This is a genomic window from Mucilaginibacter sp. OK283 (genome assembly GCF_900110415.1).
Classification (GTDB): Bacteria; Bacteroidota; Bacteroidia; order Sphingobacteriales; family Sphingobacteriaceae; genus Mucilaginibacter.
In genome coordinates this window covers 115,344-173,014 of record NZ_FODR01000010.1, presented here as the reverse complement: position 1 = coordinate 173,014, position 57,671 = coordinate 115,344, and the positions used below count along the sequence as shown (strand labels likewise).

Sequence of the window (57,671 nt, the reverse complement as noted above, 5' to 3'; positions counted from 1 at the left end):
TTTAATGTTTTAGGGAAATCAACTAAAAACTTACGCAGTTTGGCGAAAGCGATAGAATTGAAATTACGTTCAAAACCACCAATACGACCGATGTTTGTAGTTAGGCGGCTGCCGCAAACCTCTTCATAAATTTCATAGATAGCCTCGCGGAATTCCATCATATACAGGAACCCGGTAAAAGCGCCGGTATCTACACCCAATACGCCGTTACAAACAATGTGGTCGGCAATACGGGCCAGTTCCATCACAATTACACGCAGATAGTCAACACGCTTTGGTGTGGTGATGCCTAACAGTTTCTCTACCGTCATGTGCCAGCCCATGTTATTGATGGGTGATGAACAGTAGTTAAGCCTGTCGGTTAACGGGGTTATCTGGTAAAAAGGGCGGTGTTCGGCAATTTTCTCAAACGCCCGGTGAATATAGCCTATGGTTGATACGCCGCTCACAATTCTTTCTCCATCCAACTGCAGCACATTTTGAAACACACCGTGGGTAGCAGGGTGGGTTGGGCCGAGGTTTAAGGTTGAAAGCTCGCTTTGCGGATCGTTATCTGTATATACAGGATGGTTTTGCATCAGTATAATTTATATTTCTTTTATATAGTGATGCCGCGTAAGGTTACCCTGTGCGGCATGTATTTATCTTCCAAAAAAGTAATCCTTCTTATCCACACGGTTAGGATCTTCCAGCGGGAATTCTTTCCGCATCGGGAAAGCGGTCATATCGTCAACATTTAAAATACGACGCAAGTCGGGATGACCTTCGAAGATCACTCCAAAAAAGTCGTAAGTTTCACGCTCCATCCAGTTAGCGCCTTCCCATAGTACGGTGGCAGTCGGGATATGGACATCGCCATCAGCCAAAAATACCTTTATCCTGATACGGGTGTTGGTAGTAAGGCTGTGCAAATGGTAAATAATGCCAATTTGCTTTTCCTGCTCTGGGTAGTGAATGCCGGTAATATCTGTTAAAAATATAAACTTAAGGGCCGGGTCTGTTTTCAGGAAAGTTAACAGGTCAATGATCTGCTCGCGGCTTGTTTCTACAGTCAGCAAACCATAAGGCTCACCCACTAAGGTAACCTGCTCGCCAAATTTCTCGCCGATTCTCTTTAAAAGCTCTTCGTTGGGTATCTGGGCCATTACTATTGAATTCCGTATTTAGCTAATAATTCCTGGTATTTAGGCTCATTTCTTCTGCGCACAGTTTCAGTTTTTACCAGTTCCTGTATGTTCATAAAACCATCAATGATAGCTTCGGGGCGTGGCGGGCAGCCGGGTACGTAAACATCTACAGGGATAACTTCGTCGATACCCTGTAATACAGAGTAAGTATCAAAAATACCGCCGCTTGATGCGCAGGCGCCGACAGCCATAACCCAACGGGGCTCGGCCATTTGCAGGTAAACCTGGCGCAGTACCGGGGCCATTTTTTTGGCTATAGTACCCATAACCATCAGCAAATCTGCCTGTCGTGGCGAAAAACTTAAACGCTCGGCACCAAAACGCGAAAGATCGTAGTGAGAAGCCATTGTAGCCATAAATTCAATACCGCAGCATGATGTGGCAAAAGGCAATGGCCATAGTGAGTTAGCGCGGGCCAAGCCAACCGCCTTATCAAGCGACGTGGCAAAAAAACCGGAACCTTCAACCCCCATAGGGGCATTAACTATTTGAATATCACTCATTGAATAATGTTAATAGAAAACATTACCTGCCTTAACAGGTAATGAGCGCAAAATTACATAAATAACGATGTAAAAGGTACACTATGCGTAGCCGATGGCTATATTTAGAATTGTTCTAAACTAATCCCAGTCTAAAGCGCCCTTTTTAATAACGTAGATAAAACCTAATAAAAGGGTAGCCATGAAGATGAACATCTCAATCATTCCCTGTTCGCCCATAGCTTTAAAATTAACCGCCCATGGGTACATAAAAATAACTTCCACATCAAACAATACAAACAGGATGGCTACCAGGAAATACTTGATAGAAATAGGCGTACGGGCATTACCTACAACCTCAATACCCGATTCAAAAGGTGTAAGCTTATCTTTTGTTTTACGTTTAGGACCAATTTTATGTGTTACAAACATGGTAGTAACAACAAACCCTAACGCCACCAGCATTTGAAATATAATGGGCAGATAGCTACCCGGTAAACTGTGTGCTTCCATGGTGCAAATATACTAATGGATTGATAATAAAAAAGCCTTATTAGATTCAAGATTCAAGAATCAAGAGTTAAGGCAAAAAAATATCTTCATATAGTCTGTACACCAGTGAAAATATGAGGCGACGATCAGATAATAACCGCGTCGCCTTTTGATATTAACTCTTACCCCCTCTTGCAACCCGGCGCAAAAAAAGAGTCAAGATAAGGAAAGCATTGCTTTTCCTCGTCTTGACTCTTGATTCTTAACTCTCGGTTCTAAAAACTATTTGCTTTTACCCGCTCCGCCTGCTTTGCGGGCAAAGAAAGCCACCACCTGCTTATTATTGGGGTCGTTGTCCCTTGCTTTGGTGTAGTTATCGGTAGCCTTGGCCAAATCTTTTTCCTTAAATTCGGCGTAAGTACCTAAATAAACATACGCTTCTGCAAGGTTCTTTTTAGTTTTATCATCTGGTGCCCCTTTAGCAGTTGCAACTTCAATGTATTTCTCGTAAAACGGCTTGGCATAACCTACAATGTTGTTACGGTCTTTATCTTTCAACTCGTTAACACGTGCACGGTAAATGTATGCATCTGAAGTTGTAGGCGCTTTTTGAGTAACATAGCTAAAAGCCGAATCAGCTTTAGCAATTACCGAGTCAGCACCTGGCTTCTTTTCGTCGTAACCGTAGTAATAGCTAATACCTTCGTAAAAATAGTCGGTAAGTTTCACAGCACGGCCACCTTTTACGGTAACTAACTTATAAGCATCACCAGCTTGAAGGTATTTTTTCTGTTGGAACAATGACTTCGCAATTTCTCCATACACATCTGTTTGTGTTGAATCCATTGTTAACGCTTTTTTCAAAGTATTGATACCTACCGAATCTGTACCTGTTTTCATCTGTAAGCGACCCAGGTATAAATAATCGCGGGGTACAATCCTTTTAGGATCTGCTTTTGTCATCCAGGTATTCATGGCTGTTAAACCGGCGGGATAATCCTTATTTTCATAAGCGGCATAAGCCTGATAGCGATAAGCCCTTAAGTTTGACTTAGCTGACTTAACCAAATCGGCCGCAACTGGCTGTAATTCGGCGTATTGGCCTGCACTTATCAGGAAGTCGGCATAACGCATTTGCGATTCTGGCGACTGATCTGTCAGGCTTATATATTTTTTATATTCCTCAACTGCTTGTTTAATTTTTACTGACGCCATTTTAGGGTCAGTTGTTGCCCAACGGTTATCTGTTTCGGCCCACTCGCGGTAAGCCGGACCATAGTTAGGGTCGATGGCTAAAGCATCCTGGAATTGCTTTTCAGAATCCTCAAAGTTATTAGCATACCTCCATAAAACGCCGGTTGCAACTTTAGCAGCAGGGTTTTTAGGGTCGATGGTTGATGCATCAGAATAAGCCTGGTAAGCTTCATTACTTTTTATTTGCGAAGCATAAGCATCACCTAACGTAATCAATAGTTCTACATCCTTAGGGGCAACAGCCTTACCTTTTTGCAACACCGCGATTGCAGCGCTTGCATCGTCAACAGATACTTTACCATCTGTAGTTACCGGCAGCAAATAAGCTTTACCCACAAATACATAAGGCTTCGCATTTTTACCTGCAAGGGCTACGGCCTGGTTAAAGTTTGTTGTAGCACCTGCTTTGTCTTTATCCAAACGGGCAACAGCACCTAAACCGGCATAGTTTAAACCCGATTTTGGGTTTACGGCAATACCTTTGTTAAAGGCCGCCTTAGCCGAGTCGGAGTAATCCTGTTTGATGTACACCCAACCCAGGTAAAAGAAATTCTCGTCCTTGTCGGCCTGCGTGGCCGTAAGGTTTTTAAGCATCGATTTGGCTTTCTGATATTGTTCGGCGTCAATAGCTTTTTTGGCGTCGGCTAGACTTTGCGCAAAAACTGATGATGAACCTATTAATACCAGTCCTAATGTTGCCTTAGCTATTTTACTGATCATTTTCATCTTATTTTAATTATTTACTTTTTAAAATTATCTCCCGTGGCGGTATTGAATCGGGGAGCAAACCAGATCTCAATATGATCCGTTGCCCTACATCGCTACCTAAAAAGGTTGCAAAACCAATTGCTAAACCAATCTTACTCGAACTATTAACCAGGTACAATCCCCGGCTTAAAGGATACTGTTTTAAGACAAGCGATTCCTGTGAAGGTTTAAAGTATTGGCCGGAATACTCCTTACTGGCCTCATCCTTAACACTAACTATTTTAACATTGTCCACATAAGCGGCAATATCCTTTCCCGGATCGTTCAGCCAGCTAAAACCTGTAATGCCAAGGGCGTCCGGGTGTTCGCTAACGTACTTTATAACTTCTTTATTTGATTTAAGCGCGTAAATGTTTTTCTGCTTAAATTCCTTGTTGCCCGAAAACTCCTTCAAATACCTTACCAAACTTGAGTTAGGGTTATCAAAAACAATTGTTTTATTCGGATCACCTTGTCCGTTGAGCATTTTTTTCAAGATGCTTACTGTAATAGTAGTATCATTAGAAGCATGGTTTACAATTAACGCCACGGCGTCAATTGCAAATCGTTGTACCTCAACACTCAAACCACGCTTTATCAGCACATTGCGTTCAACGGTATCCAAATTACGGGCCAATACAGCCATCCGCACGCTATCATTAAGCAACATATTAATGGCCTGGTTTTCTGATCTATACAAAAAAGTTGGGTTAGCATCAGCGTGCCTACTTTTAAATACATATTCTTCCTGCTCAATAATTGGGGCAAATGATTCGTCCGCGGCAAACTGGGCTTTTCCCGAATCAAAAGTATCGCTTCCTGAGTGAGTAGTACGATTAGGCTCACACGCCTGCAGCAACGCTGCTGCAAGAAACATAAAAAAAGCGCATTTTTTAGTGTACTTATTCATCATACTTATCTTTTTTGAATACCCTTGAGAAACGCAAAATAGCGTAGCCTATTATAAAGGCTCCAAAAAGTTTTCGCTGATATGGCTGTAATTGTAGTGGGAGTGCATCCCAAAACATAATCATCAAGCCTAAAACTATAAAACAAATAAATGCGGCTGTTCCTAAAATAAGCAAAAACCGCCTTTTGGGCGATTTTTGCTCTTTATTGAAATTAATTGACATTATCCTAATTATCGGCAGCTAATGCAAAGCTTACCGGTACGCTATATTGTACACGCACTGGCCTGCCATTCTGAATACCCGGCTTCCATTTCGGCGATGATTTCAACGCGCGAACAGCTTCCGCATCGGTACCAGGACTAAGGCTTCTTGAAACTTTGATATCAGTTAACGAGCCGTCACGTTCCACAACGAAGGTAAGAATTACACGTCCTTGTGTACCGTTTTCACGATCGACAGCAGGATAACGTATAGTTTTACTCAAGTAAGCAATAAATTTATCCTGGCCACCTGGAAACTCCGGTAAATTTTCAACAGATGCGAAGATCTTATTAGGGTCTTCCTCAACAACCTGTTTAATATCTGAGTTACCTACAGGCTCATCAATCCTGATCTCCTGGTTAGGATCGCCTTTCTGATCTTTCTGACCAGGGTCAGCTACCTGAAGTTCCTTCACAGTTGGCGGATCCTTTTCCTTAACCTCATTATCCGGTTTTACAATCGGAGGAGGGAAACGCACCTGGTCAACTTTTGGTTTCGGTGGTTCTGGCGGCGGCGGAGGTGGTTTTTTGGTTTGATCCACCGGTGGTGGCGGTAACAGCACTACGTCTGTTATCTTCACTTTGTCATCAGCTTTCGGGATAAGTCCCCTGATCTTCGCTATAATAGTAGGTGCAGAAACAACAAGCACGAAAAACACAATGGCGTAAATAAGCGCCCTTGATGTATTTTTTGAGTTATCCTTTCTAAGTTCATAAGCCCCGTAAGACTTATTCCTAAGATTAAAAACAACGTCGATCCATTTCTGATCTAATATGTCTAATTTTGATCCAAACATTTTTTGTCAGGCTTTAATAGTAATTAACGTTATTTATTATTATTTGTTATCGTTGTAAATGTTCTCTCTTTTCAGCAACTCTACTTCGGGTGCTGTGATATCAACAATACCATACATTGTTATGTTAGTGATAGCCATCTCATCCAAAACACTTACCATGTTTTTGTATTTTGATTTATCACTTGGTTTTATTACAACAAACATAACCTTACCCGTTTTTGCCTGTACATCTTTGCCTTTTTCAATTAACAACTTACGCAAGCCATCGGGCCGGTAATTGGTAACTTCAGGAGCCGATTTACCAGGTTCGCCCAGGTACCACTCCAGTTTGTCATCGCTACCTAATAAAAGGGTCAATGAACGTGAAGCGGCAATTGGCAACTGATCTTTGGTCTTTTCATCTTTATCAGGCATTGCAAGGTCCATCGCTTTTGATTTGGCCAATGTAGTAGTCATGATAAAGAAGGTGATCAGCAAGAATGCAAGGTCAACCATCGCGGTTAAATCTACACGGGTTGATTGCTTTTTACTTCTAACCTTCCCGCCTTTATGTTTCCCTCCCCCGGAGGTGTCTAATTCTGCCATGATTCTTTATTTTTTAGGGGCAGTACCACCGCCACCAAGATCTGTTATTAAACTAAACTTGTTAACTTTTTGCTTTTGCAAAATACCTACAACATCCTTAATAACCGGGTATTCTTCTTTGCTATCACCTTTAATTGCGATACGCATTTGCGTATTATGCAATGCAACAGTTGCTTTACGGGCTTCACGAATCCAGTTAAATAATTCGTTACTCACAGAATCTCTTGGGATACCTGGTGCAACAAACTTCTTTTGCTGATCTGCAGATAAAGCAATAAACTGCTTTAACTGGCTCATAGGCACGCCTACAGAGGTGATTGTAGAAAACCTGTTTTGCTCCTCAGGGGTGAAAGTAATGTGATAAATATCACCCATTTGAGTTAAAAGCGCCTTGCGAATGTCAGTCCCTTCAACGCCGAAGAATGCTTTCTGAGACCCTACAGATACTGTCCCAAAATCCGACTCAGGCACAGGCTGCTGGATGGAAGATTTCGGAATATCGATTGGAACCGGGTCTTCCGTTTTTGGTTTTGCAGTTAATATAAAGAAAGTTAGCAACAGGAACGCCACGTCGCACATGGCGGTCATGTCGATTGCTGTACTCTTTCTTGGAACTTTTATCCTTGCCATATTAAAATTTTTTAAAAATATATAGTGTATAATGTGTTTAAACGCTGCCGGCGTTAATTACGCAGCAGATGCACTACTATATTTTTATTTGTTTTTATGTGACGAAGCAAATGTTTGCACGATGCTGAAACCAGTTTCGTCGATAGCGTAAGTCAGTTTATCAATTTTTGACGTAAATACGTTGTACATGATAATTGAGATAGCTGAAGTACTGATACCAAATGCAGTGTTGATCAAAGCTTCAGAGATGTGGGCAGATAGTTCAACCTGGTTAGGCACACCTGAAGTTGCTAACGCCGAGAACGCACCAATCATACCCACAACCGTACCTAACAAACCTGTTAATGTACCGATAGATACTAATGTTGCGATGATAGTTAAGTTTTGCTCCAACATAGGCATTTCTAAAGCTGTTGCTTCTTCGATGTCTTTTTGGATGGCTAAAGTTTTTTGGTCAACATCAAGGTTTGGTTCTGCTTCCATTTCGCCATATTTTTTCAATGCCGATTTGATAACGTTTGCTACTGAACCTTTTTGTTTATCGCACTCAGCTGATGCTGCTGCAATGTTACCAGCGTTAAGGGCAGCCTGGATCTTTCTAACAAAAGAATCTACACTACCAGTACCTGATGCTTTACCAATTACCACAAAGCGCTCGATAGAGAAAACAATAACCATTAATAAGAACGACATGATCAAAGGTACGATAACACCGCCTTTGTGAACTGTTCCATAAATGTTTGCAGGGTAACCATTAGCTACATCACCACCTTTAAAGTTGCTTGGATCACCAAGTATAAATACGAAAATACAAATTGCTACTACCAGGCAAATTGGAATAGTTAAAGAAGCAAATATGCTTGATGCACTTGAGCTTTCTTTTTTAACAGGAGTAGTTGGTTTTGTTGGTGCGTTTGCCATTACTTTTAAATTTTTAGTTTTAGTTTTTGTTTATGTTATAAGTTAGTTAAATGTGCTACTTAAATGCGAATAACAAAAATAGAATTTTATTGAAATAAAAAAACCATTTATATTATTCTTTACAATTTTTTAATACCAAATTACATTTTGTGTGCAATTGGATATAAATAACGTAATACCGATAAATTATTGTGTGTTGCCACTACAATTATTTGCAATGAAAACCATTTTTTTTAATATTATCAAGCAATAGTGATAAAATTTATGCTACTATTTCGTTACACACATGTTATGTGCTTTATTTGTTATGGTGCAATCACCGGTTTATAATGATGTTTTAGTGTATAAAATACGCTATGATACTGCTTAATGCATAGGCTATGAAGCACTTATAAACTATCCGCCTGCTTTTTTTACTTTGTATCCGTCGGTTTGTAAGAGTATCAGTATTTTATCCCTGAAATCGCCTTGTATCAGTACTTCGCCATCTTTTACCGAACCGCCTACCCCGCATTTTGTTTTTAATTTTTTGCCAATGGCCTCCAAATCGGCATCTGTACCAATAAAGCCGCTTACCCTGGATACCAGTTTGCTGCCGCCTTTACGGTCGAGATATATTTTGAGGTTTTGTTGTTGCGGAGGCAGCGTTTGTGCGTTGGGCCCGCCATTCTCCTGGTATTCAAAATCGGGATCAGTTGAATAAACCACCCCTGTAAAATTCTTTTTTGCCATGATTATTAATCTTTATAGCCTGCCCCTACAATAACTTTTAATGACTTTGGTTCTATATTAATATGTAAATCTGCCTGCATTACCTGTGGCTCGCCATCCAGATGTATCGCGCCCGGGCCTACTCTTTTAATATGAATGTCCCTCCCCTTTATAATCTCAATATATGTCGACGCCTCAATTGTTTTCAGCATTAATCGCGCGCCAATCTCGGGCAGGCGCCAAGCCGGAAATTTGCTGATAATGCAAACATCCAGCAAACCATCCTGTACCGACGCCCCGGGAGCGATATGCACATCATTGCCCCATTGCGATGAATTGGCTATACTTATTATAAAAGCGTCGCGTTCATGTTTTTTGCCATCAATTTCAATCCAATACTTTTCAGGCCGGTAACTCATGATCTCCTGCATGGTTGATTTGATGTAGGTTAAAAAACCCCGCTTTTTGCCATGCGAAAATACTTCGGCTATATGGGCATCAAACCCCATGCCTGCCATATTAAAAAAAGGCTGGCCGTTCATCAAACCCGAATCGATGGTTTCAACCCTATAACCACCCAACGTTTTTATAGATGCCGCGGTATCCATAGGGATGCCCAAAAAGCGCGCAAGGCCATTACCCGAACCAAATGGCACAATACCCAACGCTGTAGTGCTGCCTACTATGGCCGACGAAATTTCGTTAACGGTACCATCCCCGCCCACAGCAGCTACAATATCAACTTTACCCGCAGCTTCCGCAGCTATTTGTTGTGCATGCGAAACACCATCGGTAAATATTATATGGTAATCAAATACATTTTTGTCAAGATGTTGATCAATCAGCTCCGGCACACGATCCTTCTTTTTGCCCCCTGCTATGGGGTTTATTATAAACAACGCTTTACGTTTCAATTATCTGTATTATTTAAAGTATCAAAAGTAAATGTATTTTCGGCTTTGTAAAATTTGTTTTATTTTTGCCACCCGAAAGTGGACTGATTTAACACCCTTTATCGAAAGGAAAGGATTGCAACCACGTAAAAAAGTGCTAATACCCATGCTTCTTTTTACTACGATCCCTCATAAATCCCCCGCTCGGCTGTTTCACATTAATTGTATAAAAAGTTTATATGCCATATTTATTTACCTCTGAATCCGTATCAGAAGGACATCCGGATAAAGTTGCTGATCAGATCTCAGACGCGTTGATTGATCATTTTTTAGCATTCGACCCTAACTCAAAAGTAGCCTGCGAAACACTGGTAACTACCGGGCAGGTAATTTTAGCCGGCGAAGTTAAATCAAAAGCCTATTTAGATGTACAGAAAATAGCCCGCGAGGTAATTAATAAAATTGGTTACACCAAAGGCGAATACATGTTTGATGGCAGTTCATGCGGTGTACTATCGGCAATTCACGAGCAATCGCCGGATATTAACCAGGGTGTTGAACGCAAAGCGCCCGAAGAACAAGGCGCCGGCGACCAGGGTATGATGTTTGGCTATGCCACCAACGAAACTGAGAACTATATGCCACTGGCATTGGATATTGCCCATGCTTTATTAATAGAGCTTGCTGCCATCCGCCGGGAAAACAATGAGATCAAATACCTTCGTCCGGATGCAAAATCGCAGGTTACGCTGGAGTATAGTGATGACAACCAGCCACAGCGTATTGATGCCATTGTAATATCAACCCAACATGATGATTTTGACGAGGAGGCGGCTATGCTGGCCAAAATCAGTTTGGATATTATCAGCATCCTTATCCCTCGTGTTAAAGCAAAGTATCCAAAATACGCTCACTTTTTTAACGATCAGATTAAATACCATATTAACCCGACCGGTAAATTTGTTATAGGCGGCCCACATGGTGATACCGGCTTAACCGGCCGTAAAATTATTGTGGATACCTATGGTGGCAAAGGCGCACACGGTGGCGGGGCTTTTTCTGGCAAAGATCCATCAAAGGTCGATCGCTCTGCTGCGTATGCAACCCGCCATATAGCCAAAAACCTGGTAGCTGCCGGCGTTTGCAGCGAGGTTTTGGTACAGGTATCATACGCCATTGGCGTTGCCCAGCCAATGGGTATTTACATAAACACTTACGGCACTGCAAAAGTTGCTTTACACGATGGCGAAATTGCTAAAAAGGTAGAAGAGGTATTTAATATGACCCCATATGCCATTGAAACCCGCTTTAAACTGCGCAACCCTATTTATAGCGAAACTGCAGCTTATGGCCACTTTGGTAAACCCAACGAAACGGTAACAAAAACTTTTATTGCCCATGATGGTAGCCAGCTACTGCGCGAAGTAGAGCTTTTTACCTGGGAAAAGCTGGATTACGTTGACAAAGTGAAAGCCGCTTTTGGCCTGTAATCTTTTAAATAAAATTTAAAGTAAAAGAGCGACTGGTGTAAACAGGTCGCTCTTTTGTTTTTAAGCCCGGGGATAAGTGTAGCCAAAACCTCCGGGTACATTTTCTTTTCCGGTATCCAACATTTCTACAGAATCAATGAAGTAGATTGCATCAAATCAATTAATCATGAAAAGCGCTAAACTCATACTTGGATTGGCCTTTATGGCTATTTTTATATTAGCTAAACCAATTTATGCCCAGGCCCAGCAAAAAACAGGCTTACATATGTTAAAAAGCTTCCCGATAAAAAGCACGGGTGGTTGGGATTATATTACGGTTGACGGGGCCAATAAACTCATCTATACGTCGCACGGCAACCAGGTAAATATATTATCAACCAGCGGCGATTCTGTAAGTTATATCCCCAATACACCCGGCGTACATGGAATAGCTTTGGTACATGCTTTAAATAAAGGCTACATCAGCGCCGGCCGTGTTAATAAAGTGATTGTTTTTGATTTAACCACCTTTAAAGTTTTGGGCGAAATTGCCGTTGGCACCAATCCCGATGCTATATTTTATGAGCCTTTTGCAAAAAAGGTATATACTTTTAATGGCCGAAGTAAAGATGCCTCGGTGATTGATGTGGCTACCGATAAGGTGATTGCTACCATCCCGCTGGACGCGAAGCCAGAAACGGGCGTTTCTGACGGCAAAGGAAAAGTATTTGTAAATGCCGAAACTACTAACGAGGTGGTTGTTATTAACGCCACTACCTTAAAAGCAGAAGCCCGTTATAAAATTGAAGGCGGCGATGAACCGTCGGGTTTAGATATCGATCGTGCTACCAATCGCCTGTTTATTGGCTGCGGTGGTAACAGCACCATGGTGGTAATGGACGCCGCCAATGGTAAAAACTTAGCCAAATTCCCGATAGGCGGTTGCGACGGGCTGGTGTTTGATCCAAAACTAAAATTAGCCTATGCCTCAAACGGCGAGGGAACCATCAGCGTGGTAAAAGAGCTTAGTGCCGATAAATTTGAGTTTGTAGAAAACATCCCAACCGAACCCAGCGCCCGTACCATCGGCATCGACTTGCTTACTCATAAACTATACCTGCCCGCAGCTAAAACCGAACCTGGTGTGGTGACGGCCGAAAATCCTAAACCCCGCCCAAAACAGGTGCCTGGGTCATTTCATATTATTGAGGTTGGCAAAAATTGATTTTTAGAAACAAGGAGCAAAGAATTTTAGATAAAGGATAAGATCAAACACAGGACGGAGCACTCATTAATTATGTGCCGCATCCGGCGTTTGCGGCTTAAAGCTTGCTACTGTCTGTATTACCACCGTAGTTTGTCGCTTTTTGCCCTTTTTAATCAGCCGGGCGTTAACCATTTTTGTGTTATCAAAACATACAATAATGGAAAACATCACGTTCAATGTCGAGATCAATGCATCACCCCAAAAAGTTTGGAACGTACTTTTTACCGATGCCAATTACCCAACGTGGACCGCAGTTTTTTGCGAAGGCTCGCACGCCGTTACCGACTGGAAAGAGGGCAGCAAGGCTTTATTTTTAGACCATAAGAAATCGGGAATGATAGGAGTCATTGATAGAGCTATTACAAATGAATTTATGGCGATTAAAGGCATTGGCGAAATAATTAAGGGAATCGAGAATTACGATAGTAGTGGTGCCAAGATGTGCAGTGGCTCGTTAGAAGAATATACTCTCAAAAACACTAATGGCAAAACCTTGCTTACAGTTCAACTTAGCGGCGGCAATTTCCCCAAAGATATGACCGCTTTTTTTAAGAACGTATGGCCAAAAGCACTGGATACTGTAAAAACGATAGCTGAAGGAGAATGATATTGGCGCGGCGGGGAATAGATAAGGCGGCCTGTATTTTTTGATTCCCTGAGAAGCAATTTAAACGCTTTGAGACGTTACCGCTTTAACTGTTGCACCAAAGCCTTATAAGTATCGCCAATGGGGAGTTCTATTTTACCTATTTCCACGTCGTTAATTGATTCCGGATCGGCAGACGAGCAAAAACGAGCAGGAAGTTAAACCCTGGATCATATCTGCCTGATATAAGTAAGCTTCATGATACCTCCCTGCTGTCGCTGCGGAATTCCGAATGGAGTTTTATAGTAATTATTAACGCTGTTTATCACCAGGTAAATGAACGATAGCGGCCTGTACTCCCAGGAGAAGCGGGCATTTAACGATCCGTTACGGGCATCGGTATTGTATTGGTAGAAGGCCGAGAGCAACATTTTGGGATTTGCAGCTACCCGCAATTCGGGTGCCAGCAGGTGGGTAGTGGCTGATTCCCGGTTTATACCCACATTTTTAAAATCGTTGCGGGTATAGCTCATTACCAGCGATAGCTGGGGTACGGGAGCAGCACGTAACGATAAATAATAACTATTAAGCCTGCCATTATAGTAGCCGCCTGTACTCAGCCGGGTTTCGGCACTAAAGGGGGCTGCGGCATTGGTAATGCCATAAAACTCGTACCGGTTAAAGTGATAATTGGCCGCAGCTATGTCAACATTCCGCACCGGTTGAAAATTATCTGTCAGGTTCTCCCAGGAACTGGTGATACTAAAATCAAGGTGCGATTGATTGGTAAAAAACAATTGCAGCGGCATCACCACCACACTGGCCTCCTGGAATTTGCCGCTTGATGCCTCATGGTAAATATCGGCAGTAAACTGCGGGCTAAAAAACTGTACATTTTTGGGGAACCATTTTTTATGCATAAAAATATACAGCGTGGGTTGTGTATTGATAAAATTGTCCCTGGCGGTAAAGCCGGTTTGTGCCTGGTAGCCTTTAGATACAGCCGTTTGAAACCAATCGATAAAAAAATGAGTAGCCGAGTAGTTAAATTCGGCAAAGGCGGCCGGCCCCTTTTGCCCGCTTAGCGAGTTGCCCGAGTAAGATGCCATGCCCCTTATAAATAACGGCTGGCTTACCTGCCAAAAAGCATCCACCACCTCGACAGGGTTAACAGAAGCAGACTGATTTAGGCCGGCAAAATTTTGCCTCAATACCTCCATGGCGCCCAGTTGCAAGCGCTGGCTAACACTTCTTTTGTACCTAAAAACGCCAAACAAAGCCCCGTTTTCTGTAGTATCTCCATTTTGTTTCATGACCAGTATTCCGGCAGACTGTTTGTTATCCTGGTGGATAAACCTTAAGCCGCCATTGATGGTTAAAGGCGAGCCATTGTCGCTCAACCCTATCCTCCTGCTAAAAAACGGCTGAATAATACTGTTTTGACCTACCGAAAACAGGCTTGAATTTTCTAAAAAGAACTGCCGTTTTTCGGGAAAGAAAACGCTCGACCGACTCAGGTTAACCACCTGCTTATCCACATCGGCCTGGGCAAAATCGGTATTGATGGTACCTTCAAGCAGGGTGTTGGAGTTGATGGCATACTTAATTTCGCCGCCAACTTCGGGTTTGTAATGTGTCCCGTTATTATCAGCCCGTTTGGCATTTACCAGGGCGTAGGGCTCAACCCGTAAATTAAAACCGGCATCCGGGGGCACTATGTTAGTAAGGATGCCGCCATAAGCCAGCTGCGTTTCGCTAAATGCCTGTGGCCAGGGCGACCAGCCATTGGTTTCGCCAATAAAGCGGATGTTGCGTGCAAAATTAATGCTCCACTCCGTTGAGTTTTTTGGATACCGCAATGAGGTAAACGGAATAGCCACCTCGGTTGTCCATGAATGTTCCTGTATTTTGCTGGCGGCCTGCCATACCGCATCCCATTTATAGTCGTAACTAAAATCGGCATAGTGCATAATATCCATTTGCGTACCGTAGGGTGTTACACAAAATGTCATCACCGGCATGCGCGGATCCTTAAAAGGATCAATCAGGATCTCAAAAAGCTCGTTATTACTGTAGCTGAAATCGCGGCGCAAATCCTGTACCTGGAGGCTTTTTTTCCCCGGCGGAAAATCGCAGCGGGCACTGATGTAGATATTTTTGTCGTCATATAACAACCTTACTTCGGTATCGTAGGTAGCCTTATCTCCCTGCCGTGGGTAAGCCGTAGTAAAATGAGCGGCTGCCGGCGCGTTATTCCATGCGGCCTCATCGGGGATACCATCTATATTTATTGGCCCGGTAACACGTGTGGCCTGCAAATGCGGGCGGTTTGCTACAGGCAGCGGGGCAAACGCTTCCTGTGCGTATAACGGGTGTAACCCGGTTGTTATAAATGCCGCCAATAAACATAAACTCTTGCTAAATCTTAAAGCCGTAAAAATTTTCATACCCCAAATAAATGGAGCTAAAAGCTTCTATTTTGTACTTTTAGACATACTGCCGCTTACGAGCCGCCGATACGCCTTTGCCGGGCTTAAACCCGTTAAAGGTGGTAAACGTATAATTAACGGCTTAAAAAAGGAGATTTGTCGAAAAACCAGGCACAAATAGCTTAGAATGTTCAATTTTACAACATGCAAAAAAACAGGCAGATACCATACCAGGCTATAACGCGGCACCTGCTGTTTTGGCTGGCCTATATCCTGTACCAATGTGTAAACAACGGTTGGGAAGATAAGGATGTATTTGCTTTTAAGCTCGATCCGCAGTTGTCAACAAGCGTTCCTATATGCATGCTGGTTACTTATTTAAACCTGTATGTGTTGATGCCGTTATTTTATTATCCTCAAAAGTATACTCAATACGCCATCGGGATGGCGGCGCTAATTCTAATTGGCGGTTTGCTGCCGCGCTTTTTTGCTTATGCCATTTGGGTACCCTGGGATAAAATTCATGACCCTGCTATGTTTAAAATGGAAAAAACAGACTTCTGGATTCCTGTACGCATCTTCAAAAATGCGGCGGGCAATGCTCCTGTCCTATTTATTGCCATGCTTATTAAACTTATGCGTAATGCATATCAGCAGGAAAAAAACATGCGAGAAATGGAGAAGGAAAAATTTAATGCCGAAATGGGCTTATTAAAAGCACAAATAAACCCGCACTTTTTTTTCAATACGCTAAATACCCTTTATGCGCTCACACTAAAGGGCAGCGAACAGGCATCAAAAGTGGTACTTCGCCTGTCGGATCTGATGCATTATATGTTATATGAAGCAAGCGAAAACAAGGTATTGCTACAGGACGAGATTAAACACCTGGAAAACTATATTGGCATTGAGCAAATGCGCTTTGCCGACAGGCTTGAATTATCGTTCCAATACTCCGGCGATATTGCCGGCAAAATGATAGCTCCGCTTTTGTTATTGCCTTTTGTTGAAAATGCATTTAAACACAGCCTTGCCGAAAGCGATGGGTGGATAACCATTAACATTAAAGTTATTGGTAACAGGTTGTTTTTAAAGGTAGAAAACAGTTATCAACCATTACCCAAACCAGCTAATTATGGCCTTGGGCTTAAAAATGTTAAACGGCGGCTGGAACTAACTTACCCGGACCATTATGAACTTGTACTGAACCAAAACAATGGCATTTTTGAGGCCGACCTGAAACTTGACCTATGAAACCTATAAACTGCATCATAGCCGACGATGAGGAGCTTGCCCGCGAAATTATGCAAAACCATGTAAGCAAGCTCCAAAACTTAAACCCGGTTGCTATTTGTGCCAACGGCATGGAGGTTTACAATGCACTTAAAGCAAACAACGTCGATCTGGTGTTTTTAGATATCCAGATGCCTCAATTAACCGGAATAGAGTTATTGCGCACCCTAAAAAATCCGCCGCCGGTTATAATGACAACCGCTTACCGCGAGTTTGCGCTGGAAGGTTACGAACTTAATGTGATTGATTACCTGCTGAAACCCGTATCATTTGAGCGCTTTTTAAAAGCCGTTGATAAATTCATCAACGCTAAAGCGCCCGAAGTTATAAGCCTACCCGCACCCCTTCAGTCATCAAAGCCCGATCAGCATGCTTTTATTTATGTAAAGGCCGATAAAAAAATGGTGCGGCTGCTACTCAAAGATATACTGTACATTGAAGGCCTGAAAGATTATGTAAAAATACATACTACAGATAAACCCGTTATCACCTACCAAACCCTTGGCTACCTGGAAGAAAAACTTTCTGCCAATTATTTCATCCGCGTACATCGTTCTTACATAATTTCCATCAATCATATTAATGCCTACACCGGCAGCCATATTGAAATTGGCCGCCAAAGTATTCCAATCGGTAGTTCATATGCCAAAGAGGTGTTGGGCAAACTGGAGGGTTAAACGCCTCTCTAAATTAAAAACCGGCCAGGCAATCAACCAACGCGTCAAGTTCATCAATGGAATTATAATAATGCGGCGATACCCTGATAGCCCACTCTACCTGTTTTTGGTCAAAATCGATAACCGCAAATTCACGATAGGACGATACCACATTGATATTGTGCTGTAAAAACTGTTTCACCAGGTACTCGGCTGATGAGTTTGCAACCGTGAAGGTAACAGACGAACTCAATTCGGGCCCCTGATCCAACACCCTGACATTTGGTATTGATGCTAAACGTGTTCGCAAATAGGCAGATAGCTGTTTAACCTGCTGCCAGATTCTGTCTTCGCCGATGGCCAGGCAGTACCTGATAGCTTCGGCGCTGCCAACTACGGTAGCGTAGGCAAACTCCCAGTCTTCAAAACGTTTGGCATCGGGCTGTTGCTCATATTGGTCTTTTTCTGTCCACCGTGCGCCGCGCATATCAATAAACAAAGGCTCAAGTTTGCCCTGTAAAGCTTTATCCGAGATATACAAAAAGCCCGAACCACGCGGCCCCCTCAAAAACTTGCGGTTAGTTACCGATAAAAAATCGCATTGAAGTTGTTGTACATCCAGTTTCATTTGCCCTGCCGATTGGCAGGCATCCAAAATATACCATGTTTTGTCACCATTTTCCTGGCAATATTTAGCATAGATGGCTGCAATCTGGTTAACAGGCTGCACCAGGCCCGAATTGGTGGGGATATGGGTTATAGCCAGCAAACGGGGCTTAAGCTCATATAATTTAGCTTCCAGGTCGGCAAGGTCGACACCGCCAGCGGCAGCATTTTTTATGTGGACAATATCAACTCCAAACCGTTTTTTGAGCGATAGAAAATGGAGCTGGTTTGAGATGTAGTCGTCGCAATCGGTTAAAATAATATCCCCCGCTACAAATGGAATTGAAGATAAAGCCCTGATGTACGAGTCGGTAGCGCTTGCTGTAAAAGCGATGTTACCGGGTTTACTGTTGATAAGCCGCGCAGCCAGCCCATAAAATCCGGCAATGGCACCGGCCTTTGCTGCGGCGGCCTCATATCCGCCTATCTCTGCTTCCAGCTTAATATGGCCGGTAATGGCATCGGTGACTACATTGGGCATCAATGCGGCACCGGCGTTGTTTAAATGGTTAACATAGGTACAGCCGATAGTATCGTTTCTGAACTGCTCAATTTCGGCTTGGGTGAATATGCTGTTGGCTAATAGTTTCATAAATATTTACCTGTTTGTTTACTGTGGATGATAATTCAAAACTACCAACATGCCCCTGCATAAAAATCGCTTATTGACCTGTATTGCGCATGTTTTAATTAATTTAGCCCTTAAAACGGGTAAATTATGTACATGCTTGACGACTACGATAAAAAGTTGCTGCGTTTATTACAAAAAGACAACCGCCTTACCGCCCAGGCCCTGGCCCAAATGGTAAACCTGAGTGCATCGGCTGTACAAAGGCGACTGGCCAAACTCCGTGATGAAAAAATTATTGAGGCAGATGTAGCTATCATCTCGTCCGCGGCGGCAGGTATTGGGCTAACTTGTATAGTAGATATCTGCATGCAGGAAGATGGCTCCCGCACCATCGAAAGGTTCAGGTCCGAAATTGAAAATTGCCCCGAAGTATCCCAGTGCTACTACGTAACCGGCACCTATGACCTGGTGCTTATTGTTAACACCAGGGATATGAAACACTACGAGCAATTCAGCAAAAAATATTTTATGGATAGCCCCGATGTGCAGCGTTTTTATACCCATGTAGTAATGGATAGATTAAAAATGAGCTACGGGGTTTATATATAAGCCCCTACTGCAAGGTGATAGCTATAACGGATAAGTGAGCTATTTACCAGGCAGGCTCGCCCTTATTTTTTTTACTTCAGATGCGGTAACCAGGCTGCTGTTGTTGCCAAAATTGCTCCTGATATAGGTTAGCACACTTGCTATTTCGGCATCGCTCAAAAAATCATGCTTTGGCATTACGCTATTGTAGGGCTTGCCATTAACGGTAACCGGCCCCTCCAGGCCGTTTAATAAAACCCTTATGGCAAGTTCCTTTTCCATATATTTGCCGCCTGTTACCCACTCCGATCCGGCCAGCGGGGGGAAAAGGTTACCATCTCCCTTGCCATTTTTTTGATGACAGTTGGCACAATGCGTGGTGTAAATTTTTGCGCCGCCTTTAAGCATCCCGGTAGCAAAATTATTGCGTGCCTGATCGGGTATTTTAAAGTTGGGCAGCTTTTTACGCAGTTCCATTTTGGCCAGCATGGTGCTGATAAATTTAGTTTTATCGCCCTGATAAAAAATGCGCCACACCCTTCCTAATTCAGTATCGCTCACGTACAATGAGCCATCGGGCCCTGTGGATAAACCCATGGGGCGGCAAAGCGCCTCGCTTACGCTTACCACGGTATTACGGCCGGCAAAACCGTCGGCAAATATCTCCCACTTACCCGTCGGCATGCCATTTTTAAAGGGCACAAAAGCCACAAAAAAGCCGGCCTGCGGATACGGCGAGCGGTTGGTTGAACCATGAAAAGCCACAAAAGCGCCATTCTTATACCTGGCCGGAAACTGGTTACCGGTATAAAACAACAAATCGTTGGGTGCCCAATGCGCCTGGAAGGCAATCAATGGCTGGGCATATTTTGCGCCGTCGCCCGCCTTTATGCCATCGCCGCCATACTCGGGGTTTAACAGTTTTTTATGTTTAATGGGGTCGTAATAGTAGTAAGGCCAGCCAACGTCTGTACCTTGTTTTATTTTAAAAAATTCCTCTGCAGGCGCTACGGCGCTTTGCCAGGCGCTGAATTTTTTGGGGAACAACAACCGCAGGTCGTCGCGGCCGTGGGCTACAACATACAGGCAATTATCCGCCGTGTTCCAATCCATGGCTACCACGCTGCGTAAGCCAGTAGCATAGCGGATGCCATCTTTTTGTTGCTGGTTGGGTTTGGCTTCATCAAACTGCCATATACCGCCGTACTCCTGCAACAAGGGGCAGCCTTTTATTCCCGGCGAACCGGGAACCCGGTTTTGCTCCTGGCATGCGTTAGATGGAGCACCAAAGGCCACGTACATATGCCCGGCATCATCAAAAGCCAGGGGCTTGGCGTCATGCTCGTGCTCGCCATGAGCATCATGTAATATTAATTCCAGCGGACCATCGGGCACCAACGTATTCGGATTTAATTTGGTGCGATAAACGTTTACCTCCGAACTGAAATACAGGTAGCCCTTATGCACCCGCATACTGGTACCATAAGGCCCTTTATCATCATAGTTGCCAAATTTTTTAATCGTATCTACCTTGCCGTCATGATCGGTATCCCGTGCCGCAATGTTGCCGCCAATAGAATCGGGAAACCTGAGTTTTACATAAATATCGCCATTGGTATTTACGGCCAGGTGCCGTGCCCTGCCGGCCAGGCTATCAATGGCAATAACGGCTTTGAAATTACCGGGCAGGTATAACCCGCCATTGTTTTTATCGGCAGTCAGTGTTTTGTCAGAATGTTTGTTTAAAACAAAAGCGAGTGTTATTGCCGCAATGGCCGTGGCCAAAAGCACCGTAACCGTTTTTATCGCTCCTAAAAAAAAATTTTTCTTCATCCGGAAATTATATGCCGACTATGAATCGGCAGCAGGTATTTGCCGGTAGTAAAAGGAATTTGAACGGGAAATGTTTAAACAAAATTCAAGTTGCGTTCAAAACCAAGTTTTGGACACTTATACAAAATTACTACGGCAGTATTTAATAAAAACCCTATCTTATCATCCTCAATTTTATTTACTGCAATGCCCAACTCAGAAAAAAAATTAGGCTTATGGACAAGCACCTCCCTGGTGGCGGGCAATATGATAGGTGCAGGTGTTTTTTTACTGCCCGCCGCTATGGCCAGTTTCGGGAGTATTGGTTTGTTGGGTTGGATATTTTCGGCAGTGGGCTCGTTTTTCCTGGCAAAGGTTTTCAGTAACATGAGTAAGCTACTGCCACATGCTACGGGTGGCCCCTACGCCTTTACACGTTACGGACTGGGCGATTTTGCAGGCTTCCTGGTGGCCTGGGGTTATTTCTTATCTACCTCATGCGCCTGCGCGGCCATTACCAAATCGCTGGTGAGCGCCTTAAGTACATTTTTCCCGGCACTGGCAAGCGGCCTTCCAGCAATAGCCACCGGCCTGTGCGCTATATGGCTGCTTACTTATATTAACACCCGCGGAGTTGTAACCAGCGGCAAATGGCAGCTGGTTACAACTATACTTAAAATTTTACCACTGGTGCTTGTGGCATTTGGCGGCCTGTTTTTTTTACAGGCCAAAAACTTTAGCCCGTTTAATAGCAGCGGTACAAGTACCTATGGTGCAATAAGCACTACCGCAGCCATGACCCTGTTTTCGTTTATCGGGATTGAATGCGCCACTATACCCGCCGGGAGTGTAGAAAATCCACAAAAAACGGTGCCGCGTGCCACATTGCTGGGCCTGTTAATTGCTACATTGGTGTATATTTTAGGGAGTGTAAGCGTAATGGGCCTTATTCCCGCTGCGGAGTTGGCAAAATCGCAAACGCCTTACGCCGATGCCGCTGCTATAATTTATGGCAATAACATTCGCTACTGGGTAAGCGCCGGTGTTGCCATTGCCGCTTTTGGTGCGCTTAACGGGTGGACACTGATGCAGGGGCAAATGCCCTTTGCCGTTGCCAGGGATAAATTGTTCCCCGCCATATTTAGCAAGCAAAATAAAAAAGGCGTGCCTTACATGGGAATCCTGCTTAGCAGTACGCTGGTTTCTGTTTTTATGAGTATGAATTACTCCAAAGGATTTGTTGAACAATTCCGGTTTTTACTGATGCTTTCGTTGCTGTCGATGCTTATTCCTTACCTGTTATCGGCTGCGTCCTATCTTATTATCAAGGTAAAAAATAAACAGGCAGATGGCTGGCTTGGCGCGGTGGCTTTGGCTATAGTAGCATTTGGTTACTCGCTGTGGAATATTGTAGGCACGGGCAAAGATGCCGTGTATTACGGCTTTGTTTTGCTGATGATGAGCGTACCTTTTTACGTTTGGGTAGCCTACCAAAAAAACAAGGAGCAGTAGGTGATATTTTCTAACTTGTTCAATCACCAACAATATTTCAATCTTAAGTTCAAGGTAAAAAGCAATTCCAAGTTATAATTTTCCATTTTACACTATTGGCTTGCATAGCACCATGCTTTATACATTTATCCCTTTGCTATTCGCCGGTTATCTTTCGGTATTTTATTTAAAATGTAATAATATTATTACACTACAAGCCCATATTTGTTTACTAAGATGAAAATCAATTGCTTGCATGCTTTAAAAAATTCATACATGTTAAATTTTTGGCTTTAAATGTTAAATATACAGGTGCAAATGTTAAATCGTTTTGATTACTAAAAACTTAGTTATATCTTGGTTTCCATAAATAACCTTATGAAAATCACAATTACTGCACTAATAATACTCCTGCTTGGTACAGCTTCTGTTTTTGCACAAAGTACTTATTCCATCAAAGGCGGAGTTGCCGATACGGCTTCAAATTCTAAATTAACCAACGCTACTGTTGCTGTTTTAAATGCCAAAGATTCTATCCTGCAAAAGTTTACCCGGGTAAACGATGGTCAGTTTGCCATTAACAATTTAAAAAAAGGTAAATTCATTTTGCTGGTAAGCTACTCTGGTTACGCCGATTTTGTGGAGCGTTTTACACTCGATTCGGCACATACCACGCACGATTTTGGCCGCATAGGCATGATACTTAAAACACAGCTGCTTAAAGAAGTTATTATAAAAGCTCAGGTAGCGGCGGTTAAAATTAAGGGCGATACTACCGAATTTAATGCCAATGCATTTACTGTACAACCGAACGCAAAAGTAGAAGACCTTTTGAAGGAGCTTCCAGGCATCCAGGTGGATAAGGATGGTAAAATTACCGCCCAGGGCCAAACCGTAAGTAAGGTTTTGGTTGATGGCGAGGAATTTTTTGGCGATGACCCAACCCTGGTTACCAAAAACCTGCGTGCAGATATGGTAGATAAAGTACAGCTTTACGATAAAAAAAGCGACCAGGCCGCATTTACCGGTATTGATGACGGGGTGAAAAATAAAACCATCAACATTAAGCTTAAAGAGGATAAAAAGAACGGCTATTTTGGCAAACTGGATGCTGAAGGCGGTACCGATAAATATTACCAGGAACAACTGATGTTTAACCGCTTTAAGGGAAAGCAAAAGTTTTCGGTTTATGGTACTATAGGCAATACCGGTAAAATAGGCCTTGGCTGGAGAGACGAAAATAAATACGGCGGCACCGGCCTGGAGTTTAGCGACGACGGCGGCTTATTCTTTAACGGAGGCGGCGACGAGAGCGACCTTGACAGCTGGAATGGCAGGTTTGAAGGCGAGGGTATTCCATTAGCACGCACCGCCGGTGCACATTATGATACCAAATGGAATGCTGATAAACAATCAATCAACGCCAATTATAAAATAGGCTCGCTTGATGTGGATGGAACAAAAAACATCTTAACCCAAAATACACTGCCGGGCAATTTTATCAACAGCAACTCCGATCAAACCTTTCATAAATATATGTTTCGCCAAAAGCTTGATTTAACGTACCAGGTAAAACTGGATACGTCATCAAATTTAAAGCTGATGGTTGACGGAACTGATAAACACAGCAAGGTTGACAATACTTACACCTCGACAAGCTTACGCCAAAACGGTACTAAGCTAAACACCAATAACCGGACAGTAAACAATGATGTTACCGACAAAATATTTCATGCAAGCGCTTTTTACACCAAAAAATTTAAAAGAGTAGGACGCACATTATCGGTAAACATCAGTGAAGCTTACAATGAAAGCGATGCGAAGGGCTTTTTGAAATCAAACACGGCGTTTTTTGATACGCTGGAAAATGCAACCAGTACGCAGGCCATAGATCAGCGTAAAACCACCCAAACTAAAAATAATGTATTAAGCTCCACTGTAACCTATACCGAGCCGCTATCTAAAAAGTTTTCGGCTGTTGTAAATTACGGCATCAACGTGAACAACGGAACCTCAGACAGGCGCTCCTACAACCAATCGGCCCCGGGTGTTTATAACGTACAAATTGATTCGCTGAGCAATAATTATAAGCTTAATCAGCTTTCTAACCAGTTTGGCTTAAATTTTAATTATAAAAGTAAAAAGGCCACTTTCAACTTTGGCTCAAAAGTAGCAACGGTTAATTTTAAACAGGTTGATTTATTTAACGATGCCAATTCCCGGAACCGCAACTTTGTAAACTGGTTTCCGCAGGCTACATACCAATACCGGTTTTCGCAGCAGCAATCTATCCGTATCAGTTACAACGGTAATACTTCGCAACCAAACATCGACCAGATTCAGCCGGTAAGGGTAAATACCGACCCGCTAAATGTTACATTGGGTAATCCTAACCTGAAGCCATCATTTACTAACCGGTTTTCGTTATGGTACAACTCCTACCAGGTTATCAGCGATCAATCATTGTACGTAGGCGGCTCATACAGCAGCACCATGAACCCTATTGTAAGTAATGTGGTTACCGATACGCAAACCGGTAAAAGTGTTTTTCAATCTTCAAACCTGGATAAGCAAACTGTTAATATGTACGTTAATGTTTACTACGGCCGCAAAATCCCGATTGGCGATATCAACGCCGGTTTAAGCGCCGATGCTAATGGAAATACCTATTATAACCTGTCAAACAACAAGCTCAATAAAACTACCTCGTACACCTACTCGGCCAATTTTAACTTATCAAAATACAAGCAAAAAAAATATAATGTATGGGCATCTGCCGGCCCCGCCTATACGCTTAACTCATCATCGCTTTTACCAAATGTAAACAATAACGGCAGCGGGTTTAATGCCAACGGCGGGTTTAATATTTATTTACCGGCAAAATTCGGTATTGGCTCCGATTGTAATTACCAATACAACGCCAAAACGCAATCTTTTCCTGAAGATTTTAAGCGTACCACGCTAAATGCCAACATAAGCAAGGCGTTTATGAAGGACGAAAGTATTAAAATAACTTTAAGCGGCAACGACTTGCTTAACCAAAATAAAGGGTACAACCGGTCAGGATCTGCCGGGATACTTACTCAGGAAAGATATACTGCGATTAAAAGATATTTTATGTTATCCCTTACCTGGGATTTTAACCATGTTGGCGGCGGGGCAGCACCTAAAAAATAAGCACTATGAAAAACCTTATAATACTTACCACCTGTATAATTGCTTTGGGCAGTAGTGCCGTGTTTGCTCAAAACAAGCACTTTACCATGAATGGCACCATCGAGTTTGAAAAAACTGTGAACATGTTTGCTTTTTTTGAAAAACAGATCAATAAAAACAATGAAGACTTTCTTCGATCTGCTTTTGACTCCTATAAAAAAACACAGCCACAGTTTAAAAAGCTTAAAAGCACGTTAACATTTGCCAATAACAAAACGATGTTTACGCCTATCGAATCTGATGCGCCCGATAATGGCTTTTTTGGCGAAAGCCCTGTAGTAAACCAGGTAAATACCATTGCCGACGATTTAACCACGGGCCTAAGCATCAACCAGAAAAAGGTTTTTGAGCAAAACTTCCTGGTAAAAGATACCTTGCGCAAAATAAACTGGAAGATAACCAGCGAAACCCGGGAAATAGCCGGCTTTACCTGCCGCCGTGCCAACGCCCTGGTTATGGACTCTATTTATGTGGTAGCGTTTTATACCGACGACATTGCCGTACCTGGCGGACCAGAAAGTTTCACAGGCCTTCCCGGGATGATATTGGGCCTTGCCCTGCCGCATGAAAACGTAACCTGGTTTGCCACCAAGGTAAACGAAGTGCCTGTGGACGACAAAGCGCTTGCGCCGCCCAAAAAAGGAAAAGTGGTAAACAACCAGCAACTGGCAGCTACCCTAAAAAATGTGATGAAAGATTGGGGCACTTATGCCAACGCCTATTTAAAAGCCTTTATCCTTTAACCTATCATAAACTTAAGCAACACCCTGTTATGCCCGGCATAACGGGGTGTTTGTGTTTTAGGGGTAAATATTTGAACGCAGGCAAAGACTCACCCGGCATCGCTGCGCTCGTCCCCCTCTCTTCGGCTGTGCAGGAAAGATGGGGCTTGAACGAGGCTTAGGGTTTGCGAAATAAAATTCAAATTTTCGAGCGTCTGTACACTGCAATCGCCCGAGAGCGGTGCAGTTCGACTACTGCGAACAGGCGGGTGAGTACTCAGCAATTTCGAAGAATCAGGGATGCTGAACTCACTTTTTAATACAATCAGCATACTTAATGACTAATATCCGGCATCAAAAATATTTTCAATAATCTGATTAACAACCCGCTTTGTTCTCGGCACAGCGTCTGTTTTCAAATATTCTTGAACTCTTGCAGCAACAATTTCTGGCTTTGGATTATCAACAAGCCTTGGCTGAATTTGTCTCATCCAGGGCGATTGATTTAATCGTTCTCCAATTGACGTGCAGAACACCAATGCATCAAGGCTTATTAAACTCAAGGGCCTCCCTTTTGTCAACCATTTATCTGCCTTATTCCAGTTAAAATAGGAACTGGCTGCAAGGTGCCCCCAACTGAGATTTACATCAGTTATTCTATGGGCACTCATTTCAATCCAGTCTAAAACTTTTTCATGACGTATAAAATTCAGAGCTGTAATGTATTCGTTAAGATACCTGGTTTCGCAATTGTCTATTTCAGACGAAATAAGTATGAAAGCACTGTCTCGATCACAAGTTTTAATAGTTTGTTCAGAGCGAAGAAAAAAGTCGTCTATTTTATTTTGATCGTACATTCGCCGTTGAAATGCGTTTACCCCCAAATATACCCAAGTTTGCAAGTAATTAAAGGTATAAAATGCCCGATAACTACTTTATTCCATTAATTATAAACCTGCTTTATCCACCTTCAACGATGCCGGATGTTTATCTAACAGTGTAGGTCGCAATTCGGATGCTGCATTGTGCACATATTTTTTGAGTGGGGTGTACCATTGAAAATCAATTCCAGCTCCGGAGTTTCTTGACTGCGGATTCTGTCACTCGCTATGACAAAAGAGAAGTTTAAAGAATATGTCATGGGCAGGAGTTGCACAAATGTTCCATTGAACGCCCATGCGATACACGTTATTTAAGCTTACACGTGTAACCCCACCATCGGCCACACAATTTGCCTGATAAACTGCGGGTGAAACAGCAAGGGCATTGGTGCTATCACCCAAAACAATGTCCATAAACGGGCGGTGAACGGGTGTTTTAAAAAAGCAGCCCCACCATTTGTCAACACTTTTTCCAGCAGTACCATAGCTCCCTGGATAATAAAATATATCATAGGCAAACCATATCCGCTATTTACCGGTACACTAAGGGCCAGTTCATGCAGCAGTCCCGAGAAACCGAATGCGACCATTAACGCGGCAGCCGGCCCTATTTTATTACGCAAGGGGCGAAAGATGGTTATGGAGGTCATTTCGCTAAAGGCCATGTTCCAGCGTTTACCCCAAAATTCAGTAATGCTCATGGCCCTGGCAGGTTGTTTGAACAGGTAATAGGTATTTACGCCTTTAAGTCGCCACGTACCTGCGCTAATACTCAACAGTCCAAAGTGAAGAATAAGACTTAGCCCAACCAGTAAAAAAGCGGTGGTTAACAGGTAAGCCGGCTTCGGCCCCAAAGGCAGCAATACAATTTGGCGCCCCAGCAGAATAAATACCCCGCCGGCTATTACCCGGCCCAGGCCAAACCAAATCATTGCCCAGGCATTGGTTAAGGGTGCATGCCCAAGGTTTTCAAAAGGTTCGGCACGCATGCCGGCCCAGCCGCCTGCAAAAACCAGCCATTGATTAAATCGAAGGGTAAGTTTTTTGCTTTTATAATTTTGAGCCACAGCAATAACCTTCATGGCGGTAAAGGTTGTGGAAATAATGGCCAGCATTCGCAATATGGGGTTAGCATGTAAAAATATGAGATCAACGATAAGGATGCTCACAATCAGCAAAACCCAGCTTTGCCACACCATTTTATATTTTATAAAAACATAGCCCAACAGTACAACAACAGCGTTTGTGATGCCGAAATATAACAAGGGTAATAGTACCGTCGTGGTGATCATGACTGCATATAATTAAAGTAACAGGCCCTGCTATAAACAATACTCAGGAAAACAAAAAGAACAACCAATACCGCCTCGGCCAGTTTATGCAATTTACCTGAAGGGAAATTTGCCCTGTCGAAATAAAGAAACTGGATCAGCACCCTGGAGATCCAGTAGGCGGCGATAAAGCCGGTAAGCAATGTTGCAAGCCGTGTTCCGTTAACAAGGTCATTAGATGCCAGTGCCGAAAGCAGCCCGAAGCAAAGGTTAATAACCAGGATGTATGCGGCATAAGTCCAAAACATTTGCTTAATCAGGGGCTGCACTTTTAACAGCTCGGGCCGCCAGTTTAAAACCCGGGGAATGGTCAGGCTGCCAACCGCCAACCCTACCTGGGCCAGCCCCGCAAACCAGATCAATTGCTGAATACTAAAACCTATGGTTTTCATTTTACAGGGTATTTATTTTTATCCGTTTAGATAGTACAAATCTAAATAAATTATTAAACTTTCAAAATATTTTGAAAGTTTAATAACAAAATAAAACTTACAGAAAACGCATTTTCTTTACGATTACACCCTTATTTATCCATTCTTCTGATCTTCAAATTAACGTCAACGTACTCGCCAAATATTGATACCCCCGTAGATTTTGCATCAGGGTAAAAAGCCGTAGTAATAACCTTTTCCCCATTGTTGCCAAATATCTCTATTGAATTACGGTCAACAAGTAGCTGGATCTTCACCAGTGTATTCAAGAGTTTCATAGGCCGCATGGGTATAGCTTGAATGTGATTAACAGCTGGCTTATTATTCTTTTCGGCATTCGAGCAATCAATAAACAGTTGTTGCTTAGCAGCATCGTACCCTACAATTATATCATTGGCTGGCATATCCTTGTTTTGTGCAATTTTAAAACCGGCCAGTTCAGTTGTGCTCATAACAAATTCGGCATCTATCCAATAAGCATTACTGTTGCCAGCTTCCGGCAATGGTATATCGCTTTTTTTCATCTGGATGTCTTTAAAAATAACACTGGCAGCCATTGTATCTAGTTTCTTTTCACTGTCGACAGTAGGCTGTTGTACCAGCCTCAATCCCTGGCTTGTAGTTTTTAAGGAAAGATTGCGGGGGATAGACATTTGGCCGCGCCACGGGTAGGTATCTGGTTTACCAGGCACCAACCAACCCAATAAAGTAATTTTATGATTAGGTAAACGCCAGGGGATAGCAGCATAAAAAGCATCGCCACCATCAACCGGCAAGGTTGCGGCACCGGGATAACTATTTTTAAAAGTAGTGCCATCAAAATCGCCAATAAAGTATTGCATCGATGGACCGCGGTCTGTAAAGGCCGAAACAAAAAGCACCCACTTAATTTTCGATTTGTTGCCATCGACTAACAACGGCACCATTGATGGGCATTCCCAGCCGCTTTTAGTATAACCAGCAGGGCCAAAATCGCTGAGCTTTGTCCACTCTTTCAGGTTTTTAGAGCCGTAAATCCTTACCATATGCTCGTCAACCATGGCTACAGTCATAATCCACTGTTTGGTTGGTTCGTGCCAGAAAACATTGGGGTCGCGGAAATCTTTTTTATTCAAATCGATAACTGGGTTGCCGGTGTATTGGGTGTAGCTTATGCCTCCATCGTTACTATAAGCTATATATTGCGATTCTTTTTTCTGTTTGGGCTGATCGGCTGTAAAAATGGCAACAATAGGAGCTTTACCATTTTTACCAAAACCACTGGTATTATTTTTATCCACCACTGCCGAGCCGGAGTAGACATAGGTTAAAGTATCCTTTGTCACTATTTCGGTAATGGCTACCGGCAGATTTTTCCAGTGCAGCAGGTCGGTACTGGTGGCGTGTCCCCAGCTCATATGCCCCCATTTATTTTCGAAAGGGTTATGCTGATAATACAGGTTATATTTCCCGTCGAGAAAGAGGAGTCCGTTAGGGTCGTTAGTCCAGCCGGTGGGCGGCGTAAAATGGTATGCTGGTCGCCATTGTGGCGTTGGCGTTTGCTGGGCAAATACTTTAACAGTAAACGTCACGAAGACAAGGCAGTAGGTAAAATATTTAAACATCGGGTAGCTGTTTTATAAAGTTGGCAGCATAAATGTACATTAAAAATTAACTCCGGAGCAAATAGGGCGTAAACCCGGCAGATATTCACGCTATTGTTAAATAAAATTTTGAAAGTTTGTTTTAAAGTCACAACTTTAAACAACTCTTTTGCCTTTAAACCAGATTGAAAAAATTTATTGCCTTAATGTTACTCAACATTCACCTGCTAAATATTGGCGGGCAGCTGGCATTTCATCAATATTTGGTTTACAAAACAAATAAGTTTTATACCGAGCAAACCCGTAAAGGGCTTTACAATATTAAAGATCTAACAGAGGTAGTTATCCCCGTTAACCTCCCCAATATTCACGACTGGAAAAGCTTTGAGAACATTGCCGGGCAAATTCAATTTGGGAGCATCAACTACAACTACGTAAAAATGAAGATGACACGCACTGGTTTACACCTGATGTGCATCCCCAATTACGAAACCACACAACATATTGATAAAAATGTAGTTAATGCCAAAGGCGTTAAAGATATCCCGGTACCACAAAAAGATCATGTACCCTACGGCAAAACCATTGTGCAGGAAAACATAAGTTTCTCTTTTGCGCAAATTGAGTTTAATTGCCCTATAAAAAACTTACCGAAAAACGTTGTACAACCTGTACAGCCGTTGGTTTATTACCAGCAGGACATTCCTGAGCAACCGCCAAAAGCCACCTGCTAATCCCCTCTTTTTAATTCATTTTTCCGGACGGTACTGTTAGTACCATTGATTTGCTTTTATTGGAATTTGCCTGTGTGCTTTAACGCAGTTTGCTGCTTTGCATTTAGCAAGAGCAAAAACGCGGCAGTGGCGTAGTAAGAGTATCGATAAGCTAATTACCTCTCCGGCAATTTTCAAATCTTCAAATTTTCAAATTAAAATGCCTTATATTCCTCTTGAATCCCATTTACCGGGCATAACCGGTTTATTGGAGTACAGCAAAGAAAGTGCTGCACCTATTCGCGACCTGACCCAAATTTTGCTTCGCGGCCCGTCGACCCTATCCGAGGGCGACCGCGAGCTGATAGCAACCATCGTATCGCACGGCAACCAATGCAAGTTTTGTACTACCGCCCACACCGCCGCTGCCGACTTGTATTTAGGCGAAAATGATACCGCCCGAAAAATCAAAGAAAACATCGAGACAGCACCAGTGAGCGAAAAAATGAAGGCACTGCTCACCATTGCCAAACTAACCGGCCAAAGCGGTAAAAATGTAACCTCCGCCGAAATTGACCGGGCTAAAGCTGCGGGCGCGACGGACATCGAAATTCACGATACCGTACTAATAGCTGCTCTTTTTTGCCTGTACAACCGCTATGTTGATGGCCTGGCTACAGCGTTACCTGCCGATGCCGGGTACTATAACATCCTGGCCGATCGCCTGGTTAACCATGGTTATACCCGCCTGCCGCAAGGCTATGATCACTTAAAAAAATAAGCCATTACCCTAACTAATTTAAAACCAAATCACTGTGAAAAAACTTTTATTTATCATATTACTGCTCTCGTCAATCAACCTGTTTGCGCAGGAAAGCAAAATAACGGGTACCCTAACCGATGCCTCAACCGGTCAGGCTGTTGTGGGCGCCAGCATTACCGTTAAAGGAAAATTAACCGGTACCATTACCGACTCGAAGGGTAATTACTCCCTCAACCTTAATAAAATTAAGCCGCCCTTTACGCTCATTATATCTGCCGTAGGGTATGAGCAAATAGAAAACAATGTTACAACCGCCGGCGAAGTAAGCCTCAAATTACAGCAAAAATCCATCGTACTAAACGAGGTTGTATCATCTGCTACCCGTATTAACCAAAGCATATTGCAATCGCCGGTTAGTATCGAAAAAATGAGCCTGAAAGCTATCAAGGAAAATCCTTCTTTCACGTTTTATGATGGCTTGCAAAGCTTAAAAGGGGTTGAAGCGGTAACCAGCAGCTTAACCTACAAACAGGTAAATACCCGTGGCTTTAACAGCACTGGTAACGGCCGCTTTTTGCAGTTGGTTGATGGTGTTGATAACCAAACACCCGGCCTCAACTTCTCGGTAGGTAACCTTTTCGGCGCATCGGATATTGATATCGAAAGCGCCGAAGTTATACCAGGTGCGGCATCAGCTTTATATGGCCCCGTAGCCTTTAATGGTTTATTGTCGTTAAAAACAAAAGATCCCTTCAAATACCAGGGCTTAACTCTGCAGGCTAAAACCGGAATGAACCACTTTGGCGAATCATCTGTAAAGCCACAGGGGTTATATGATTTTGCTGCGCGATATGCCAAAGCCTTCAACGACAGATTTGCCTTAAAAATTAACGCCTCGTATTTAACCGGCAGGGATTGGTATGCCGAAAACTATACCGATGTAAGCGCATCAACCCCGGTTGCCCAACGGGGGCCCAATAACCCCGGACGCGACGCGCTGAATATTTACGGCGATGAAGTATCCCGTACACTTCCCGGCATCGGCCTGGTATCGAGAACTGGTTACGAGGAAAAAGACTTGATGAATTATAACGTATACAGCCTTAAGTTAAACGGCGCTTTGCATTACCGCATCAGCAATAACCTGGAGGCCATTTACCAGTACAACTTTGGTAAAGGAACCGCCAGCTATACCGGCAGCAGCCGTTTTGATTTGAATAACTTTGTACTGCAAACCCACAGGGTGGAGCTGAAAGGCAGTAACTTTTTTATCCGCGGATACTCCGTAGCCGAAAACTCGCACGATTCCTATAATACCCGTTCGCTGGCGCAGTTCATCAACCGCGATTGGGTACAGGATTTAAGCGGCAACACCGTAACGCCCGATAAAGCCGACGATACCTGGTTTACCCGTTACTCAACAGCATACAACGGCAACGCCAGCGGCGTAACCGCCCACGATAATGCGGCAGCAAGGTCTTTTGCAGATCAGGGCCGTTTTTTACCGGGCACAGCTGCCTTCAACGCTGCCAAAGATGCATCTATTCATAACTACGGCCTAAGCGGTGCGGGTGTATTTAGTGCAAGTAAATTTTACCATGCTGATGGGCAATACGATTTCTCGAGCGCTATTAAAGTGTTTGAACTGCTGGCCGGCGGCAGTTACCGCGATTACCGCATGTTTACCAACGGCAGCTTGTTTGATGATAAAACCAACCGCGTAACAATTGCCGAATACGGCGCGTTTATGCAGGCCGCCAAAAAACTGTTTGACGATAACCTGAAGTTAACGGCCTCTATCCGTTATGATAAAAACGAAAACTTTAAAGGCAGCTTTACGCCTCGCTTCTCGGCAGTTTATACCGTTGATAAAACCCATAATTTCAGGGCATCATACCAAACCGGTTTCCGGAACCCTACCCCGGTTGATCAGTTTATTCACCTTAACGTAGGCCCTATCACCATTTTAGGTGGCGCGCCCAAAAACAGTGCAGGGTTAAACGTTTATGAAAACTCGTTCACTGCATCATCAGTAAGTGCCTTTGGTGCGGCATTTGGCGCGGCTGTTGCCGGCGGAACACCCTTTCCGCAAGCGGTTGAGCAAAACAAAGGGTTATTGCAAAAATCAAATGTGGCCTATATTAAGCCCGAGCAGCAAAAGGCCTTTGAGCTGGGCTATAAAGGCTTAATTATGGATAAATTACTGGTTGATGTAAACTATTACTACAGCAGCTATACCAACTTTATCCTGAACACGGTAGTAATACAGCCACAAGATCAAATATTAGGTGCCGATGGCAAAGTTACCACAGCATCGGCAAGTGATATTCCCGGTGGCAAGGTACATGCCTTCCAGCTATACACCAACGCGCCCGATAAAGTATCGGCACAGGGCGCAAGCGCAGGCTTAACTTATTTGTTTGATAAAGGATATGCCCTGGGTGCCAACGCTACGCTATCAACTTTCAATCTGCGCAACGCAAATCCAAATAACATTGCAGCCTTTAACACGCCTAAATGGGCTACCAATACCACTTTTGGCAACAGCAATTTTGCCAACAACTTTGGCTTTAACCTGGCCTGGCACTGGCAAAGCGCGTTTGATTGGTACGGTACGTTTAACGGTACGCGTCCGGGCCGTGTAGATGCTTACTCGGTGGTTGATGCGCAGATCAGCAAAAAGCTCCCAAAGTTCAAATCGACAGTTAAGCTGGGGGGCAGCAATATTTTCAACCGGCACATCTACCAGTCGTACGGTTCGCCGGCCATTGGCGCTATTTATTACGTATCCATAGTATTTGATGACCTTTTAAAATAAACAACATGAGCACACTTGTAATTGATAAGCCGGGTTTAAAACCGCAAACAGATATCAGCGTACCTTACCGGGTAATACTATTTGCTATTTGTTTTTTGAGCAGCGCGCTTGGCGGCACGGTATCTACCCTGATGTCGGTTTACCTGCCGGTGGTGGTAAAAGATTTGCAGGGCAATTTGCCTCCAAACGAAATTAACTCCATCAGTGGCTATATTAACGCCATCTTCATTTTTGGCTGGGCATTGGGCGGCTTTACATGGGGCGTTATCAGCGACAAAATGGGCCGTAAAACCGCCTTACTGATGGCCATTAGCTGTTATGGCATCTTCACCATTTTAACAGGCCAAATGCCCACCTGGTGGGGCGTTGTGCTATGCCGTTTTATGAGCGGCTTTGGTGTAGGTGGCGTGTTGGTAACAACCATTACCCTTATAAGCGAAGTTTGGCCTGCCAAAAGCAAAGCCGTTGTTATCGGAATCCTGTCTATCGCCTTCCCCGTGGGCATCTTTTCGGCCGGGCTTATCAATTACGTGGTATCGTCATGGCGGTCAGGTTTTCTTATCGGCGTTATCCCGCTGGCCCTGGCGCTGATTGGCGCCTGGGTTTTATCCGAATCGCCAGGCTGGCTAAGCTATCGTAACGATATTGCCAACCGCAACAACCCGCTAAATAAATTACTATCGCCCGCCCATCGCCGGGAGTTGGTAGTAGGTTCGCTGACCTTTGGCACTATGTTAATAGGCCTGTGGGCCATATTTTCCTGGCTGCCAACCTGGGTGCAAAGCCTTATCACCAATCATGATGCAGCCAAAGAGCGTGGCTTAAGCATGATGTTTTTGGGTATGGGTGGCCTAACAGGTGGTTTCCTTTCGGGGTGGCTGGTAAACCTGCTTACCTTGCGCCGGTCGATGCTGATTTGTTTTGCGGTATGTGCCGGTTTATCGTTCGTGTTGTTTAAAACCAACAGCACCTTCAGCCCTGTTATTTATGCCGAGATCTGCGTACTGGCTTTATTTTTCGGCGCCAGCCAGGGTGTATTATCAGCCTACATACCACAGCTATTTTCAACCGGCATCCGTGCCACAGCAACGGGATTTTGCTTTAACATAGGCAGAATATTTACCGCAACAGCCGTATTGTTTGTAGGCATACTGGTATCGGCCCTGGGCGGCTATGGTAATGCCATATTCATTTTTTCGTTAGTATTTGTGGTAGGTCTGCTGGTAGTGCTTTTTGGCCATAAAAGAGAAGGCAAAAGCTGAAAGGTTAAAGCGAAAAGGTTTTTAAAGAGCAATAATTCAATAATTCAATAATTCAATAATTCAATAATTCAATAATTCAATAATTCAATAATTCAATAATTCAATAATTCAATAATTCAATAAAAATATGGCACACATCAATGTACCCGAAGGCGTTCCGGGCATCCGTTCGCTGGTCATGTTCAGGCCCGAAACAGGTAAGCCTTTATATGAGCTGGCGCAGATACTGCTGCGGGGCGAATCTACCCTATCACCCGCTGAGCGCGAACTGATAGCCGCATATGTATCGTACCGCAACAACTGCACCTTTTGCTACAGTAGCCATGCCGCTGCGGCAAGGTGCCTGTATGAAGACGATGCCCTTATTGTTGACGAGGTATTGAGAGATATGCAGGAGGCCCCGGTAAGCGATAAGCTGAAAGCGCTATTAAACATAGCTGGTAAAGTGCAAATCCTGGGTACCGAAGTTAAACAGGCCGATATTGACGCCGCCAAAAGTCTTGGCGCTACCGACCGCGAGTTACACGATACGGTACTGATCGCCGCGTCATTCAGCATGTTTAACCGTTATGTAGACGGGCTGGCCAGCCTTACACCAACAGATCCGGAAGCTTATGCAGAAATGGGCATACGTATGGCAAAGGGGTATACTTTACCTCCCAATACGCCATAGGTGTTCGGAAGAAAAAAAGCGGTGGAATGTGCGATTCCTTCCCTGGGGAAGGAGGAGGTAGGGGTTTAATTATGCGATCAAGTACACTTTTATGGTCGCGCGGCGAAACCCCTCCCTGCTTTTGCGCACATTGCCAGCCACACCCCTCCCGTGCGGAGGAAATAAATGATCCGAACACCTACCACCTCAACAACAATAATTATTCACCATAAAAAATATACCATGGCACATATTGAATTAAATAACGACTTGCCAGGCATAAGAGGCCTGATGTTTTACCGGCCCGAAACCGAGGCCCCCTTGAATGCCCTTGCCGAATTTTTGCTGCGCTCAGACAACTCGCTAACCCGTGGCGAGCGGGAGTTGATAGGCACCTACGTATCGTACCTGAACGACTGCTTTTTTTGCCAGAACGTGCATGGCGCGGTAGCCGGCCACTATCTTAACTGTAGTATAGACGATATAGATGCTATTAAAGCCGATTTTACATCCGCTAATATATCGCCTAAAATTAAAGCATTATTAACCATTGCCGGCAGTGTTCAAAAAGGGGGTAAAAATGTAACCACCGAGCAGGTAGATGCCGCCCGGAGCGAAGGCGCTACAGATATAGAGATACACGACACGGTGCTGATAGCCGCATCGTTTTGCATGTTTAACCGCTATGTAGATGGCCTGGGCACATGGGCGCCGCAAGACAGATCGTTTTATGTTAACCGCGCTCCCCAACGGGCAGTTGAAGGTTATGTGGGCAGTATTTTAAAATAATTTTTAGCCGATCTGCTTTATAATACAAAGGCCCTGTGTAGTAATACTGGGCCTTTTGTTTACACAACCGGACTTAACCCTGGCCCGAAAACAGGTGAATTAAATCCTGCTCTCCTGCTGCCCATAGTTTTATCAAAATACCTTTCTTGCAAACCGGCATTTCGTGTAGTCCTATCCAATCGTAACGCCAAAAAATCACACAATATTTTCAGCCAAAATCTGCTAAATACCTGTGAAACACGCAAAAGCGCGACTAAAAACGCATATCCATACTGATATATTGCACAGGCAACCAACTAAAAATTCTACTTTTTACCCGCCAATTTCTTTATCGAGTTATTTAGTCTGTTCATCGGCACATTATGCCCCCTTGGGTGCACACCTCCCATATTTGAGTCATTGTTTCACCAATTAAAAAAACGCTATGATCTCACCTCGACTATTTTTTTATTTAAAACCCCGATAAGTCAATTATGAGATCGTCAATTCAAATTACAGGCTTGCTGCTAATAGTGCTCAGCTCCTGCCAGTCAAAACTATACAATACCCCGGCCACCCGCGCTGTTTCTGTAAAGCGCCTCATCCCGCCGGCAGGCATGGTGTATATACCATCAGGCACTTTCCAATACAAACTGCAAGATGATGATGATAAATCCGAAAAACGCAATGTAAGCGTAAGCGCTTTTTTTATTGACAAAACCGAAGTAACCAATAAGCAATACCAGGCCTTTGTAAACTGGGTTGCCGATTCGGTAGCCATTACCGATTACCTCCACGATGATTCCTTTTACCTGCCATCCACAGGGGCAACCGTTGGTAAAAACCGCAAGGAGATCAGGCTGATAGACTGGGATAAAGTGCACAAGATTTCGCCCTTATGGAAACGCGCACCGGCAGACGTAAAAGAAAAGCTGGCCGGTATGATGACCATGCTCAATGGCCAGCGTATGCCCGACCCGGCATTAATGAACTACCGGTTTTATTACGTGCGCATGGATGGCGAAAAAAACAACCAGTATGTAATGGATACGGTCGGCGTTTATCCTAACGAGCATGTATGGTCGACGGATTTTCCGAACGCGCAAATGACGGTGATGGACGCCAACTACTTCAGCAATAAAATTTATGAGTATAACCCTGTAGTCGGGGTAACCTGGAAACAGGCCCGTGCTTATGCCGACTGGCGCAGTACGCAGTTAAAGGTGCTCATCAGGAACAATCCCAACCTTAAAAATTTTAAACTAAGTTTTGGTTTGCCTACCGAAGCACAGTGGCAATACGCCGCCGAAGCCAAGCTCGATCCAGCTGATACTGTAGAACGAACAGTAAAAACCACTATTGATAAAACTACCGGTAAGGAAAAACTTTCGCTCAACTTTAAACAAGGCGAGGGCGCCTACTCCAGCGATGGATCAACATTTACGCTGCCGGTTACCTCATATACCCCCAACGCCTTTGGCATTTACAACATGGCCGGCAACGTATCTGAGTGGACGATGGACGCTTTTAGCCCTTCGGCATCGCAACTGGTAAACGATTTAAACCCGGCTTTGCTGTATGATGCCGCCGATAAAGACTCGCCCCTATTAAAACGAAAGGTAGTACGCGGCGGATCATGGAAAGATAACGGCGAGATGCTGAACAGTGATACCCGTAGTTTTGAAGACCAGGGTAACGCCCACTCCTACATAGGTTTCCGCTGCGTGATGGCCGCCTTTGAACTCCCCGGCGAGCAGGTGAAAACAAGAAAATACGCTAAACGATAATTTTATGAAAAAGATAATAATAGTGATTGAAACCCTTCTGCTGATCGGTTTCGGCAGGGGTATGTCCTTTGCCCAGGCAATAGTGGCCGATAGTACGTTAACAGATACCCTGCCGGCATATGATAATTTAATTAAATCGGCCGATTTAGGAAAAGCAAAGCCTTTCCCCTATCCAAAGGCTAATGCCGCCAACATCAGGTTATATGCACAGGTTTGGCGGGATATCGACCTTTCCGACTCGGGCAACAGCATCCTTACCATCCCTGGTAAATCCCTTATGGAAGCTATCATGAAAGGGATAAAATCAGGCAAGCTTACGCCTTATGAAAAAGAGGATCTGAAAAAGAAACTCAGCGCCAAACAAGGCGAGTTGCGCTTTGCCGACTCGGTACTGATACCAATTTTTGATAAAGACGGTAACCAAACAGGCTCAAGGATGGCGCTTAACGAGTTCAACCCCGATAAAGTACGCCGGTTCCGGATTAAGGAAGATGTGTTTTTTGACAGGCAGCGCGGCCGGGTTGACACCCGCATTGTAGCGCTGGCCCCCATGATGCACATCAGCACATCAGCCGACCTGGCCGACAACCTGGCATTTACCCCGGCCTTCTGGCTTTATTTTCCACAGCTGCGGTACACGCTGGTGCAGGAGGATGTGAGCAACCCCGACAAGGACATTTTTGATTTTACGCTGGATGATGTGTTTATGCAGCACAAGTTTTCGGCCTACCTGGTAAAACAAGCGTCGCCGGGTGGGGTACAAAGTGGGCAACTGGAGCCGGGCAGCACCGAAGCGGTATTACTTGAACAAAAAATTGCCGACCTAAAAAAACACATCTGGCAAAACCCCAGGGGCGTAAACGCAAAAAATTTAGCACAAACAGATAGTAAAAAGGAGGAGAAGCTATGACAACGCAAGCAAAATTATTCAAGGAGTTTTTATTGATGATGCTCATATCGGGGCTGTTGTTTTGCTGCGGCAAGGCCAGCGCCCAGGTACTGCCCGAGTATAGTGCATTTCCAACATCATCATTTGGCGTACAGGTTGGTACGCAGGGGTTAGGCATCCAGGGATCATACAGTTTTTTGAAATCATTTAACGCCAGGATAGGTTTCAATACCTTCCCGGGGATGACGGTGCAATACAACGGCCGCGGTGCCCAGTTTAACCGCACATCGGTATTTGCCATTGCCGATTGGCAGCCCCTGTACGGCCAAAGCGACTGGCTGGCGCGTAAGTGGTACATATCTACCGGTATTGCTTATTATTTTTCAAATAATGTGTATAGGGAAGGGATAGGCACTACACCCAACTACACTATCTACATGTCGAAAGTAAGACCCTATATCGGCACCGGGCTGGGTAATATCCACCTGTTCAAAAACATAGGTATGCGTACGGATTTGGGGTGGTTTATTCCAACCAGTTCGGCCACATCAACCTATGGCGATAAGGCCAGCAAAGTAAGCAGCGGGTTACGGGGCCTGCTGCCTGGCCTTAATTCGGCGGTAACCATTTATGTAAAATTCTGATCTGTAAAACCATTAAAAATCAAATATCATGTTAAAGAGCAAAAAAATCAACTGGCTGCATATAGCCATTTCCTGGGGTGCCAGTATAGTTATCCTTGGCGCTATGTTTAAAATTAATCACTGGGGTGGCCAGCTTGGCACCTATATGATAGGGCTTGGTTTATCTGTAGAAGCCCTGCTGTTTTTTACCCTGGGCTTTTTCCCTCCGGCCGAAGAGCCGGAATGGGAAAAAGTATATCCCGAACTGGCTGTTGATTATGCCGGCGAAGTAACAAGGCACAGGCCGGTTCATCAAACCAACGGCGTTACCGCTGCCCTTGACGGCTTACTTACCCATGCAGACCTAAGCCCCGAAAAGATTAACAATTTGGGAGAAGGATTAAAACAATTTTCGGATAAAATGAGCCGGATAAACGCTATAGCTGATGCTTCATTAGGGACAGACGAATTTGCGGCGAAGCTAAAAACCGCTTCGTCCAAGTTTGATCTGTTGGGTACCATGTTCGAAAAAGCATCGGCCGGCTTTGCTACCATTGCCGATAGCCGCGATGATGCCCATGCCTATCAGCAACAGGTTTTAAAGCTAACACATAACCTGGCACATTTAAACTCATTATACGAGAGCGAACTGAGCGGGGCCGATAATAACCTGCGCCGCATTAACCAGTTTTACCAGGGCCTTACCGGCACCCTGAATAGTTTGCACGAGTCGGCAGGCGAAACCCGGGTGTTTAAGGATGAGGTGAACAAGCTGGTGCAAAATATATCATCATTAAATGTTTACTACGCCAACATGCTTTCGGCTATGAATCAGCAGCGGATGTAGTAAAAGGGGAACGACTTTTCGGGTTGGAACGCTGGTATAGGATGGTGGATATGTAGGGCGGCGAAAACTCACCCGGCGAGGCTGCGCCCGCCACCCTCTCTTCACCTGCGGTGGAAAGAGGGAATTGAACGGGGAATATCCTTAATGGAAGTAAACAAAAACGCTTTCAAGCCCCTCTTTCCGGCGAAGCCGAAGAGAGGGTGGCGGGCGCAGCCTCGCCGGGTGAGTCTTAACCAGCGTTCAAACCCGATAGTTCTCGTACCCCTCACTACGGCTAACAACATCCCACAAGGTGTTTATACCCTATCAAAGCAATTAATAAATCAAATTAAAACTTAAAAAAATGGCTGCAGGAAAAGAAACCACCAGGCAAAAGATGATCAATATCATGTACCTGGTTTTATTGGCAATGCTGGCCCTGAATGTATCAGAAACCATACTGGACGCGTTTAAAACCATAAACGACAGCTTAACTGCTTCGGCGGCAAACGTGGGTAATTCGGTACAGCAATTGTTCAGCACTTTTGAGCAAACCCGCCTTAAGGAATCGCCCGAAAGGGCCAAACCTGTATATGAAAAAGCAAAACAGGCAAGGGAAGTAACAACAGAACTGGATACTTACATCAGGGACATCAAAGCAGAACTTAGTAATCAAAGCAACGGATACGACTTTGTAACCGGCGACTTAAAACAGCGCGATAACCTTGATATCGGCTTTGATGTAATGATTAACAAAAAGCGGGCTACCGCGCTTAAACAAAAAATTAATGATACCCGCGAAAGGCTGCTCACTTTGTTAGGCCCGCAGGATAGCAAAACGGTATCATTCAATCTTAATGCCGATGACCCGGTAAAACGAGGCCCCAGCCACCGCAACTGGGAAGAGTTGAACTTTGGTGAAGGCGTGCCCTTAACCGCGACGTTTACGATACTATCGCGCATCCAGGCAGATAACAAAAATGCCGAATCGGAAGTAGTGAAAAAGATACTGGGCAAAATGGACCAGGCAGTAGTGAACCTGGATAAATTTGAGGCAGTGGCCGTGGCGCCAACATCGTACCTGATACAAGGACAGCCTTACACCGCGCAGGTATTTTTAACTGCTTATGATTCACGGTCAACCCCAACGGTACAGGTTGGCGGCAGCCCCATATCAGTTAAAGATGGCCGGGGTGTATACAATGTAAATACCAGCCGCGAGGGGGTATTTAACTGGAAGGGCACCATCAGCGTAAAACAAACCGATGGTACTATAAAAACCTATACCACGCCCGAGCAGCGTTACATTGTTTCAAGGCCATCGGCAGTGGTGTCGCCCGATAAGATGAATGTATTTTATATCGGGGTAGATAACCCGGTATCAGTGTCTGTACCAGGGATCCCATCAAAAAGCATCAGGATAGGTATTTCGGGCGGCACGCTCAGTGGTTCCGAAGGGAAATATGTGGCCAGGGTTACTACTCCTGGTACGGTAACCGTTTCGGTATCGGCAGAAATTGCGCCGGGTAAAGTACAGGTATTAAGCCATACCCAGTTCAGGGCCAAACGCATTCCTGATCCAGTTGCAAAATTCTCGGGCCGGTCAAGCGGCAGCGTACCTACCGTGGCCTTAAAAGCTCAGAATGCTATTTTTGCCATGCTGGATAATTTTGATTTTGACGCCAGGTTCAAAATCACTCGGTTCAGCCTTATTATAGCCAACCCCCGCGAAACCGCATCGGTACAGGTTGGATCGGGCAACACCCTGAATGATTCCATGACGGCATCCCTTAACAGCATCAAGCCAGGTTCAAGGGTAATTTTTGATAATATTATAGCGGTTGGACCCGATGGTTCGCCAAGGCAACTGGCGCCGGTGGCACTCACGGCCAATTGAGTTTAGTGTTGACTACCTAATGCGATGGATTCGGCATTGGGTAGTCAATATTTATTGTTAAGTTCCAGGTCATACCGCCTTTCGGTAAGCTCTTTATCAAACCCGTTGGATACCTTTTCTTCGGCTAACCGGAAGCCATAGCGCGTATATAACGAGATGGCTGCATGCTGTTCGTTGGTTGTCCATAAGTACGATTTGTTTATCTGCGATTCGTGCATATAGTTTATAAACCCATCCATCAGCTTTTTGCCGAGGCCAAGCCCCCGGTATTCGGGCCTAAAAATAAAATAGCGCAGTTGTATACTATCGCCGCGGTTAACGCCAACCAGCACACCTATCATTTGCTGCCGGTGCTCGCAAATCCATACCTTATCTTTACCGGCGTTGTATTGGCTGGCAAAGTCGGCCAGGCCTTGTAATACATAACGTTCAAAGTTAAGTCCGTAGCCACATTCCCGCGCATAAATATCTCCGTGCAGGTAAGCGATGTAACCCAGGTCGCCGGGTTGTAATACTGTCCGAATGTTAATATCACCGATGTTTAACGTTGTGCTCTTTTCGTTATCCATTGTTCATTTTAAAATAGTCATAATCTGTTGCATATGCGCTACCAGTTCCAGCTGTCTGGCAGCAGGCAAATCTTTTATCAGTTGGTTAATTTGTTTGTCTGATGCCTGGTTAAGTTTTTCAAATTCGGCCGTTCCTTTATCGGTAAGCGAAAGAACCATCGCCCTTGCATCATGTTCCGAAGGCTTACGGGCAATCAGTTTATCCTTTTCCAGTTTCTTCAATAACCGGCTTAAATAACTTTTATCGATATACATTGCCGGGATAATTTGCGAGGCCTGCATGCTTTTAGCCGCATGAAGTTCGTATAAGATACGCGCCTCGGCCAGCGAGTAATCACTTTGCAGCAGGTGTTTATCCAGCAAACCTATAATATCCGTATAAAAACGACTAAAGGCCCGAATTTGCTGAACTGGTGACGACTTTGTTTCCATATAAATAATGCAGTTACAAAAGCTAAGTTCACAAATATAGTTGACAAAGTCAACTATATTTGTGATTAATTTTAATTTTTTATGGCAATTAAAATCCTACCTTGTATCAACCAATTAGTTATGAAAAGAAAAACCTTTATCCGTTTAGGCGGCACACTTATGGCTACACCTTTTTTATCTCCCGTTATCTGCCTGGCCGGCCAGGCTCCCTTGCAAAACTGGGCGGGCAACCTTACTTACAGCACTGCCAATGTGCAGTATCCGGCTACGGTGGCCGAGGTACAGCAGCTCATAAAAAAACATAGCAAGCTAAAGGCGCTGGGTACCAGGCACTGCTTTAACCGCATTGCCGATAGCAAGGACGACCTGGTTTCAACCAAAGAACTCAATAAAGTAATTTCTATCGATAAAAAAGCCATGACCGTTACTGTTGAAGGCGGCATAAAATATGGCGAACTGGCCCCCTACCTACATAAAGAAGGCTATGCTTTACATAACCTGGCTTCGTTGCCGCATATTTCGGTTGCAGGCTCAATCACCACGGCTACGCATGGCAGTGGTGTTAAAAACGGCAACCTGGCCAGCGCCGTAACAGCGCTGGAAGTTGTTGTTGCCGATGGCAGCATAGTCCATTTTTCAAAAGCTGCTGACCCGGAAAAGTTTAACGCGGTGGTTGTTGGCTTAGGGGCGATAGGCATTATTACCAAAGTTACCCTGACCATCGAGCCCACTTATATGATGCGCCAGCGCGTGTTTTTGAAACTGCCTATGGCACAGGTTAAGCAACATTTTGAAGCTATAGTATCTGCAGGTTACAGCGTAAGTCTGTTTACCGATTGGCAAAACGACTACGTAAACGAGGTTTGGATAAAAAGCCGCATGACCGAAAAAGACCATGACGATCCCGAATTTTATGGTGCCAAAGCGGCCACCAAAAACCTGCACCCTATTTATGACCACCCTGCCGAAAGCTGCACCGACCAGTTAGGTGTACCCGGACCATGGTACGAGCGTTTGCCGCATTTTAAAATGGGCTTTACCCCAAGCAGCGGTAAAGAACTACAGGCAGAATATTTTGTACCGATAAAACATGCGGTAGCAGCCATTGAAGCGATTGCTAAATTAGGCAAGCAGGTTGGCCCGCATTTATTTATAACCGAGATACGCACCATAGCGGCAGATAACCTGTGGATGAGCCCTTGCCATAATCAAACCTCGGTAACCATTCACTTTACCTGGAAACCGAAGACCGAAGCTGTTACCAAACTACTCCCCGTTATTGAAAAGGCCCTTGCCCCTTTTAATGCCCGGCCACATTGGGGCAAAGTGTTTACGCTCGATCCGAAAGTGCTGGCCTCACGTTATGAAAAAATAGCCGATTTTAAAAAGGTGGTTGCAGATTATGACCCTCATGGTAAATTCAGGAACGCGTTTCTGGAGTATAATATTTATGGGGGATAGCAGCCAGGTGGGAAGAATAGTGTTTTAAATATTTTAATATTTATCTTATCTTTCTGCCTGTAAAGCCTTGTCATGTCCCGTTTGCGCTATTTGCTGCTGTTAATCCTTATTGCTACCGTTTACAAAGTTCATGCTCAGCAGGATATGGACTTGCATTTGAGTGACACCTTTTTAGCGGGCAAAAATATTCTAAAGGTAAAACGCGATTTTCTTGATCCATACCTATGGGTTTTGGCCCAGGGCAATAGCGTTTTTCGCATCAACAGCGTTACCGGTGATGTGGTTGATTACAGCAGCCGATTTGCAGGCTATAGCAATGTTAATTTTATTGACATTGCCGGCGACAGCAAGGATGTAGTATGTATTGCTACAAACAGCATTGTACTTAAATATACAAGCAGCGGTATCGAAGTTATTGGTACGTCAAAAGATATAACAGGAACTATAAATTCCATCGGCTTTAATTATACACAATCCGTATTTAGCCAGGGATTAGGAGATATCAGCAAAGACGAATTGATGATAGCTACAACGTATGGTCTTTATTTTTATTCTATGAAGGACGGAACGGCGAGGCGTATCAACATTGTTAACACCAATATGCGGTTATTTGAAAGCACCTATCGCTCGCTCATGTTTACTGATGTTATTAACGCCAATACCTATCCCGGCAACGCCAAATATTACGAAGTTGCCAATTTCTATACATCTTCTTTTGAGTATACCGGTTTTATATGGCTGGAGGGGGATAAGTTTGGCAAAACGCTTAAGTCTGCCTACTACGGTAATGGTAACATTTTTGATGCCTACAACCAGCGATTCCCTTATACCGGCAATCAGTTTTGGTCAACAGAAAATGGTTTATTCCAAAACAGGTGGAGCGGTTCAAATAACTCATATAACTCATATAAGCACTATCTTAACGGCATAAACATCAACAAGATCACCTCTATTTTTGGCTTAATTAACGTAAAAAGCTTAACGCAAGAAAATTATTTACTTGGAACCGACCAAGGTTTGTATTTTTCGAATTCGAACAACAAAACTCACGACAATCTTTTCGATTACTCATTTCAGCATTATGACGGCTTGGGCAATAAGGTGATCAACGATATTTGTGTTAACGCCACTTCTTACACGTCGCCAACATGCGAGGACGGGGTTTGGGTTGCCGCTCAGGATGGTTTGTATCTATTAAAGCCCGATTATGGCGCATACATTGACCAAACCCAACAATTACAGGGAATTTATATTGATGGTCAGGACCCGAGTGTAAATAAGTTTCAAGTATGCGGAAATACTATCTTAATGGCACGGCTCACCTACTCAAATTATGTTGGCGGCCTGGCACAATGGTATAAGGATGGCGTAGAGATCCCAAACGAAAGTAAGGACAAGTATACCATTACCAGTGCCGGCGACTATTATGCAATTTTATATGATCCCTGTTCGGCTTTGCACTTCGAATCAAACCATTTAAAAATAGCCCAAATTGCCGCCCCCGAATTCACCTTCAGCTATCCCGATGTATTAAACTACTGCGCCGGTTCATCAGCGAGCTTAAAAACCGACGACAAACCGAACTACCAATATCGCTGGTATAAGGATGGCGCGTTAAACGGTAATACAGCCGCCACGCTTGATAATATTACCGAAACCGGCAAGTACAAGGTAGAAGTAAGCGCCTGTGCAGGCAATTGGGTAGCATCAAAAGAGGTACAGGTAAACTTTATTGCTATCCCAACGCCGGTTTTGACCACCGATAAAGCAAGTTACTGCGATGGCGACCAGGCCACACTATCGGCCAATGTGCCTATTGATGCCTCGGCTATTTTGAATTGGACAAGTTACCAGTATGCCTGGTATAAAGATGACAGCCCCATAACCGGCAGCGCTGCATCAATAAACGTGAGCCAGCCGGGTAAATATAAAGTGGTGGTAACCGGTTGTTCCGGCTCGGTTTCGTCCGCCGAGCTGCAGGTCGACTTCATTAGACTGCCAAAACCTGTTGTATCTGCTAGTAAACCGGCATATTGCATTGGCGATATGGCCCAACTAACCGCGAATGTTAATATAGACCCGTTTACGACTGTAAACTGGCTCAGGGGCGGAAATATATTACCAGACGAACAGGACAAAGCGAGCATAACAACCAATATAGGTGGCAACTATACGGTAACCGTTGTAAGTGCTGGGTCCTGCAATATCGCGTCGTCTGCCTATAATTTAGGATTTACCCCACCGCCCACTGTCAGTATTCAACAAATTGTGAATACCACCTTATGCGATGGTCAAACGGTCGATCTTAAAGCAAGCTATACAAGCGGCACTGTTACCTGGAGTACCGGCGCTACATCCGACAAAATAAGCATCCAGCACTCGGGTACATTCAAAGCTACAGTTACAACAACGGCGGGTTGTACGGTTGATGAATCTGCTACGGTGCAGTATTTTCCCAATCCAACGTTAAACGTACCATCGGCTACGCTTTGTCAGTATACCAATGAAAGCATTACCCTTACAGCCCCCGCAGGTTTTGTCAAATACGAATGGAACGGGCAACCCGGCACCAACACTTTTACAACCAATAAATTAGGATCGGTTATTTTAACGGTAACCGATAACAACGGGTGCCAGGCATCACAAACCATTGCCATAAGCAGCCATTGCGATGATATACATATACCAAATGCATTTAGCCCCAACGGCGATGGCCATAATGATACCTGGGTAATAGCCGGCCTGGAGGGCGACCCAACCACAACCGTGAGGGTTTATAGCCGCCTGGGCAGTATGGTATTTCAATCACAAGGTTATGCCACGCCCTGGAATGGCACCTATAACGGCAGTAAATTACCCGCTTCGGTATACTATTACGTTATTAGCACAAAAGGCACAAAACAGGTGCTTAGTGGTTCAGTAACTATATTTAATTAGGTTATTAAAAGCATTTGGCAAGTTATTATAATAATTACCAGGCAATATTTTTTATTCCATATAAAATTGCGGTAGATTTATGTAATCTATAAACCCAATTTAAAGTCTATGAAAATCCTAACTGAACCTATCGGGAGCATTCCGAGGTCGCCTGAGTTTGTAACGGCAATTACCACACAAGCCAATGCCGATGAGTTAAATAAACTTTATGCAGCTGCAATTGCCGACACTTTAAAGGAGTTTGCTGAAACCGGTTCGCCTGTTATTACCGATGGTGAGCAAACCAAATCAAGCTTTGTCACTTATCCGCTGGAGGGCTTAACCAACTTAGCATCCGGAGGCATGACCATCAATTTTGAGGATGGCCACTCGCGGCAGTTGCCTTTGCTTACCAAAGGGCCGTTCAGGTACGGTAATTATGCATCAAAATATCTTGCCGCAGCTCAAAAACTAACCAACCTTCCCGTTAAACAAGCCATCATATCGGCATCGGCCCTTAGCTTAATTTACCCTCCGGATGGCATTGACGGCTATCCGCAAGCTGAATTCATTGCCGATCTGCTGAATGAATGCGAAAAAGATATCAGGCTTTGCCTGGAGCAGGGCGCTTATAAAGTACAAATGGATTTTACAGAAGGACGGCTATCGTTAAAGCTCGATCCATCCGGCGGTGTATTGAAACACTTCATTGGCCTTAACAACCAGGTATTCGACCGTTTTACCGTTGAAGAACAGCAAAAACTGGGCGTACACGTTTGCCCCGGCGGCGACCACGATTCGACCCATAGCGCGGATGTTGATTACGCCGATTTTTTACCCGATTTATTTGAACTGCATGTAGGCAGCTTTTATTTGCAACTGGCCAGCGAGCCCGACAGGGTAAAAGTTTTGAAGGTTATTAAACAATACCTAAAGCCCAATCAGAAAGTGTTTATTGGCGTGATAGATGTACTTAACCCCGTAATAGAAACTGCAGAAGAAGTGCGCGACAGGGTACTTGAAGCGGCAGCCTTTATTAATACCAACCAATTGGGCACCACCGACGATTGCGGCTTCTCGCCATTTTGCGACGATGTATCCACAACACGCGAAACCGCCTTCGCAAAGATAAAAGCCAGGATTGAGGGGACGAAACTGGCGGAAGCGGAATTGACGACGTAAAGACCATGATAATGCCAGACTTGCGAAGTTTTAGAAAACTTCGCAAGTCTTATAAAGGGAGCATTTTTACTTCAAATATCCCGTTACCCCATCACCACTTCCCTCCCGCTCACCATTACCTTTTTAACATTAATGCTCCCGTAAACAACAATTAAGGATGGTTTACCTGCCTTAAGCGATACCGTACCGAAACCTGTTGCCGTTGATAAGAAGCTTGTAAAATCGCCAATTTTCGAATCGATATGTAATACACCTGTAACCGCGTCGAACCTTACACCGGTGAGTGCCTGCAGGTAGCCGTAGCTTGATAGGGCGCGTGCATACCAGTGGCCACATTCGTACTCGTTAAAGGGATTGCGCACTTTCCCATCATAACGGTTACGGGAGGCACGCAGCACGTTTAGGCCTTGGGCCACCTTGCCGGTGAGCATTAAGTGCGATGCTACCTGGTGTTCAATACCTGTCCAAACTTCGTCGCTGTATACAAACGGCAACGATAATTTGCCGCCTTTGGGCCAGGTGCAAAGCAGCAGGCCGGCCTCGTTACCCAGCGCAAATGACGGGCGTTGCGGATTGGCATGTTCGCTAAGGTCGCTTTTAAAATTGTATTTGTATACCGATTGCAGGTGGCTGTTTATTTTTTTGCTGTCGATAACATCCTCCAATCCGCACATGCGGCCTATCCAGGCGCCAAGTACGCCATCGCTCAGGCAGCCCTTGCCGTATTGGTATTTGGGGCCTTCGGTATGCAGCAATGCTTCAGCCTCTTTTGAGTATTCGCCGCCGTATGATTTTTCTTTGGATGGATCTTTGGCGTTAAGGCCGGTATAGTTAATTTCCTGTATAAAAAACTCTCCATTATAAAGCGCGTTTTCTATCATCGCCTTGCCTTTGGCCTGTAAATCGCGGTAAATACCAACATCCCGTTTTAAAAACCAGCCCATTGCTATAAAGCTTTGGAGCGCTCCAAGGTAAAAGCTGGTATGCATGCCATCGGCTCCCCAAAACTCAATATCGTAGGTATTATGATGAGGTTCTTCTATCACACCTTTGTGCCGTGGGTCCCAGGTTTTGATGCAGTAATCCATACTCACTTTTACCATGGGGAATATCTTTTTAAGCCAGTCGTTATCGCCGCTGATGCGCCAATCGCGGTAAACCTTCATGATGCCGCCAAGTTGCCCGTCGGCAGCCGAATGAAAATCATGCGCCACCGGGTTTATCGGCAGGTTGGCCCTAAAGGTTTGGTGGCCGTCTTCGGCCTGGTCTTCGCAAAACTCAGTGGCCCGCAGGCTGCGTTCCAGCGCGGGGAACAGATGCGGAATTGCCTGGGCATAATTCCAAACATGGGTACATGAACCATGGCAACAGCCCGAGTCATCGCCGCAGCCTTCAAAATTCCACAGGCGGCCATCGTACTGCCGCATTACAGTTGGAGATTTTAAAATAGAAAGGTTACAGGCTACCGCTTCAATAACTTCGGGCGGTAAGGTGCTGGCATAAAACGCCTTTGTAAACAACCGCGACTTTGCTTTTAAGTCGTTATAATTTTGTCGCCAGTAGCTGCTTACGCTATCTATATTTTCGAAACGGTTACTGTACCAGGGCTTATAAAATTTACCGTCAAAATCCTTGTCGTACTTATCCAAACCAATATCTGCCGGCGAATTGCAGCAGCCCGAGGCCGGGTCGCAGCCCTCTTTTTTTTTACCCGAGGTACCAAATGTTAGCCGGGTTTCGGGCGAGTACCAGGCCAGCATCACCTTTATTGTTTTTTGTTTGCCGGGCGCTACATCAAAAGGCACGTAAAGGCTGGCGCCGGGGGCATTGGCAGGCACAGCAGGATTATCAACCACCCGGCCATCTTTTATGGCGTTCCAGGCCATAGTAAACGGATCCCACCAGCCACCCCTGAACCAGCAATGATCAACAACCGTATGGTCATCATCGGTAAATACCGTAAAATCTAAAGGGAAACTGGTTTCGCCGTTGCCGGTAGCTGTAGCCGTAAACCCGTTTTTTGTGGGTAGCACCGCGTCCTTTCCCTTTGCGTCGCCCCAAAAATTGCGGGCGTTAAAGCTAAACACCGCGCTAACTTTAGATGTGCCTGTATTTGTAAATTGATATTCAATGGCCCCGACAGGCAGGCTCGAGTTATCATCATCGGTAGGGATAAAGGGGCTCCACCCGGTAATGCCAACAGATAATGGGATATCCTGGTCAATAAGTTTAATGTGGCAAAACGGAAATTCGGTTTTAAACTCGGCGGCGTGAAAACGCGGCAAGCCGGTAGTTGAACCCGTGAGGCCATTGCCGGCATCGCGGAGGCCAAACTTTTTCCAATCGGGTACGGGGCCTTCCAAAAGCTTTGCTCCCCGGGCAACCCCCTTTACATGAATGGCGGCAAATATACCGGGTTCGTTAAAAATATCGGGCTTATTGCGTATGGATACATGCGAAACAGCACCCGTGCCCTCCAAACAAAACATGCCCGCGCCCATACCGCCTATAGGGAATGCAACACGGTTTAAATGATCACCGGTATAGGCGGTATTGTACGCCCGTTTTACAGGTTTGCCCGAAGTATCGTTAATATCTACAGCGGGTTCGCCCAACGCTTTGGCATCTGCAATATTTATAACAGCAGCCGGCATCATGGCCATGGCTCCGCTAACACCCACTTTTTTTAAAAAGCTTCTGCGACCTTTTTTATCCTCCATTATGCTGATCCCCGGTTTATATGGAAATGAATACCAACTTATCATTAATTATTGATAAATCATAATGTTGCCGTCCTTGTATATTTCGTTGAAAAAAGGCGTTATGATTCCGGGCCGGGTTTCCCTGCCAAACTATGTAACTCCGCAAACGTATATGGCTGCAACTCCGATGATCGCGCCAAATTCTGGATGGTTTATTTAAAAGATAAAAAGCTGTTAAAGCTGCGGCATAATACGCTGCAATCTTTTGGTTACTGACACCTGTTTTTTGTACTGATTAAAAAAGCATATTAAATTTACTGTAATCAACCTCTCCGTTCATGAAAACAAAAAAATTTATCCGTAGCAGCCCGCACCTGCCGGTAAAGGATTTAAAACAGACGCTTGATTATTACCGTGAAACCCTTGGCTTTTATGATGAGTGGACCGAGGGCGATAAAGACGGTGGAATAAGACGCGATGATATGCGCCTGCTGTTTGGTGAAGATGCCGGGTTTACCGCTGCAATTAACAATACCAAACACCGCCTGCCCCTGATGTGGTTTGTTGATAATATTGACAGCGTTTATGCCGAACTACAGGAACGAAACGTTGAAATAGCCGATGGCCTAAAAACACATCCGTATGGATTAAGGGAATTTGCTTTTATTGATATCAACGGGTATTATATTAGGGTAGCCGAGGGTATTTAGGAATAATAGTTTCTTTGGTACAAAGTTGCTGCGATAGGCAGGTCATCGTATTATCTAAAACTCATTTCGTCAATTCGTTCAGCGTTACACCCATAGGCAATGGCATGGAATCTTTTACAGACCTGTACAGGCGTAATTCGCCTATAATATGGCTACCCGGCGGGTTACTAAGCATCTTTATCACACCAAACTCATAATAACCGTTTGATCGGCCAGATGCCGGGGAGTTAAACCTTATTGTATCATTAGCAACGGTGTATGTCCCGCTCAGGTGTTCTACTCCAAAGCAAACTCCCCGTACAAAATATTTATGGTCTGCTGTTAACTTTAAAGCCGAACTGCAGCTTGCAACTCCTTTATACCCGGCAGAGAAAATACTTTTACCCTCCAGTTTTTCAAAATCGATGATCCCGAACGGCTCAATTACGATAAGAGCCAGCAACACGGTTATCGCTATTGTGGTATACAATCTTGACTTATCGGCAAATCGCTCCCGTACCACCATGTATATCTGCCTTAACAATAGTAAAAACGCAATAACAAATGTTATAAAACCAGCCAGTGCAAGTGGCAGAAATAAAACCCCTGCATAGCTATCCCAAAAATAAGAGGTGTTGATGCCGATAAAACAGATCAAGGTAACGATGAGGAGTTTCTTATTTTTAATCATGTAAAGGTTTTGATGCCATTAAATATAAAAAAGTATCTTTCACAAACTGGCGTTTGCAATATATTAAGATACAACAACAACATTCAATTATACGTCACAATAACCTTATCCACCATACCATCACCATTAAAAAATAAATTCTCCACGGCATTTTTGCCGCTATCAGTATTGTGGTAATATATGCTGATGTTATTTACGCCGGTAAGTACTTCCAACAACTCAAAATGCAGGTTAGGCAGTTTGCTCAGGGCGGTTTCCCAATAAAGTCTTACGTTTTTTTTACCCGATATAATACCGCCGCAATCGGGGTATATTTTCAGGGCGTATGGTGTTTGAATGCTAAAATCATCAGTGTAGTGCTCCATCAGCGTATCTAAATCCTGCTTGTTCCAGCAGATTATCCAATCAGCGGCAAACTGTAATGCAAATTGATTATCTATCATACCTAATTTGAATCTGATTAACACAATTTTTATAGGGCAAAACTAAATTTCCCCATCAACACCCTTGGATTGTTACCTATGGCAATAGGCTCGCCGCATAAAGCTTCATTGCCCAATAATGCAAACAATATAGCCTCTTTAGCATCCGGGTTGATCCCCAAACTGCCGGTATCTTTAATGTTTGCAAACACCTGCCTCAACCGGGCTATCACAAAGGGGTTTCTTGCTCCGCCGCCGCTTACAAATATTTTTAGATCATCAGCCCCTATATTGGATTCGATAAAATTGATGATGGATGCAGCTGTAAAGGCGCTTAATGTACTTACCAGATCTTCGTGTGCAAGTTTCTTTGTTTGTGATCGTTGTTGCGCATCTTCAACAAACGCCAGGTTAAATAATTCCGGCCCGGTAGTTTTTGGCGCGGCCTCGGCAAAAAACGGATGGTTGAGTAGTGCGGTAAGCAAATCCTCATTTACTTTACCGCTGTTGGCTATAGCAGAATCCTCGTCGAAAGCTTTGTTAAAATACTTGCGGCAGGCGGCATCAATCAATGTATTACCGGGGCCGATATCTGTACATAAAACCTTGCTTGCATCGCTATCAGCCGGTAAATAAGTAAGGTTGGCAATACCTCCAATATTTAGCAAAATTCTTTCTTCGCCGGGTTTACTGCCCAATAGTACATCTCCATATAGGGCCAACGGCGCACCTTCTCCGCCCGCGGCAATATGTTTTTGCCTGAAATCGCTTATGGTTAATATCCCCGTTTTTACTGCCAGGTGGTCACCATCGCCAATTTGTAATGTAGCATTCGGATACCCCACCTGCTTATGTAACCGTTTTGGGGCATGGTAAATAGTTTGGCCATGGCTGGCAATAAAATCAACTGTACGTGGTTCGATATTCCATTCAGAGAGCGCCTGAAGCACCAGTTGTCCATGATAGTTGCCGATGAAAGCATTTAGTAAAGTCAGTTTCTCCAGGTCGATTGTTTTTAGGGCGAATACCTGCTGCACTTCTGCTTTAAAACTTTCGGGATATGGTATCGTGATGAATTGTAGTAACTCAAATTGGGTTTGTAAGCCATTGCCCGTAAAACTGCATAAAGCAATATCCAGTCCATCTAATGACGTACCCGACATTAAGCCAATGCCGGTTTTGGCAGGCTTTTGTGCAACATCAAAAAGTTTTTGCAGATTTTGGTTTAACGGTAACATCCGGTTAAATTACTATTTGTTGGCCGTTTACAAAAGTTAAAATAATGGTTGTGGTCAATAAATATCTGATATATTTGTTTTCAACCAAATTCAACCCATCCCATGGCCCGATTAAATTTATTGGAAGAGACCCGGTACGAGAAGCTGCCGGTAAGCGTTTATGGCAACCAGCAGGAGGCATCCATTGCCGTAGCAGGCAGGATAGCCAAACTTATCCGCGATAAGCAGGCAAAAGGCGAGCAGGCAGTGCTTGGCCTGGCAACCGGTGTTACCCCCATCCGTGTTTATGCCGAACTGGTACGCTTGCACAAAGAAGAAGGCTTGTCGTTTAAAGATGTCATCACCTTTAATTTGGATGAGTACTATCCCATGAAGCCCGATGCCGCCCAAAGCTATGTTACTTTCATGTATGAAAACCTTTTCAGCCATGTTGATATTGATAAAGCCAATGTCCATATCCCCGATGGTACTTTGGATAAAGAAGACGTGGTTGCCTTCTGCCTGGATTATGAAAAACAGATTGAAGAATTAGGCGGCCTGGATCTGCAGATATTAGGTATCGGCCGTACCGGCCACATCGGATTTAATGAGCCTGGCTCTGCGCCAAATTCGGGTACCCGTTTGGTTACTTTAGATGATTTGACTCGCAGCGATGCCGCCCGCGATTTTGGCGGCAAGGCCAATGTGCCTACCAAAGCCATCACCATGGGTATTGGCACCATTTTTAAAGCCCGCGAAATCATCCTGATGGCCTGGAGCGCCAAAAAAGCCCCTATTGTTAAAAAAGCCGTGGAAGGCGAGATATCAGGCGAAGTACCTGCCACCTACCTGCAATTATCAGAGCATGTTGAATTTGTGCTGGACGAAGCGGCAGCATCTGAATTAACCCGCTTTGATACCCCCTGGCTGGTAAAAGATTGTTCATGGGATGATAATACCCTGAAAAAGAAAGCCGTGATCTGGCTGGCTGATACCATTGGTAAACCGGTATTAAAACTTACCGAAGAAGATTACAACAACCATGGTATGGCTCAATTAGCTGTAGAGCAGGGCCCTGTTTACAACATCAATATTGATATTTTTAACCAGATACAGCATACCATTACCGGCTGGCCGGGCGGCAAACCGAATGCTGATGATTCACAACGCCCGGAAAGGGCTTTACCGGCAAAAAAACGCTCGGTTATCTTCTCCCCGCACCCGGATGATGATGTGATTTCGATGGGTGGTACCTTCATTCGCCTGGTCGACCAGGGGCATGATGTGCATGTTGCTTACCAAACATCGGGCAACACCGCAGTTTGGGATGATGATGTACTGCGTTACATGGAATTCGCCATCGATTTTACCAACAGCATTGGTGAGGACAGCGCGCACCTGACTTCGTTATACGAAGAGATGCGTGCCTTCTTCCCGCAAAAACAACCCAACCAGATTGATACCCGCGAAATCAGGAATGTAAAAGGTTTTATCCGCAAAACAGAAGCCATCTCAGGCGCCCGTTATGCA

The 57,671-nt window shown here is 44.3% G+C and carries 50 protein-coding genes (2 of these 50 cut by a window edge); 25 read left to right on the top strand and 25 right to left on the bottom strand.

Annotated elements, in window-relative coordinates; genetic code table 11:
• The 12 genes from BMX56_RS21755 to BMX56_RS21695 all read right to left on the bottom strand — a co-directional run.
• Positions 1-578, bottom strand: partial view of an NADH-quinone oxidoreductase subunit D gene (locus tag BMX56_RS21755; RefSeq protein ID WP_177183878.1) — the 5' portion only. The gene continues 634 nt to the left of window position 1, outside the view; 578 of the gene's 1,212 nt are visible here — the first part of the coding sequence; the start codon lies at positions 576-578; the stop codon falls past the left edge of the window.
• A gap of 63 nt (positions 579-641) precedes the next feature.
• Positions 642-1,145, bottom strand: a complete 504-nt coding sequence (locus tag BMX56_RS21750) for an NADH-quinone oxidoreductase subunit C (protein WP_090651792.1) — start codon at positions 1,143-1,145, stop codon at positions 642-644.
• Between the two features lie 2 nt (positions 1,146-1,147).
• Positions 1,148-1,660, bottom strand: coding sequence for an NADH-quinone oxidoreductase subunit B (locus BMX56_RS21745; RefSeq protein ID WP_369829647.1), 513 nt, complete (start codon positions 1,658-1,660; stop codon positions 1,148-1,150).
• A 150-nt stretch (positions 1,661-1,810) separates the two neighbouring features.
• Positions 1,811-2,182 carry an NADH-quinone oxidoreductase subunit A gene (locus BMX56_RS21740; protein WP_090651790.1) on the bottom strand — a complete coding sequence of 124 codons (372 nt, stop codon included), beginning with the start codon at positions 2,180-2,182 and terminating at the stop codon, positions 1,811-1,813.
• A gap of 261 nt (positions 2,183-2,443) precedes the next feature.
• Positions 2,444-4,135: a tetratricopeptide repeat protein gene (locus BMX56_RS21735; RefSeq protein ID WP_255369888.1), complete on the bottom strand. Its 1,692-nt coding sequence runs from the start codon at positions 4,133-4,135 to the stop codon at positions 2,444-2,446.
• A 16-nt stretch (positions 4,136-4,151) separates the two neighbouring features.
• Positions 4,152-5,075, bottom strand: coding sequence for a PstS family phosphate ABC transporter substrate-binding protein (locus tag BMX56_RS21730; protein WP_090651788.1), 924 nt, complete (start codon positions 5,073-5,075; stop codon positions 4,152-4,154).
• 224 nt (positions 5,076-5,299) lie between these two features.
• Entirely contained in the window at positions 5,300-6,130 is an 831-nt protein-coding gene (locus tag BMX56_RS21720) for an energy transducer TonB (RefSeq protein ID WP_090651786.1), read from the bottom strand.
• Between the two features lie 39 nt (positions 6,131-6,169).
• Positions 6,170-6,715 carry an ExbD/TolR family protein gene (locus BMX56_RS21715; protein ID WP_090651785.1) on the bottom strand — a complete coding sequence of 182 codons (546 nt, stop codon included), beginning with the start codon at positions 6,713-6,715 and terminating at the stop codon, positions 6,170-6,172.
• 6 nt (positions 6,716-6,721) lie between these two features.
• Positions 6,722-7,345, bottom strand: a complete 624-nt coding sequence (locus tag BMX56_RS21710) for an ExbD/TolR family protein (RefSeq protein ID WP_090651784.1) — start codon at positions 7,343-7,345, stop codon at positions 6,722-6,724.
• Between the two features lie 84 nt (positions 7,346-7,429).
• The gene (locus tag BMX56_RS21705; RefSeq protein ID WP_090651783.1) at positions 7,430-8,266 is read right to left on the bottom strand and encodes a MotA/TolQ/ExbB proton channel family protein; all 837 of its coding nucleotides are present in this window, start codon (positions 8,264-8,266) and stop codon (positions 7,430-7,432) included.
• 396 nt (positions 8,267-8,662) lie between these two features.
• A complete protein-coding gene (locus BMX56_RS21700) occupies positions 8,663-8,998 on the bottom strand; it encodes a translation initiation factor (RefSeq protein WP_090651782.1) in 336 nt (111 codons plus the stop codon).
• A 5-nt stretch (positions 8,999-9,003) separates the two neighbouring features.
• Positions 9,004-9,891 (bottom strand): diacylglycerol/lipid kinase family protein, encoded by an 888-nt coding sequence (locus BMX56_RS21695; RefSeq protein WP_090651781.1) that lies wholly within the window; start codon positions 9,889-9,891, stop codon positions 9,004-9,006.
• 218 nt (positions 9,892-10,109) lie between these two features.
• On the opposite strand from BMX56_RS21695, the gene metK reads away from it, so the two are divergent.
• The 3 genes from metK to BMX56_RS21680 all read left to right on the top strand — a co-directional run bounded on the left by metK (position 10,110) and on the right by BMX56_RS21680 (position 13,213).
• Positions 10,110-11,360 (top strand): methionine adenosyltransferase, encoded by a 1,251-nt coding sequence (gene metK, locus BMX56_RS21690; protein ID WP_090651780.1) that lies wholly within the window; start codon positions 10,110-10,112, stop codon positions 11,358-11,360.
• 166 nt (positions 11,361-11,526) lie between these two features.
• Entirely contained in the window at positions 11,527-12,564 is a 1,038-nt protein-coding gene (locus BMX56_RS21685) for a YncE family protein (protein ID WP_090651779.1), read from the top strand.
• 199 nt (positions 12,565-12,763) lie between these two features.
• A complete protein-coding gene (locus tag BMX56_RS21680) occupies positions 12,764-13,213 on the top strand; it encodes an SRPBCC family protein (protein ID WP_090651778.1) in 450 nt (149 codons plus the stop codon).
• A gap of 209 nt (positions 13,214-13,422) precedes the next feature.
• Here the strand turns inward: BMX56_RS21680 and BMX56_RS21675 are convergent, their stop codons facing one another.
• Positions 13,423-15,639 (bottom strand): carbohydrate binding family 9 domain-containing protein, encoded by a 2,217-nt coding sequence (locus BMX56_RS21675; RefSeq protein WP_090651777.1) that lies wholly within the window; start codon positions 15,637-15,639, stop codon positions 13,423-13,425.
• 186 nt (positions 15,640-15,825) lie between these two features.
• On the opposite strand from BMX56_RS21675, the gene BMX56_RS21670 reads away from it, so the two are divergent.
• Positions 15,826-16,875 (top strand): sensor histidine kinase, encoded by a 1,050-nt coding sequence (locus BMX56_RS21670; RefSeq protein ID WP_090651776.1) that lies wholly within the window; start codon positions 15,826-15,828, stop codon positions 16,873-16,875.
• Positions 16,872-17,591 (top strand): LytR/AlgR family response regulator transcription factor, encoded by a 720-nt coding sequence (locus tag BMX56_RS21665; protein WP_090651775.1) that lies wholly within the window; start codon positions 16,872-16,874, stop codon positions 17,589-17,591. The genes BMX56_RS21670 and BMX56_RS21665 overlap by 4 nt, the downstream gene beginning before the upstream one ends.
• Before the next feature lie 13 nt (positions 17,592-17,604).
• Here BMX56_RS21665 and BMX56_RS21660 read toward each other — a convergent pair whose 3' ends face one another.
• Positions 17,605-18,828: an aminotransferase class V-fold PLP-dependent enzyme gene (locus tag BMX56_RS21660; protein ID WP_090651774.1), complete on the bottom strand. Its 1,224-nt coding sequence runs from the start codon at positions 18,826-18,828 to the stop codon at positions 17,605-17,607.
• Between the two features lie 126 nt (positions 18,829-18,954).
• On the opposite strand from BMX56_RS21660, the gene BMX56_RS21655 reads away from it, so the two are divergent.
• Entirely contained in the window at positions 18,955-19,416 is a 462-nt protein-coding gene (locus BMX56_RS21655) for an Lrp/AsnC family transcriptional regulator (protein ID WP_090651773.1), read from the top strand.
• A gap of 39 nt (positions 19,417-19,455) precedes the next feature.
• On the opposite strand, the gene BMX56_RS21650 is transcribed toward BMX56_RS21655, so the two are convergent.
• The gene (locus BMX56_RS21650) at positions 19,456-21,228 is read right to left on the bottom strand and encodes a PQQ-dependent sugar dehydrogenase (protein ID WP_090651772.1); all 1,773 of its coding nucleotides are present in this window, start codon (positions 21,226-21,228) and stop codon (positions 19,456-19,458) included.
• A gap of 186 nt (positions 21,229-21,414) precedes the next feature.
• On the opposite strand from BMX56_RS21650, the gene BMX56_RS21645 reads away from it, so the two are divergent.
• The 3 genes from BMX56_RS21645 (at position 21,415) to BMX56_RS21635 (ending at position 26,657) form a co-directional block, all read left to right on the top strand.
• The gene (locus tag BMX56_RS21645) at positions 21,415-22,719 is read left to right on the top strand and encodes an amino acid permease (RefSeq protein WP_090651771.1); all 1,305 of its coding nucleotides are present in this window, start codon (positions 21,415-21,417) and stop codon (positions 22,717-22,719) included.
• Positions 22,720-23,076: 357 nt separating this feature from the next.
• Entirely contained in the window at positions 23,077-25,875 is a 2,799-nt protein-coding gene (locus BMX56_RS21640; RefSeq protein WP_090651868.1) for an outer membrane beta-barrel family protein, read from the top strand.
• 5 nt (positions 25,876-25,880) lie between these two features.
• Complete coding sequence (locus BMX56_RS21635; protein WP_090651770.1) at positions 25,881-26,657, top strand: GLPGLI family protein; 777 nt, start codon at positions 25,881-25,883, stop codon at positions 26,655-26,657.
• A gap of 320 nt (positions 26,658-26,977) precedes the next feature.
• Here the strand turns inward: BMX56_RS21635 and BMX56_RS21630 are convergent, their stop codons facing one another.
• From BMX56_RS21630 to BMX56_RS21615, 4 genes are all read right to left on the bottom strand, one after another.
• Positions 26,978-27,493 carry a hypothetical protein gene (locus tag BMX56_RS21630; protein WP_090651769.1) on the bottom strand — a complete coding sequence of 172 codons (516 nt, stop codon included), beginning with the start codon at positions 27,491-27,493 and terminating at the stop codon, positions 26,978-26,980.
• A gap of 341 nt (positions 27,494-27,834) precedes the next feature.
• Entirely contained in the window at positions 27,835-28,809 is a 975-nt protein-coding gene (locus BMX56_RS21625; RefSeq protein WP_090651768.1) for a wax synthase family protein, read from the bottom strand.
• Positions 28,806-29,240: a hypothetical protein gene (locus BMX56_RS21620; RefSeq protein WP_090651767.1), complete on the bottom strand. Its 435-nt coding sequence runs from the start codon at positions 29,238-29,240 to the stop codon at positions 28,806-28,808. The genes BMX56_RS21625 and BMX56_RS21620 overlap by 4 nt, the downstream gene beginning before the upstream one ends.
• 131 nt (positions 29,241-29,371) lie before the next feature.
• Positions 29,372-30,883: a glycoside hydrolase family 32 protein gene (locus tag BMX56_RS21615; protein WP_090651766.1), complete on the bottom strand. Its 1,512-nt coding sequence runs from the start codon at positions 30,881-30,883 to the stop codon at positions 29,372-29,374.
• A 185-nt stretch (positions 30,884-31,068) separates the two neighbouring features.
• On the opposite strand from BMX56_RS21615, the gene BMX56_RS21610 reads away from it, so the two are divergent.
• The 11 genes from BMX56_RS21610 to gldM all read left to right on the top strand — a co-directional run bounded on the left by BMX56_RS21610 (position 31,069) and on the right by gldM (position 43,860).
• Positions 31,069-31,596: a hypothetical protein gene (locus BMX56_RS21610; protein ID WP_143065502.1), complete on the top strand. Its 528-nt coding sequence runs from the start codon at positions 31,069-31,071 to the stop codon at positions 31,594-31,596.
• A gap of 199 nt (positions 31,597-31,795) precedes the next feature.
• Complete coding sequence (locus BMX56_RS21605) at positions 31,796-32,356, top strand: carboxymuconolactone decarboxylase family protein (RefSeq protein ID WP_090651764.1); 561 nt, start codon at positions 31,796-31,798, stop codon at positions 32,354-32,356.
• A gap of 34 nt (positions 32,357-32,390) precedes the next feature.
• Positions 32,391-35,156, top strand: coding sequence for a TonB-dependent receptor (locus tag BMX56_RS21600; RefSeq protein ID WP_090651763.1), 2,766 nt, complete (start codon positions 32,391-32,393; stop codon positions 35,154-35,156).
• Between the two features lie 5 nt (positions 35,157-35,161).
• The gene (locus BMX56_RS21595) at positions 35,162-36,418 is read left to right on the top strand and encodes an MFS transporter (protein ID WP_090651762.1); all 1,257 of its coding nucleotides are present in this window, start codon (positions 35,162-35,164) and stop codon (positions 36,416-36,418) included.
• 127 nt (positions 36,419-36,545) lie between these two features.
• Positions 36,546-37,091, top strand: coding sequence for a carboxymuconolactone decarboxylase family protein (locus BMX56_RS21590; RefSeq protein WP_090651761.1), 546 nt, complete (start codon positions 36,546-36,548; stop codon positions 37,089-37,091).
• A 222-nt stretch (positions 37,092-37,313) separates the two neighbouring features.
• Positions 37,314-37,859: a carboxymuconolactone decarboxylase family protein gene (locus tag BMX56_RS21585; protein ID WP_090651867.1), complete on the top strand. Its 546-nt coding sequence runs from the start codon at positions 37,314-37,316 to the stop codon at positions 37,857-37,859.
• A 473-nt stretch (positions 37,860-38,332) separates the two neighbouring features.
• Positions 38,333-39,625 carry a T9SS ring complex lipoprotein PorK/GldK gene (locus BMX56_RS21580; protein ID WP_090651760.1) on the top strand — a complete coding sequence of 431 codons (1,293 nt, stop codon included), beginning with the start codon at positions 38,333-38,335 and terminating at the stop codon, positions 39,623-39,625.
• Positions 39,626-39,629: 4 nt separating this feature from the next.
• Positions 39,630-40,535, top strand: a complete 906-nt coding sequence (gldN, locus tag BMX56_RS21575) for a type IX secretion system ring subunit PorN/GldN (protein ID WP_090651759.1) — start codon at positions 39,630-39,632, stop codon at positions 40,533-40,535.
• The gene (locus BMX56_RS21570; protein WP_090651758.1) at positions 40,532-41,158 is read left to right on the top strand and encodes a hypothetical protein; all 627 of its coding nucleotides are present in this window, start codon (positions 40,532-40,534) and stop codon (positions 41,156-41,158) included. The genes gldN and BMX56_RS21570 overlap by 4 nt, the downstream gene beginning before the upstream one ends.
• A 28-nt stretch (positions 41,159-41,186) precedes the next feature.
• The gene (gldL, locus tag BMX56_RS21565) at positions 41,187-41,984 is read left to right on the top strand and encodes a type IX secretion system motor protein PorL/GldL (RefSeq protein ID WP_090651757.1); all 798 of its coding nucleotides are present in this window, start codon (positions 41,187-41,189) and stop codon (positions 41,982-41,984) included.
• Positions 41,985-42,327: 343 nt separating this feature from the next.
• Positions 42,328-43,860, top strand: a complete 1,533-nt coding sequence (gldM, locus tag BMX56_RS21555) for a type IX secretion system motor protein PorM/GldM (RefSeq protein WP_090651755.1) — start codon at positions 42,328-42,330, stop codon at positions 43,858-43,860.
• Between the two features lie 44 nt (positions 43,861-43,904).
• Here gldM and BMX56_RS21550 read toward each other — a convergent pair whose 3' ends face one another.
• Complete coding sequence (locus tag BMX56_RS21550; RefSeq protein ID WP_090651754.1) at positions 43,905-44,429, bottom strand: GNAT family N-acetyltransferase; 525 nt, start codon at positions 44,427-44,429, stop codon at positions 43,905-43,907.
• Positions 44,430-44,432: 3 nt separating this feature from the next.
• A complete protein-coding gene (locus BMX56_RS21545; protein ID WP_090651753.1) occupies positions 44,433-44,861 on the bottom strand; it encodes a MarR family winged helix-turn-helix transcriptional regulator in 429 nt (142 codons plus the stop codon).
• A 120-nt stretch (positions 44,862-44,981) separates the two neighbouring features.
• On the opposite strand from BMX56_RS21545, the gene BMX56_RS21540 reads away from it, so the two are divergent.
• The 3 genes from BMX56_RS21540 to BMX56_RS21530 all read left to right on the top strand — a co-directional run bounded on the left by BMX56_RS21540 (position 44,982) and on the right by BMX56_RS21530 (position 50,420).
• Positions 44,982-46,322 carry an FAD-binding protein gene (locus BMX56_RS21540; RefSeq protein WP_090651866.1) on the top strand — a complete coding sequence of 447 codons (1,341 nt, stop codon included), beginning with the start codon at positions 44,982-44,984 and terminating at the stop codon, positions 46,320-46,322.
• A gap of 72 nt (positions 46,323-46,394) precedes the next feature.
• Positions 46,395-49,259, top strand: a complete 2,865-nt coding sequence (locus BMX56_RS21535) for a gliding motility-associated C-terminal domain-containing protein (RefSeq protein ID WP_090651752.1) — start codon at positions 46,395-46,397, stop codon at positions 49,257-49,259.
• 108 nt (positions 49,260-49,367) lie between these two features.
• A complete protein-coding gene (locus BMX56_RS21530; protein ID WP_090651751.1) occupies positions 49,368-50,420 on the top strand; it encodes a cobalamin-independent methionine synthase II family protein in 1,053 nt (350 codons plus the stop codon).
• An 83-nt stretch (positions 50,421-50,503) separates the two neighbouring features.
• Here the strand turns inward: BMX56_RS21530 and BMX56_RS21525 are convergent, their stop codons facing one another.
• Entirely contained in the window at positions 50,504-53,140 is a 2,637-nt protein-coding gene (locus BMX56_RS21525; RefSeq protein WP_090651865.1) for a GH116 family glycosyl hydrolase, read from the bottom strand.
• A gap of 320 nt (positions 53,141-53,460) precedes the next feature.
• Between BMX56_RS21525 and BMX56_RS21515 the strand changes: the two genes are divergently transcribed.
• Positions 53,461-53,832: a VOC family protein gene (locus BMX56_RS21515; protein WP_090651749.1), complete on the top strand. Its 372-nt coding sequence runs from the start codon at positions 53,461-53,463 to the stop codon at positions 53,830-53,832.
• A 61-nt stretch (positions 53,833-53,893) separates the two neighbouring features.
• Here BMX56_RS21515 and BMX56_RS21510 read toward each other — a convergent pair whose 3' ends face one another.
• From BMX56_RS21510 to BMX56_RS21500, 3 genes are all read right to left on the bottom strand, one after another.
• A complete protein-coding gene (locus BMX56_RS21510; RefSeq protein ID WP_090651748.1) occupies positions 53,894-54,502 on the bottom strand; it encodes a hypothetical protein in 609 nt (202 codons plus the stop codon).
• Positions 54,503-54,585: 83 nt separating this feature from the next.
• Positions 54,586-54,945, bottom strand: a complete 360-nt coding sequence (locus tag BMX56_RS21505) for a YybH family protein (RefSeq protein ID WP_090651747.1) — start codon at positions 54,943-54,945, stop codon at positions 54,586-54,588.
• A gap of 29 nt (positions 54,946-54,974) precedes the next feature.
• Positions 54,975-56,162 carry an anhydro-N-acetylmuramic acid kinase gene (locus BMX56_RS21500; protein ID WP_090651746.1) on the bottom strand — a complete coding sequence of 396 codons (1,188 nt, stop codon included), beginning with the start codon at positions 56,160-56,162 and terminating at the stop codon, positions 54,975-54,977.
• A 102-nt stretch (positions 56,163-56,264) separates the two neighbouring features.
• On the opposite strand from BMX56_RS21500, the gene nagB reads away from it, so the two are divergent.
• Positions 56,265-57,671, top strand: the 5' portion of a protein-coding gene (nagB, locus tag BMX56_RS21495; protein WP_090651745.1) for a glucosamine-6-phosphate deaminase. Its footprint extends 516 nt past the window's final position; only the first 1,407 of its 1,923 coding nucleotides appear in the window; it begins with the start codon at positions 56,265-56,267; the stop codon falls past the right edge of the window.

Bases quoted from the DNA above. Each gene is read 5' to 3' on its own strand.
- BMX56_RS21615 (WP_090651766.1), bottom strand. From the start codon at position 30,883: ATGTTTAAATATTTTACCTACTGCCTTGTCTTCGTGACGTTTACTGTT.
- BMX56_RS21720 (WP_090651786.1), bottom strand. From the start codon at position 6,130: ATGTTTGGATCAAAATTAGACATATTAGATCAGAAATGGATCGACGTT.
- BMX56_RS21730 (WP_090651788.1), bottom strand. From the start codon at position 5,075: ATGATGAATAAGTACACTAAAAAATGCGCTTTTTTTATGTTTCTTGCA.
- BMX56_RS21745 (WP_369829647.1), bottom strand. From the start codon at position 1,660: ATGGGGGTTGAAGGTTCCGGTTTTTTTGCCACGTCGCTTGATAAGGCG.
- BMX56_RS21635 (WP_090651770.1), top strand. From the start codon at position 25,881: ATGAAAAACCTTATAATACTTACCACCTGTATAATTGCTTTGGGCAGT.
- BMX56_RS21650 (WP_090651772.1), bottom strand. From the start codon at position 21,228: ATGAAGAAAAATTTTTTTTTAGGAGCGATAAAAACGGTTACGGTGCTT.
- metK (WP_090651780.1), top strand. From the start codon at position 10,110: ATGCCATATTTATTTACCTCTGAATCCGTATCAGAAGGACATCCGGAT.
- BMX56_RS21700 (WP_090651782.1), bottom strand. From the start codon at position 8,998: ATGGCAAAAAAGAATTTTACAGGGGTGGTTTATTCAACTGATCCCGAT.
- BMX56_RS21590 (WP_090651761.1), top strand. From the start codon at position 36,546: ATGGCACACATCAATGTACCCGAAGGCGTTCCGGGCATCCGTTCGCTG.
- BMX56_RS21505 (WP_090651747.1), bottom strand. From the start codon at position 54,945: ATGATAGATAATCAATTTGCATTACAGTTTGCCGCTGATTGGATAATC.
- BMX56_RS21740 (WP_090651790.1), bottom strand. From the start codon at position 2,182: ATGGAAGCACACAGTTTACCGGGTAGCTATCTGCCCATTATATTTCAA.
- BMX56_RS21680 (WP_090651778.1), top strand. From the start codon at position 12,764: ATGGAAAACATCACGTTCAATGTCGAGATCAATGCATCACCCCAAAAA.
- BMX56_RS21620 (WP_090651767.1), bottom strand. From the start codon at position 29,240: ATGAAAACCATAGGTTTTAGTATTCAGCAATTGATCTGGTTTGCGGGG.
- BMX56_RS21630 (WP_090651769.1), bottom strand. From the start codon at position 27,493: ATGTACGATCAAAATAAAATAGACGACTTTTTTCTTCGCTCTGAACAA.
- BMX56_RS21530 (WP_090651751.1), top strand. From the start codon at position 49,368: ATGAAAATCCTAACTGAACCTATCGGGAGCATTCCGAGGTCGCCTGAG.
- BMX56_RS21670 (WP_090651776.1), top strand. From the start codon at position 15,826: ATGCAAAAAAACAGGCAGATACCATACCAGGCTATAACGCGGCACCTG.
- gldM (WP_090651755.1), top strand. From the start codon at position 42,328: ATGGCTGCAGGAAAAGAAACCACCAGGCAAAAGATGATCAATATCATG.
- BMX56_RS21655 (WP_090651773.1), top strand. From the start codon at position 18,955: ATGTACATGCTTGACGACTACGATAAAAAGTTGCTGCGTTTATTACAA.
- BMX56_RS21645 (WP_090651771.1), top strand. From the start codon at position 21,415: ATGCCCAACTCAGAAAAAAAATTAGGCTTATGGACAAGCACCTCCCTG.
- BMX56_RS21525 (WP_090651865.1), bottom strand. From the start codon at position 53,140: ATGGAGGATAAAAAAGGTCGCAGAAGCTTTTTAAAAAAAGTGGGTGTT.
- BMX56_RS21675 (WP_090651777.1), bottom strand. From the start codon at position 15,639: ATGAAAATTTTTACGGCTTTAAGATTTAGCAAGAGTTTATGTTTATTG.
- BMX56_RS21535 (WP_090651752.1), top strand. From the start codon at position 46,395: ATGTCCCGTTTGCGCTATTTGCTGCTGTTAATCCTTATTGCTACCGTT.
- BMX56_RS21750 (WP_090651792.1), bottom strand. From the start codon at position 1,145: ATGGCCCAGATACCCAACGAAGAGCTTTTAAAGAGAATCGGCGAGAAA.
- BMX56_RS21665 (WP_090651775.1), top strand. From the start codon at position 16,872: ATGAAACCTATAAACTGCATCATAGCCGACGATGAGGAGCTTGCCCGC.
- gldN (WP_090651759.1), top strand. From the start codon at position 39,630: ATGAAAAAGATAATAATAGTGATTGAAACCCTTCTGCTGATCGGTTTC.
- BMX56_RS21660 (WP_090651774.1), bottom strand. From the start codon at position 18,828: ATGAAACTATTAGCCAACAGCATATTCACCCAAGCCGAAATTGAGCAG.
- BMX56_RS21705 (WP_090651783.1), bottom strand. From the start codon at position 8,266: ATGGCAAACGCACCAACAAAACCAACTACTCCTGTTAAAAAAGAAAGC.
- BMX56_RS21550 (WP_090651754.1), bottom strand. From the start codon at position 44,429: ATGGATAACGAAAAGAGCACAACGTTAAACATCGGTGATATTAACATT.
- BMX56_RS21605 (WP_090651764.1), top strand. From the start codon at position 31,796: ATGCCTTATATTCCTCTTGAATCCCATTTACCGGGCATAACCGGTTTA.
- gldL (WP_090651757.1), top strand. From the start codon at position 41,187: ATGTTAAAGAGCAAAAAAATCAACTGGCTGCATATAGCCATTTCCTGG.
- BMX56_RS21540 (WP_090651866.1), top strand. From the start codon at position 44,982: ATGAAAAGAAAAACCTTTATCCGTTTAGGCGGCACACTTATGGCTACA.
- BMX56_RS21510 (WP_090651748.1), bottom strand. From the start codon at position 54,502: ATGATTAAAAATAAGAAACTCCTCATCGTTACCTTGATCTGTTTTATC.
- BMX56_RS21685 (WP_090651779.1), top strand. From the start codon at position 11,527: ATGAAAAGCGCTAAACTCATACTTGGATTGGCCTTTATGGCTATTTTT.
- BMX56_RS21515 (WP_090651749.1), top strand. From the start codon at position 53,461: ATGAAAACAAAAAAATTTATCCGTAGCAGCCCGCACCTGCCGGTAAAG.
- BMX56_RS21715 (WP_090651785.1), bottom strand. From the start codon at position 6,715: ATGGCAGAATTAGACACCTCCGGGGGAGGGAAACATAAAGGCGGGAAG.
- BMX56_RS21625 (WP_090651768.1), bottom strand. From the start codon at position 28,809: ATGATCACCACGACGGTACTATTACCCTTGTTATATTTCGGCATCACA.
- BMX56_RS21710 (WP_090651784.1), bottom strand. From the start codon at position 7,345: ATGGCAAGGATAAAAGTTCCAAGAAAGAGTACAGCAATCGACATGACC.
- BMX56_RS21580 (WP_090651760.1), top strand. From the start codon at position 38,333: ATGAGATCGTCAATTCAAATTACAGGCTTGCTGCTAATAGTGCTCAGC.
- BMX56_RS21595 (WP_090651762.1), top strand. From the start codon at position 35,162: ATGAGCACACTTGTAATTGATAAGCCGGGTTTAAAACCGCAAACAGAT.
- BMX56_RS21545 (WP_090651753.1), bottom strand. From the start codon at position 44,861: ATGGAAACAAAGTCGTCACCAGTTCAGCAAATTCGGGCCTTTAGTCGT.
- BMX56_RS21500 (WP_090651746.1), bottom strand. From the start codon at position 56,162: ATGTTACCGTTAAACCAAAATCTGCAAAAACTTTTTGATGTTGCACAA.
- BMX56_RS21735 (WP_255369888.1), bottom strand. From the start codon at position 4,135: ATGATCAGTAAAATAGCTAAGGCAACATTAGGACTGGTATTAATAGGT.
- BMX56_RS21640 (WP_090651868.1), top strand. From the start codon at position 23,077: ATGAAAATCACAATTACTGCACTAATAATACTCCTGCTTGGTACAGCT.
- BMX56_RS21585 (WP_090651867.1), top strand. From the start codon at position 37,314: ATGGCACATATTGAATTAAATAACGACTTGCCAGGCATAAGAGGCCTG.
- BMX56_RS21610 (WP_143065502.1), top strand. From the start codon at position 31,069: ATGTTACTCAACATTCACCTGCTAAATATTGGCGGGCAGCTGGCATTT.
- BMX56_RS21570 (WP_090651758.1), top strand. From the start codon at position 40,532: ATGACAACGCAAGCAAAATTATTCAAGGAGTTTTTATTGATGATGCTC.